The organism is Aquisalimonas sp. APHAB1-3 (assembly GCF_048323695.1).
Classification (GTDB): Bacteria; Pseudomonadota; Gammaproteobacteria; order Nitrococcales; family Aquisalimonadaceae; genus Aquisalimonas.
The window spans coordinates 57,672-112,694 of the sequence record NZ_JBLWFT010000008.1 but is presented as its reverse complement, the minus strand read 5'-3'; the positions used below and the strand labels follow the sequence as shown (position 1 = coordinate 112,694).

56 protein-coding genes (2 of these 56 running past the window's edge) are annotated in these 55,023 nt (G+C 65.9%); 40 read left to right on the top strand and 16 right to left on the bottom strand.

The window, feature by feature from the left end; all coding sequences use genetic code 11:
- The 15 genes from rplR to ACNSTU_RS12550 form a co-directional block, all read left to right on the top strand.
- Positions 1–173, top strand: partial view of a 50S ribosomal protein L18 gene (gene rplR, locus ACNSTU_RS12620; protein ID WP_290634246.1) — the final stretch only. Its footprint begins 181 nt before the window's first position; only the last 173 of its 354 coding nucleotides appear in the window; the start codon falls outside the window, past its left edge; it ends in the stop codon at positions 171–173.
- A gap of 15 nt (positions 174–188) precedes the next feature.
- Positions 189–689, top strand: coding sequence for a 30S ribosomal protein S5 (gene rpsE, locus ACNSTU_RS12615; RefSeq protein ID WP_290634248.1), 501 nt, complete (start codon positions 189–191; stop codon positions 687–689).
- Positions 690–691: 2 nt separating this feature from the next.
- On the top strand, positions 692–880 hold the full coding sequence (rpmD, locus tag ACNSTU_RS12610) for a 50S ribosomal protein L30 (protein ID WP_091645247.1): 189 nt from the start codon (positions 692–694) through the stop codon (positions 878–880).
- Between the two features lie 3 nt (positions 881–883).
- A complete protein-coding gene (gene rplO / locus ACNSTU_RS12605; RefSeq protein WP_290634252.1) occupies positions 884–1,318 on the top strand; it encodes a 50S ribosomal protein L15 in 435 nt (144 codons plus the stop codon).
- Positions 1,319–1,352: 34 nt separating this feature from the next.
- Positions 1,353–2,684: a preprotein translocase subunit SecY gene (gene secY / locus ACNSTU_RS12600; protein ID WP_290634254.1), complete on the top strand. Its 1,332-nt coding sequence runs from the start codon at positions 1,353–1,355 to the stop codon at positions 2,682–2,684.
- Between the two features lie 100 nt (positions 2,685–2,784).
- Positions 2,785–2,898, top strand: a complete 114-nt coding sequence (gene rpmJ, locus ACNSTU_RS12595; protein WP_070977974.1) for a 50S ribosomal protein L36 — start codon at positions 2,785–2,787, stop codon at positions 2,896–2,898.
- 75 nt (positions 2,899–2,973) lie between these two features.
- On the top strand, positions 2,974–3,333 hold the full coding sequence (rpsM, locus tag ACNSTU_RS12590) for a 30S ribosomal protein S13 (protein ID WP_290634258.1): 360 nt from the start codon (positions 2,974–2,976) through the stop codon (positions 3,331–3,333).
- Positions 3,334–3,384: 51 nt separating this feature from the next.
- Positions 3,385–3,774, top strand: coding sequence for a 30S ribosomal protein S11 (gene rpsK, locus ACNSTU_RS12585; protein WP_290634260.1), 390 nt, complete (start codon positions 3,385–3,387; stop codon positions 3,772–3,774).
- A gap of 17 nt (positions 3,775–3,791) precedes the next feature.
- Positions 3,792–4,412 (top strand): 30S ribosomal protein S4, encoded by a 621-nt coding sequence (gene rpsD / locus ACNSTU_RS12580; RefSeq protein ID WP_290634262.1) that lies wholly within the window; start codon positions 3,792–3,794, stop codon positions 4,410–4,412.
- Between the two features lie 47 nt (positions 4,413–4,459).
- A complete protein-coding gene (locus tag ACNSTU_RS12575; protein ID WP_290634264.1) occupies positions 4,460–5,458 on the top strand; it encodes a DNA-directed RNA polymerase subunit alpha in 999 nt (332 codons plus the stop codon).
- Between the two features lie 45 nt (positions 5,459–5,503).
- Entirely contained in the window at positions 5,504–5,908 is a 405-nt protein-coding gene (gene rplQ, locus ACNSTU_RS12570; RefSeq protein ID WP_290634266.1) for a 50S ribosomal protein L17, read from the top strand.
- A 204-nt stretch (positions 5,909–6,112) separates the two neighbouring features.
- Positions 6,113–7,816 carry a hypothetical protein gene (locus ACNSTU_RS12565; RefSeq protein WP_418212435.1) on the top strand — a complete coding sequence of 568 codons (1,704 nt, stop codon included), beginning with the start codon at positions 6,113–6,115 and terminating at the stop codon, positions 7,814–7,816.
- A gap of 269 nt (positions 7,817–8,085) precedes the next feature.
- Positions 8,086–8,814, top strand: coding sequence for an SAM hydrolase/SAM-dependent halogenase family protein (locus tag ACNSTU_RS12560; protein WP_290630542.1), 729 nt, complete (start codon positions 8,086–8,088; stop codon positions 8,812–8,814).
- Between the two features lie 47 nt (positions 8,815–8,861).
- Positions 8,862–9,128, top strand: a complete 267-nt coding sequence (locus ACNSTU_RS12555; RefSeq protein WP_290630540.1) for a DUF6489 family protein — start codon at positions 8,862–8,864, stop codon at positions 9,126–9,128.
- A gap of 152 nt (positions 9,129–9,280) precedes the next feature.
- Complete coding sequence (locus tag ACNSTU_RS12550; RefSeq protein WP_290630538.1) at positions 9,281–10,267, top strand: malate dehydrogenase; 987 nt, start codon at positions 9,281–9,283, stop codon at positions 10,265–10,267.
- 94 nt (positions 10,268–10,361) lie between these two features.
- Here ACNSTU_RS12550 and uvrA read toward each other — a convergent pair whose 3' ends face one another.
- Positions 10,362–13,214: an excinuclease ABC subunit UvrA gene (gene uvrA, locus ACNSTU_RS12545; RefSeq protein WP_290630536.1), complete on the bottom strand. Its 2,853-nt coding sequence runs from the start codon at positions 13,212–13,214 to the stop codon at positions 10,362–10,364.
- 169 nt (positions 13,215–13,383) lie between these two features.
- On the opposite strand from uvrA, the gene ACNSTU_RS12540 reads away from it, so the two are divergent.
- Both ACNSTU_RS12540 and ssb read left to right on the top strand, forming a co-directional pair.
- Positions 13,384–14,580 (top strand): MFS transporter, encoded by a 1,197-nt coding sequence (locus ACNSTU_RS12540; protein ID WP_290630534.1) that lies wholly within the window; start codon positions 13,384–13,386, stop codon positions 14,578–14,580.
- A 120-nt stretch (positions 14,581–14,700) separates the two neighbouring features.
- Positions 14,701–15,171 (top strand): single-stranded DNA-binding protein, encoded by a 471-nt coding sequence (gene ssb / locus ACNSTU_RS12535; RefSeq protein WP_290630532.1) that lies wholly within the window; start codon positions 14,701–14,703, stop codon positions 15,169–15,171.
- A 78-nt stretch (positions 15,172–15,249) separates the two neighbouring features.
- Here ssb and ACNSTU_RS12530 read toward each other — a convergent pair whose 3' ends face one another.
- Together ACNSTU_RS12530 and ACNSTU_RS12525 are read right to left on the bottom strand one after the other, a co-directional pair.
- Positions 15,250–15,549 carry a DUF4168 domain-containing protein gene (locus tag ACNSTU_RS12530; RefSeq protein ID WP_290637179.1) on the bottom strand — a complete coding sequence of 100 codons (300 nt, stop codon included), beginning with the start codon at positions 15,547–15,549 and terminating at the stop codon, positions 15,250–15,252.
- 151 nt (positions 15,550–15,700) lie between these two features.
- Positions 15,701–15,877 (bottom strand): hypothetical protein, encoded by a 177-nt coding sequence (locus ACNSTU_RS12525; protein WP_290630528.1) that lies wholly within the window; start codon positions 15,875–15,877, stop codon positions 15,701–15,703.
- 612 nt (positions 15,878–16,489) lie between these two features.
- On the opposite strand from ACNSTU_RS12525, the gene ACNSTU_RS12520 reads away from it, so the two are divergent.
- The 3 genes from ACNSTU_RS12520 to ACNSTU_RS12510 all read left to right on the top strand — a co-directional run bounded on the left by ACNSTU_RS12520 (position 16,490) and on the right by ACNSTU_RS12510 (position 19,577).
- Positions 16,490–18,169 (top strand): hypothetical protein, encoded by a 1,680-nt coding sequence (locus ACNSTU_RS12520; RefSeq protein WP_418212434.1) that lies wholly within the window; start codon positions 16,490–16,492, stop codon positions 18,167–18,169.
- Positions 18,170–18,328: 159 nt separating this feature from the next.
- Entirely contained in the window at positions 18,329–19,111 is a 783-nt protein-coding gene (locus ACNSTU_RS12515; protein ID WP_418212433.1) for a hypothetical protein, read from the top strand.
- 13 nt (positions 19,112–19,124) lie between these two features.
- Entirely contained in the window at positions 19,125–19,577 is a 453-nt protein-coding gene (locus ACNSTU_RS12510) for a Slp family lipoprotein (RefSeq protein WP_418212432.1), read from the top strand.
- A gap of 66 nt (positions 19,578–19,643) precedes the next feature.
- Here ACNSTU_RS12510 and nfsA read toward each other — a convergent pair whose 3' ends face one another.
- From nfsA to ACNSTU_RS12495, 3 genes are read right to left on the bottom strand one after another with little or no spacing between them, the layout of a single operon-like run.
- Positions 19,644–20,384 (bottom strand): oxygen-insensitive NADPH nitroreductase, encoded by a 741-nt coding sequence (gene nfsA, locus ACNSTU_RS12505; protein ID WP_290634107.1) that lies wholly within the window; start codon positions 20,382–20,384, stop codon positions 19,644–19,646.
- 18 nt (positions 20,385–20,402) lie between these two features.
- On the bottom strand, positions 20,403–21,425 hold the full coding sequence (locus ACNSTU_RS12500; RefSeq protein ID WP_290634106.1) for a phosphotransferase: 1,023 nt from the start codon (positions 21,423–21,425) through the stop codon (positions 20,403–20,405).
- A gap of 12 nt (positions 21,426–21,437) precedes the next feature.
- Positions 21,438–22,643 carry an acyl-CoA dehydrogenase family protein gene (locus ACNSTU_RS12495; protein WP_290634104.1) on the bottom strand — a complete coding sequence of 402 codons (1,206 nt, stop codon included), beginning with the start codon at positions 22,641–22,643 and terminating at the stop codon, positions 21,438–21,440.
- A gap of 218 nt (positions 22,644–22,861) precedes the next feature.
- On the opposite strand from ACNSTU_RS12495, the gene ACNSTU_RS12490 reads away from it, so the two are divergent.
- The 17 genes from ACNSTU_RS12490 (at position 22,862) to ACNSTU_RS12410 (ending at position 41,929) form a co-directional block, all read left to right on the top strand.
- The gene (locus ACNSTU_RS12490; protein WP_418212431.1) at positions 22,862–23,380 is read left to right on the top strand and encodes a TRAP transporter small permease subunit; all 519 of its coding nucleotides are present in this window, start codon (positions 22,862–22,864) and stop codon (positions 23,378–23,380) included.
- Complete coding sequence (locus tag ACNSTU_RS12485; RefSeq protein ID WP_290634100.1) at positions 23,377–24,681, top strand: TRAP transporter large permease; 1,305 nt, start codon at positions 23,377–23,379, stop codon at positions 24,679–24,681. Before ACNSTU_RS12490 ends, ACNSTU_RS12485 begins: the two co-directional genes overlap by 4 nt.
- A 34-nt stretch (positions 24,682–24,715) precedes the next feature.
- The gene (locus ACNSTU_RS12480) at positions 24,716–25,897 is read left to right on the top strand and encodes an amidohydrolase (protein ID WP_418212430.1); all 1,182 of its coding nucleotides are present in this window, start codon (positions 24,716–24,718) and stop codon (positions 25,895–25,897) included.
- 5 nt (positions 25,898–25,902) lie between these two features.
- Complete coding sequence (locus ACNSTU_RS12475) at positions 25,903–26,730, top strand: alpha/beta hydrolase (RefSeq protein WP_290634096.1); 828 nt, start codon at positions 25,903–25,905, stop codon at positions 26,728–26,730.
- Positions 26,731–27,117: 387 nt separating this feature from the next.
- The gene (locus ACNSTU_RS12470) at positions 27,118–29,073 is read left to right on the top strand and encodes an AMP-binding protein (RefSeq protein WP_290634094.1); all 1,956 of its coding nucleotides are present in this window, start codon (positions 27,118–27,120) and stop codon (positions 29,071–29,073) included.
- Positions 29,074–29,077: 4 nt separating this feature from the next.
- Positions 29,078–29,902: an ABC transporter ATP-binding protein gene (locus ACNSTU_RS12465; RefSeq protein ID WP_290634092.1), complete on the top strand. Its 825-nt coding sequence runs from the start codon at positions 29,078–29,080 to the stop codon at positions 29,900–29,902.
- Between the two features lie 2 nt (positions 29,903–29,904).
- Positions 29,905–30,801: a branched-chain amino acid ABC transporter permease gene (locus ACNSTU_RS12460; RefSeq protein WP_290634090.1), complete on the top strand. Its 897-nt coding sequence runs from the start codon at positions 29,905–29,907 to the stop codon at positions 30,799–30,801.
- 3 nt (positions 30,802–30,804) lie between these two features.
- Positions 30,805–31,863 (top strand): branched-chain amino acid ABC transporter permease, encoded by a 1,059-nt coding sequence (locus ACNSTU_RS12455; protein ID WP_418212429.1) that lies wholly within the window; start codon positions 30,805–30,807, stop codon positions 31,861–31,863.
- A 107-nt stretch (positions 31,864–31,970) separates the two neighbouring features.
- Positions 31,971–33,296: an ABC transporter substrate-binding protein gene (locus ACNSTU_RS12450; RefSeq protein ID WP_418212428.1), complete on the top strand. Its 1,326-nt coding sequence runs from the start codon at positions 31,971–31,973 to the stop codon at positions 33,294–33,296.
- A gap of 63 nt (positions 33,297–33,359) precedes the next feature.
- On the top strand, positions 33,360–34,187 hold the full coding sequence (locus ACNSTU_RS12445) for an ABC transporter ATP-binding protein (RefSeq protein WP_290634870.1): 828 nt from the start codon (positions 33,360–33,362) through the stop codon (positions 34,185–34,187).
- 40 nt (positions 34,188–34,227) lie between these two features.
- Positions 34,228–35,472 (top strand): phenylacetate--CoA ligase family protein, encoded by a 1,245-nt coding sequence (locus ACNSTU_RS12440; protein ID WP_418212427.1) that lies wholly within the window; start codon positions 34,228–34,230, stop codon positions 35,470–35,472.
- Between the two features lie 67 nt (positions 35,473–35,539).
- Positions 35,540–37,057 (top strand): CoA-acylating methylmalonate-semialdehyde dehydrogenase, encoded by a 1,518-nt coding sequence (locus ACNSTU_RS12435; RefSeq protein ID WP_418212426.1) that lies wholly within the window; start codon positions 35,540–35,542, stop codon positions 37,055–37,057.
- A 9-nt stretch (positions 37,058–37,066) separates the two neighbouring features.
- On the top strand, positions 37,067–38,227 hold the full coding sequence (locus tag ACNSTU_RS12430) for an acyl-CoA dehydrogenase family protein (RefSeq protein ID WP_290634865.1): 1,161 nt from the start codon (positions 37,067–37,069) through the stop codon (positions 38,225–38,227).
- A gap of 45 nt (positions 38,228–38,272) precedes the next feature.
- On the top strand, positions 38,273–39,049 hold the full coding sequence (locus ACNSTU_RS12425; RefSeq protein ID WP_290634863.1) for an enoyl-CoA hydratase: 777 nt from the start codon (positions 38,273–38,275) through the stop codon (positions 39,047–39,049).
- Entirely contained in the window at positions 39,049–40,173 is a 1,125-nt protein-coding gene (locus tag ACNSTU_RS12420) for an enoyl-CoA hydratase/isomerase family protein (RefSeq protein WP_290634861.1), read from the top strand. Before ACNSTU_RS12425 ends, ACNSTU_RS12420 begins: the two co-directional genes overlap by 1 nt.
- A 53-nt stretch (positions 40,174–40,226) precedes the next feature.
- Positions 40,227–41,129, top strand: coding sequence for a 3-hydroxyisobutyrate dehydrogenase (gene mmsB / locus ACNSTU_RS12415; protein WP_290637322.1), 903 nt, complete (start codon positions 40,227–40,229; stop codon positions 41,127–41,129).
- Positions 41,126–41,929 carry a crotonase/enoyl-CoA hydratase family protein gene (locus ACNSTU_RS12410; RefSeq protein WP_290637320.1) on the top strand — a complete coding sequence of 268 codons (804 nt, stop codon included), beginning with the start codon at positions 41,126–41,128 and terminating at the stop codon, positions 41,927–41,929. The genes mmsB and ACNSTU_RS12410 overlap by 4 nt, the downstream gene beginning before the upstream one ends.
- A 222-nt stretch (positions 41,930–42,151) precedes the next feature.
- On the opposite strand, the gene ACNSTU_RS12405 is transcribed toward ACNSTU_RS12410, so the two are convergent.
- Positions 42,152–43,339 (bottom strand): acetyl-CoA C-acyltransferase, encoded by a 1,188-nt coding sequence (locus ACNSTU_RS12405; RefSeq protein WP_290634855.1) that lies wholly within the window; start codon positions 43,337–43,339, stop codon positions 42,152–42,154.
- Between the two features lie 72 nt (positions 43,340–43,411).
- A complete protein-coding gene (locus tag ACNSTU_RS12400; protein ID WP_290634853.1) occupies positions 43,412–44,542 on the bottom strand; it encodes a CaiB/BaiF CoA transferase family protein in 1,131 nt (376 codons plus the stop codon).
- 137 nt (positions 44,543–44,679) lie between these two features.
- Between ACNSTU_RS12400 and ACNSTU_RS12395 the strand changes: the two genes are divergently transcribed.
- Positions 44,680–45,447: a 3-hydroxyacyl-CoA dehydrogenase gene (locus ACNSTU_RS12395; protein ID WP_418212425.1), complete on the top strand. Its 768-nt coding sequence runs from the start codon at positions 44,680–44,682 to the stop codon at positions 45,445–45,447.
- Positions 45,448–45,565: 118 nt separating this feature from the next.
- Here ACNSTU_RS12395 and ACNSTU_RS12390 read toward each other — a convergent pair whose 3' ends face one another.
- Entirely contained in the window at positions 45,566–46,705 is a 1,140-nt protein-coding gene (locus tag ACNSTU_RS12390) for an acyl-CoA dehydrogenase family protein (RefSeq protein ID WP_290634849.1), read from the bottom strand.
- A gap of 113 nt (positions 46,706–46,818) precedes the next feature.
- Here ACNSTU_RS12390 and ACNSTU_RS12385 point away from each other — a divergent pair, with 113 nt between their 5' ends.
- A complete protein-coding gene (locus ACNSTU_RS12385; protein ID WP_290634847.1) occupies positions 46,819–47,484 on the top strand; it encodes a nitroreductase in 666 nt (221 codons plus the stop codon).
- 209 nt (positions 47,485–47,693) lie between these two features.
- Here ACNSTU_RS12385 and ACNSTU_RS12380 read toward each other — a convergent pair whose 3' ends face one another.
- From ACNSTU_RS12380 to ACNSTU_RS12350, 7 genes are all read right to left on the bottom strand, one after another.
- A complete protein-coding gene (locus ACNSTU_RS12380; protein ID WP_290634845.1) occupies positions 47,694–48,464 on the bottom strand; it encodes an ABC transporter permease in 771 nt (256 codons plus the stop codon).
- The gene (locus ACNSTU_RS12375; RefSeq protein ID WP_290637317.1) at positions 48,461–49,288 is read right to left on the bottom strand and encodes an ABC transporter ATP-binding protein; all 828 of its coding nucleotides are present in this window, start codon (positions 49,286–49,288) and stop codon (positions 48,461–48,463) included. Before ACNSTU_RS12375 ends, ACNSTU_RS12380 begins: the two co-directional genes overlap by 4 nt.
- Positions 49,289–49,310: 22 nt before the next feature.
- On the bottom strand, positions 49,311–50,357 hold the full coding sequence (locus ACNSTU_RS12370) for an ABC transporter substrate-binding protein (RefSeq protein WP_290631194.1): 1,047 nt from the start codon (positions 50,355–50,357) through the stop codon (positions 49,311–49,313).
- Between the two features lie 100 nt (positions 50,358–50,457).
- On the bottom strand, positions 50,458–51,519 hold the full coding sequence (locus tag ACNSTU_RS12365; protein WP_290631196.1) for a porin: 1,062 nt from the start codon (positions 51,517–51,519) through the stop codon (positions 50,458–50,460).
- Between the two features lie 298 nt (positions 51,520–51,817).
- Complete coding sequence (locus ACNSTU_RS12360) at positions 51,818–52,444, bottom strand: TetR/AcrR family transcriptional regulator (RefSeq protein ID WP_290631198.1); 627 nt, start codon at positions 52,442–52,444, stop codon at positions 51,818–51,820.
- On the bottom strand, positions 52,425–53,288 hold the full coding sequence (locus ACNSTU_RS12355) for a crotonase/enoyl-CoA hydratase family protein (RefSeq protein WP_290631200.1): 864 nt from the start codon (positions 53,286–53,288) through the stop codon (positions 52,425–52,427). Before ACNSTU_RS12355 ends, ACNSTU_RS12360 begins: the two co-directional genes overlap by 20 nt.
- A gap of 135 nt (positions 53,289–53,423) precedes the next feature.
- A complete protein-coding gene (locus tag ACNSTU_RS12350; RefSeq protein WP_290631202.1) occupies positions 53,424–54,359 on the bottom strand; it encodes a methylenetetrahydrofolate reductase in 936 nt (311 codons plus the stop codon).
- Between the two features lie 284 nt (positions 54,360–54,643).
- Between ACNSTU_RS12350 and ACNSTU_RS12345 the strand changes: the two genes are divergently transcribed.
- On the top strand, positions 54,644–55,023 hold the 5' portion of the coding sequence (locus ACNSTU_RS12345; protein ID WP_290631204.1) for a DUF5943 domain-containing protein. 142 nt of this gene lie beyond the right edge of the window; only the first 380 of its 522 coding nucleotides appear in the window; it begins with the start codon at positions 54,644–54,646; its stop codon lies off the right edge, out of view.

The following is a 55,023-nucleotide window of genomic DNA, read 5'->3' as shown; positions in this document are numbered from 1 at the left end:
AGCTCTCCTCCACCGGAGGAGCCACCGCTGCGGAGGCGGTCGGCAAGCTGATTGCCGAGCGGGCGAAGGCCGCAGGCGTCGAGCGCGTGGCGTTCGACCGGTCCGGCTTCCAGTATCATGGCCGCGTTCGGGCGCTGGCCGATGCCGCCCGCGAAGGCGGACTGCAGTTCTAACGGAGGCATGTAACGATGGCGATGAACGACAGCAACACCGACGGCCTCCAGGAAAAGCTGATTACGGTCAATCGTGTGGCCAAGGTCGTCAAGGGTGGCCGCCAGTTCGGGTTCACGGCGCTGACAGTGGTCGGTGACGGCGAAGGCCGGGTCGGCTTCGGATACGGCAAGGCGCGGGAAGTTCCCGCTGCGATCCAGAAGGCGATGGAGAAGGCGCGTGCCAACATGGTCACCGTGCGCCTGAACGGCGGCACGCTGCAGTACCCCGTGACAGCCTGGCACGGCGCCAGCAAGGTGTTCATGCAGCCGGCCTCCGAGGGTACCGGAATCATCGCCGGCGGCGCGATGCGCCCCGTGTTCGAAGTCATGGGCGTGCACGACGTCCTGGCGAAGAGCCTCGGTTCCCGGAACCCCATCAACGTCGTGCGCGCCACGATCAACGGCCTTTCGGCGCTGCATTCGCCGGAGGACGTCGCGGCCAAGCGCGGCAAGACGGTCGAAGAGATCCAGGGTTAATCATGGCCAAGAAGAAGCAGCTCAACGTCACTCTGCGCCGTAGTCTGAACGGCCGCACGGAAAAGCACAGGGCCTGCGTGTCGGGTCTGGGTCTGCGCCGCATGCACCATACGGTGACGGTGGAGGATACCCCGGAGAACCGCGGCATGATCAACAAGGTCTCGTATCTGCTGAATGTCGAGGAGGCCTGAACCATGCGCCTGAATACATTGAAACCGGCTGTCGGCAGCCGTAAGGAACGCGACCGGGTCGGCCGCGGGATCTCTGCCGGCGGTGGCAAGACCGCCGGACGTGGTCACAAGGGTCAGCATTCCCGCACGGGCGGTTATACCAAGGTCGGCTTCGAGGGCGGTCAGATGCCCCTGCAGCGGCGTGTACCCAAGAGCGGGTTCCGTTCGCGCAAGTCGATGGTGACCGCCGAGGTCCGCTTGTCGGAGCTCAAGTACGTGGAAGGAGGCAACGTCGACCTGGATTCGCTGAAGAAGGCCGACGTGATCCCGACCCGCGCTCGCGCCGCGAAGATCATCGAGTCCGGCTCGGTGGAGCAGGCCGTGACCGTGAAGGGCGTCCGCGTTTCCAAGGGCGCCAGAGCCGCTATCGAGAAAGCGGGCGGTACTGTCGACGCCTAATCCGCACTTCCGCTTTTCGGCAGGCTGAGCCCAAATGTCCTCACTCGGTGGAATCGCCAAACTGACCGAAGTCCGCCAGCGCCTGATGTTCGTACTCATGGCGCTGGTGGTGTTTCGTGCTGGTACGCATCTGACCATCCCTGGTATCGACCAGGATGCGATGCAGCAGATGTTCGACCAGCAGGCCGGCACGATCCTGGACATGTTCAACATGTTCTCCGGGGGCGCGCTGGAGCGTCTGTCCATCTTCGCCATCGGTATCATGCCGTACATTTCGTCAGCGATTATCATGCAGTTGCTGTCGGCGGTGGTGCCTTACCTCGAGCAGCTCAAGAAGGAGGGCGAGGCCGGGCGGCGCAAGATCACGCAGTACACTCGCTACGGTGCCCTCGGGCTGGCCATCGTGCAGGGTATCGGGGTGTCGGTGGCGCTGCAGAACCAGGGCGTCACGCATGCCGGTGCAGGCGCCGGTTTTGACCCGGCCTTCGCGTTCACGGCCACCGTGACCCTGGCGACCGGCACGATGTTCCTCATGTGGCTCGGCGAGCAGATCACCGAGCGGGGCATCGGCAACGGCATCTCGATCATCATCTTTGCGGGGATTGTTGCCGGTCTGCCCAGCGCCATCGGCGGGACGCTCGAGCTGGCGCGCACCGGGGAGATGAGCATGCCCCTGGTGGTGGTGCTGTTCATCGGTGTGCTGCTGATTACCGCCTTCGTGGTCTTTGTTGAACGCGGGCAGCGGCGCATCACGGTGAACTACGCCAAGCGGCAGCAGGGCCGCAAGATGGTCCAGGGGCAGAGCACGCATCTGCCGCTGAAGCTCAACATGGCCGGGGTGATTCCGCCGATCTTCGCGTCGAGCATCATCCTGTTCCCGGCGACGCTTGGCACCTGGTTCAGTGATCCGGAAGGGACCGGCTTCGTCGCGCAGCTCGCGCAGACGCTCCGCCCGGGCGAGCCGTTGTATGTGCTGTTTTATGCAACGGCGATCGTTTTCTTCTGCTTCTTCTATACCGCGCTGGTGTTCAACTCGCGCGATACGGCGGACAACCTGAAGAAGTCCGGTGCGTTCATCCCAGGGATCCGCCCCGGGCAGCAGACCGCCAAGTACATCGATGGCGTGATGACCCGGCTAACCGCGGCCGGCGCGGTCTACATCACGGCCGTGTGTCTGCTGCCGGAGTTCCTGATCCTGTACTGGAACGTGCCGTTCTACTTCGGCGGGACGTCCCTGTTGATCATCGTCATTGTGGTGATGGACTTCATGGCACAGCTGCAGTCGCACCTGGTCTCCCATCAGTACGAGCCGCTGATGAAGAAGTCCAACCTGAAGTCGTTCGGCCGGTCCGGCGTGCCGCGCTGATCGGGCGCGCCGAAATCGCGATCTGGGGGCGCATTCGCCTGAAGAATCTGGTATATTACGCGCCCTTCGCGTCAGGCGCAGACAGTTTTGGAGAAAGATCATGAAGGTACGTGCTTCGGTGAAGAAGATTTGCCGGAACTGCAAGATTATCCGTCGCGGCGGTGCCGTTCGGGTGATCTGCACGGAGCCCCGGCACAAGCAGCGCCAGGGCTGAGAGGCCGGCGCTTGAAGACAGGTTACAGATTTAGCTAACATTGCGGATTTTCCGCACAAACCAGGAGTGTTGCTCATGGCGCGTATTGCTGGCGTCAATGTCCCGGACAACAAGCATGCCGTGATTGCGCTGACGTATATCTACGGTGTCGGACGGTCTGCGGCTGCGGAGATTTGCGACGAGGCCGGTGTGGCCCGGGATCGGAAGATCCGGGATCTGGCCGAGCACGAGGTCGAGGCGATTCGTAACGCCATCGGCAACAACCACCTGGTGGAAGGTGACCTGCGTCGGAAGATCGCAATGGACATCAAGCGCCTCATGGATCTGGGTTGCTACCGGGGCCTGCGGCATCGCCGCGGCATGCCGGTCCGGGGTCAGCAGACGCAGACCAACGCACGCACCCGCAAGGGTCCGCGTCGGGCGGTTCGCAAGTAATAACCATTTGGAGCCGCCCGGTGCGGCGGCCAGTAACTGGGATTCATCGCTATGGCGAAAGGTGCAACGCGGACGCGGAAACGCGTCACGAAGACGGTTGTTGACGGGATCGCGCACATCAACGCGAGCTTCAACAACACCATGATCATGATCACCGACCGGCAGGGCAACGCGCTGAGCTGGGCGAGCGCTGGTGGCAGTGGCTTCCGTGGTTCGCGCAAGAGCACCCCGTTCGCGGCCCAGGTCGCGTCGGACCGTGCCGGTACCGCGGCGAAGGACTACGGGCTGAAGAACCTGGAAGTCAGGGTCAAGGGGCCGGGGCCGGGGCGTGAATCCGCGGTTCGGGCGCTGAACAACGCCGGCTTCAAGATTACCAACATCTCCGACGTGACGCCGATCCCGCACAACGGGTGCCGTCCGCCGAAGAAGCGTCGCGTCTGACCGACTGGAGCAACTGAATGGCTAGGTATATCGGTCCCAAGTGCAAGCTGTCCCGTCGTGAAGGAACGGACCTGTTCCTCAAGAGCGGGGTCCGCTCACTGGACAGCAAGTGCAAGCTTGATACGCCGCCGGGGCAGCACGGGCAGCGGCGTACGCGCCTGTCCGACTACGGCATGCAGCTGCGCGAGAAGCAGAAGCTGCGTCGCATGTACGGCGTGCTCGAGAAGCAGTTCCGCAATTACTACAAGGAAGCGGCCCGCCGCAAGGGCGCGACCGGCGAAGAGCTGCTGCGGTTGCTGGAAGGCCGCCTCGATAACGTCGTCTGGCGCATGGGCTTCGGCTCCACCCGCCAGGAGGCGCGTCAGCTGGTGAGCCATCGCGCGGTGCTGGTGAATGGCCGGGTGGTGAACGTGGCCTCGTTCCAGGTATCGCCGGGCGATGTGGTTACGATTCGCGAGAAAGCGCGGAAGCAGGAGCGTGTTCAGGCGGCTCTCGATCTCGCGCAGCAGTCCGGCTTTGTCGACTGGATTCAGGTCGACGCGAAGGGGTTCGAAGGAACGTTTCGCGCGCGTCCGGACCGGGCGGATCTGCCGGCTGAAATTAACGAGCATCTGGTGGTCGAGCTCTACTCCAAGTAATCGAGTAGTCGACACGAGCCGATCAACGACGCAGAGAGGACTTGCCGATGCAGGCCCAGTTCAAAGATTTTCTCAAGCCGCGCGTGGTAGACGTCCAGAGCGAGAGCGATACGTCCGCGCGGGTCGTCATCGAGCCGCTTGAGCGTGGGTTCGGTCACACCCTGGGCAATGCGCTGCGGCGGATCCTGCTGTCCTCCATGCCCGGTTTCGCGGTGGTGGAGGCGGAGATCGACGGCGTGCTTCACGAGTACACAGCCGTGGAAGGGGTGCAGGAAGATGTGGTTGACGTGCTGCTGAACCTGAAGCAGTTGGCTGTGCGTCTGCATTCCCGCGAAGAGGCCACGCTGAAGCTGTCGAAGAAGGGGCCGGGGGAAGTGACGGCCGCTGATATCGAAGGCGGACACGACGTCGAGATCAAGAACCCGGAGCTGGTCATTGCCCACCTGACAAAGGCAGGTGAGCTGAACATGACCATCAAGGTTGCGCGTGGTCGTGGTTACGAAGCCGTGACCCAGCGTCGTGACGATGAGGACCGCCCCATCGGCCGGCTGCAGCTGGACGCCAGTTTCTCTCCGGTGCGTCGAGTGGCATACAGCATCGAGAGCGCCCGTGTCGAGCAGCGGACTGATCTGGACAAGTTGGTCATGGAGATCGAGACCAACGGCGTCATCGAGCCCGAAGAGGCCATGAAGTTCGCCGCCGGGCTGCTGCAGGACCAGCTGTCTGTGTTCGTAGCCCTTGAGGGTGGCGAAGACTTCGCCGAGCCGGCACGCAAGGCGCCGGAAGTCGATCCGGTACTGCTGCGTCCGATCGATGATCTCGAGCTGACGGTGCGGTCCGCGAACTGTCTCAAGGCCGAGAGCATTCACTACGTGGGCGATCTGGTGCAGCGTACGGAAGTGGAACTGCTGAAGACGCCCAATCTGGGCAAGAAGTCGCTTACTGAGATCAAGGAAGTGCTGGCCTCGCACGGCCTGTCGCTGGGCATGCGCCTCGAGGACTGGCCGCCGGCCGGCCTGGGGAACCGGGAACAGGCCACGGGTTGATCGCGCGGTACGCGCGCACCGTACAAATCGAAAGGGTATAGAACCATGCGTCATCGCAAATCAGGGCGTCAACTGAATCGCAACAGCAGCCATCGTCAGGCGATGTTCCGCAACATGGCCGCGTCGCTGTTCGAGCACGAGGCCATCAAGACCACGCTGCCGAAGGCGAAGGAGCTGCGTCGTGTCGCGGAGCCGCTGATTACCCTCGCGAAGGAAGACAGCGTCGCCAAGCGCCGTGTGGCTTTCTCCCGGCTGCGGGACAAGGAGGCTGTGGGCAAGCTGTTCTCCGAGCTGGGTCCGCGCTACAAGGCCCGGCCCGGCGGCTACCTGCGGATTCTCAAGTGCGGCTTCCGCCCGGGTGACAATGCACCCATGGCGTTCGTTGAGCTGGTCGATCGGCCGCAGGTGGACGTGGAAGAAGAGGACAACGAAGAAGCGGCCGCGGGATAACCGCCGAGCCGACGTTTCGTTGACCTGAGAACCGGGCCCAGTGCCCGGTTTTTTTTGCCCTCTTCACAGGCTCAAAAGGCGCAGGAGCCGTAGTAGTCCACCAAGGACGGCCTCCGGTCACGGTGACACGACTCCGGGGCGTTTCGTCACCTCATGTAAGCTAATTGTAAGGTTGCTCCCCGTAGTCTGATCCCGCCGCCGACCATGCGTTGGCAAACAAAGGGAACAGACCGGGAGAAGACTAATGAGAAACCCGCCTTTCTGGATGCCCTCGCTCCTTCTCGGGAGTCTCATGGTCGCCGGGGTTTCGGCGGTGGGAGCAGCTCGGGTAACGGGGACCCATCCGACGACGGCAGCCCGCCCGACAGTGGCGAGACGCCCATTGCCGGGGACGCCCCCGAAGACACGGTCCGCTTTGGTCGTGCTCTGCTGCTGGAATATACCTCGAGATACGACGGCAGCACTGATTGGGCTTCCATCGAAGCGGCCTACGACGGGTCACCCGAGGACCAGCCGCAGCGCGTCGCCGTGGATGTCGACATGCTCGGCTCCGCATTGGCTAGTGCATTGCACTACATGGATGAGCAGGTGCTGGACGCTGGCGGCGGGGACGACACGATCTACGGCGACGCGTTTCATCAGAGCCTGGGTTTTCAGGAATGCCAGGCCCCTGGTAATACGAGCGTTGATGCAAACGGGATAACATTCGACAACAGCTGCATCGTGGTCACCGCCCTTGATGACCGGGAGATTGTCCTCACGGGTGAAGTGACTTGGCAGGACGACCCGAGTCTGCCCTGGTCCGTCCCAGGGGACCAACCGACCCGCCTGGTGGAGTTCGAGAATCTGGACGTGGACTGGAATGGCCAGAGCTTTGTGATGAACGGCGCCCTGGCTGATGAACCTTCGATGTTCAACGATCCCGACGACCCCGACGCCCGTCCCGGCGGACTCCTGCACATGGCTTGGGATGCAACCCACCAGGGGACCAACCGGACATTCCGCTTCGCCCGCCGTTTCCAGAATACGCTGGTCAATCCAGGGGCTGCCGATGATCTGGCATACCATCCGGATCTCGGCGCAATCGCAAACCTGCTTTCGGAGAGCTGGCTCGCGGGGGATACCTGTGATGATGGTGGTGTAGACGATGTCGCCCTGGGCCTTTACTCCGACACCCTGGACGACAATCTGCAGGTCGGTCTTGCCGGATGTGATGCCTATTTCTTTGTTCCCGAGTCCGCGTCCGCGAACCTTGATTCCGGCGGCGACCAGATACGGCCTGAACTGTATCGGCTGCTCGCCTCCATCGGCATGGAGAATGGCAGCCACAGCGAATGGACGCTCGATCCTGACCAGGACGACCACTATGAACTCGCTGCTCAGGATGGCCTGACCTACCTGGAACCGGAGGCCGTGGAAATCGGCAGGATTGGTGGCATTTCAGTCAACGGCGTAGACGATACCGCCTACCAGATCACTCTGAGTTTCGATCCAGATGATATTGCGGTCTCCGGCCTCACACCCGGTCAAGTAGTGGCCGGCGTTCTGCGCTTCCACGTGGCATCCCGGGGGGCGGATGGCGGGCACGCGCAGTTCTACGGTGGCGGCGTGACCGAGGAAGAATGGAGTGGAGAGCTGGCCAAAGGCGAAATCTGGGTTGACGGTGCTGGAGACATATCCCTCGTTGGACACCCCGATCAGCCGTGGCACGCGGCAATCGTCACCCCCGTGGTGGAGACAACCGTGGACCATGGTCGGCCCCGGGTTCAGATGGTCGTTTCCACTTTGGCTACCCCCGGGCAGCTCATGCAGGACGGGGATTACACGTCCGGGATCTGCCTGCGCGACGAGGGTGGGGAATGTGCCGAAGAGCTGCTCCCGAGCCTCATGGTCATCACGGAGGACTAACTCCAGGCCAAGCCCGCGCAACACGGGTGCCGGGGTGAGCAGAACGGCTCGCCCCGGTTTCGCATCGGCGGGGACGGGATGCTTACCTGCCAGACCATCAACCATCCGCCTGTCGTGTAGGACGCCTGAGTCGGTGCCGCGCCCGGGCCACAAATGGCCCGCATGATCTGGCGAGTTCGGCCTTTCCCCCGCCCCGGCCGGTAGCGCAGAATGGCGGCAACGGTGCGTGCCCGGATGGAGGCTGGGCGGCCGGGGCTGGGAGGAATGGTGTGTTTGTTCTGTTTACGGATTTTGGTCTGAATGGCCCCTACGTGGGGCAGTTGAAGGCGGCCCTGCTGCGGGGGCTCCCCAATCAGCCCGTGGTGGACCTGCTCCACGACGCACCGTCCATGGATCCCCGTGCAGCGGCCTATCTACTGGAGCCGTTCGTGCGCGGTCTGCCCGAAGACGCCATTACGGTGGCCGTGGTCGACCCGGGTGTGGGGACGGACCGGCCGGGTTGCGTGGTGGAGGCGGACGGGCGCTGGTTCGTTGGGCCCATGAACGGGCTGTTCGAATTCGTGGTGCGTCGCGCGTCCGAATGGGCTGCCTGGTCACTGGCCCCGCCACAGGGGCCGGTCGCGCCGACGTTTCATGGCCGCGACGTGTTCGCGCCCGCGGCACTCGCGCTGATGCGGGGTGATCGCTCTGTGCTGAGTGAGACGCTTGCGGACCGGCCCGGGGAAGACTGGCCCGACGATGTCCCCCGCGTGCTGTACGTGGATGCGTACGGCAACGCGATGACGGGCATTCGCGGCAGCATGCTGAGCGACGGTGCCATCGTCGAGGCGGGCGGGAAACGGTTTCCCGGGGCGTCTACCTTCGGCGACGTGGAGTTGGGGATGCCGTTCTGGTATCGCAATTCCAGCGGACTGGTGGAGGTCGCGGTCAACGGCGACAGTGCCGCGCGCGTGCTGAGTCTGGAAGCGGGGAGCCGGGTTCGACTGATTCGGCCTTGATACTGACTGATGCAGGCCGGGGCGCGCTGCGGGAGGAGGAGAGTGCAATGAAGATCAATATGGAAGTCGATGCAACGCCGGAGGAGCTGCGCCGGTTCTTCGGACTGCCCGATGTCCAGCCCCTGCATGACGAGATGCTCGCGATGATCCGCGAGCGCATGCAGCAGGGGATGGAGGGGTACGACCCGGCGAGCCTCATGGCGGCGTCGCTGCCCTCCCACCTTCAGAACATGGAGGGGATGCAGCGTGCCTTCTGGGATGCGTTTACCGGCGCCAGCGGCCGTGGTGGTGGGGGTGGAAAGTCGGATGAATGACCCGTGTACGGTGGGGCGCTCACCTCTGGTATAATCGCGCGCTGCAAGCCGTTGCGGTGCACCATCGGCCCGCAACCACAAGGCAGGCGTGGTGCCGGCAGCTGCCCTGAGAAGCGCACCCGCCCATTCGGTAGAACCGACAGGAGAACACCATGAAAGCACCCGTACGCGTTGCGGTGACCGGGGCCGCAGGACAGATCGGCTACAGTCTGCTGTTCCGGATTGCCTCTGGCGACATGCTGGGCAAGGACCAGCCGGTGATTCTGCAGCTGCTGGAGATCACGCCGGCGCTGGAAGCCCTGCAGGGCGTGGTGATGGAGATCGAGGATTGCGCATTCCCGCTGGTCGCCGGTATCACCACCAGCGACAAGGCCGAGGAGGCGTTCAAGGACGTGGACTACGCCATGCTGGTCGGTGCCCGTCCCCGTGGCCCCGGCATGGAGCGCAAGGATCTCCTGGAAGCCAATGCGGCGATCTTCTCCGTGCAGGGCAGGGCGCTCAACGATGTGGCCAGCCGTGACGTGAAGGTGCTGGTGGTTGGCAACCCGGCCAACACCAACTCGCTGATTGCCCAGCAGAACGCGCCGGACCTCGATCCCGGCCAGTTCACCGCCATGACCCGCCTGGACCACAACCGGGCCCTGGCGCAGCTGGCCAACCAGACCGGCTGTCACACTCAGGACATTACGCGACTGACGGTCTGGGGGAATCACTCCTCTACCCAGTACCCGGATATCAGCCATGCGCAGATCAAGGGTGAGCCGGCGGCCGACAAGGTCGACCGTCAGTGGTACGAGAACGAGTTCATCCCCACGGTGCAGCAGCGCGGCGCGGCGATCATCAAGGCCCGAGGCGCGTCCAGTGCGGCATCGGCGGCCAGCTCCGCAGTGGACCACATGCGCACCTGGGCGCTTGGCACTGCCGATGGCGACTGGACCAGCATGGGTATCCCGTCCGACGGCAGCTACGGCATCACCGAAGGCATCATTTACTCCTTCCCGGTGACCTGCAAGAACGGCAAGTACGAGATCGTGCAGGGCCTGGATATCGATGCGTTCAGCCGTGAGCGGATGCAGGCGACGGAGCAGGAACTGGTGGAAGAGCGGGATGCGGTGAAGCACCTGTTCCCGAACCAGTAAGCGCAGGACGCCATAGTCCGTGATTCATCGGGGCTGAAGCCCCTCCCACAGAGTGCATCATGTGGGAGGGGCTTCAGCCCCGATGCGTTTGCGCTCAGGCGCGGTGGCGGTCGGCGCCTTCGCCCGACGGCAACATCGGCGCCAGGAAGCGCCCGGTATGGGAGGCGGCAATGCCGGCCACGGCCTCCGGTGTCCCTTCCGCCACGACCTGACCCCCGCCACGGCCGCCCTCCGGTCCCAGGTCGATAACCCAGTCGGCCGTCTTGATGACATCCAGGTTGTGCTCGATGACGATGACGGTATTACCGTGGTCCCGCAGCCGGTGCAGTACCGCGAGAAGCTGGTCGATGTCGTGGAAATGCAGCCCGGTGGTGGGCTCGTCCAGGATGTAGAGGCTGCGGCCACCCTCGCGCCGGGACAGCTCCCGGGCCAGCTTCACCCGCTGTGCCTCACCGCCGGAGAGCGTGGTGGCGCTCTGGCCAAGCCGCAGGTACGACAGGCCCACCTCCATCAGCGTCTCCAGCTTGCGGCGGATCACCGGGATGGCGTGGAACACGTCCAGCGCCTGTTCCACGTCCAGTTCCAGCGCCTCGTGGATGTTCAGCCCGCGATAGCGGATCTCCAGGGTCTCGCGGTTGAAGCGCTTGCCCTTGCAGACATCGCACGGGACGTGCAGATCCGGCAGGAAATGCATCTCCACCCGTGTCACCCCTTCACCCTGGCACGCCTCGCAGCGGCCGCCCTTGACGTTGAAGCTGAAACGGCCCGGCTGGTAGCCCCGTGCCCGCGCCTCCGGGGTGCCGGCGAACAACTCGCGGATCGGCGTGAACAGCCCCGTATAGGTGGCCGGATTGGAGCGGGGCGTGCGCCCGATGGGGCTCTGGTCGATATCCACCACCTTGTCGAGCCCGTCCAGGCCGTCGACGCCGTCGCAGTCCGCGGGCTGGGTGGAGGCGCCGTTCAGTTCCCGCGCCGCCCAGGGATAGAGGGTCTCGTTGATGAGCGTGGACTTGCCCGACCCGGACACGCCGGTCACGCAGGTGAACAGCCCGCGCGGAATGGCGACATCCACACCCTGGAGGTTGTTGCCGCGGGCACCGCGGACATGAATCAGGCTGTCCGTGTCCACTGCCGTGCGCTCGGGCGGCACCGCGATCCGGCGCGTGCCGGCCAGGAACTGCCCGGTAAGGGACTCGGAGCGCTCGGCAATGGTTGTGGGCGGGCCGCTGGCGACCACGTGCCCGCCGTGCAGGCCCGGGCCCGGTCCCATGTCCACCACGTAGTCGGCGCGCCGGATGGCGTCCTCGTCGTGTTCGACCACGATCACGGTATTGCCCATATCCCGCAGCCGGGTCAGGGTCTCCAGCAGGCGGTCGTTGTCACGCTGGTGCAGGCCGATGGAGGGCTCGTCGAGCACGTACATTACGCCCACCAGGCCGGCACCGATCTGACTCGCCAGACGGATGCGCTGGGCCTCGCCGCCGGAGAGTGTGTCGGCGCTGCGGTCCAGGCTGAGGTAGTCGAGACCCACATTGGTGAGGAATGACAGGCGCTCGGCGATCTCGCGCAGGATCGGTGCAGCGATCTCGCCGCGGGCGCCATCCAGCGTCAGGCTGCGGAAGAACCCGAGGCTTTCACCCACCGGGAGCGCGGCCAGTTCGGGAAGGCCGTGTTCGTCCACCAGCACGTTGCGGGCGGCGCGGTTCAGGCGGCCGCCTCCGCATTCGGGGCAGCTGCGCGCCCGGCGGTAGCGGGCCAGCTCCTCGCGTACGATACCGGAGTCGGTCTCGCGGTAACGCCGTGCCATGTTCGGTATGACGCCCTCGAATGCGTGGGTCCGGGTCTTGGTTCCTCCCGCCGGAGTCATGTACTGGAACGCAATGGTCTCGTCGCCACTGCCATAGAGAACGGTGTCTCGAACGGTCTCCGGCAGCTCCGCGAAGGGCGTTTCGGCAGAGAAGCCGTAGTGGTCCGCCAGCGAGCGGATCATCTGATTGTAGTAGGCGTTGCGGCGGTCCCAGCCACGGATGGCACCGCCGGCCAGGCTGAGCTGCGCGTTGGTGACCACCAGCTCCGGGTCGAAGAAATCCTGCACGCCCAGTCCGTCGCAGCCGGGGCAGGCGCCCTTGGGGTTATTGAACGAGAACAGGCGTGGCTCCAGTTCATCCAGGGAGTAGCCGCACTCCGGGCATGCGTAGCGGGCCGAGAACATGATGTCGTCTGCATCCGCGTCGTCCATCCACGCCACGCGGGCGATACCGTCGCCGATCCCGAGGGCGGTCTCGAAGGAATCCGCCAGTCGGCCCGCCAGGTCGGGGCGCACCTTGAACCGGTCCACCACCGCCTCGATGGTGTGCGTCTTCTTGCCGTCCAGCGTCGGTGCCTCGTCCAGGTCCACCACGATGCCGTCGACGCGGGCGCGCACGAAACCCTGGGATTTCAGTTCCTGGATGGCGTGCTGGTGCTCCCCCTTGCGGTCCGACACCACCGGCGCCAGGAGCAGCAGCCGCCTGCCCTCCGGCAGGTCCAGCACCTGATCCACCATTTCGCTCACGGTGCACGCGTTCAACGTGACGTGGTGGTCCGGGCAGCGGGGGGTGCCCACCCGGGCGAACAGCAGGCGCAGATAGTCGTGGATCTCGGTGACCGTGCCCACCGTCGAGCGCGGATTGTGCGAGGTGGACTTCTGCTCGATGGAGATGGCCGGCGACAGCCCCTGGATCTCGTCCACGTCCGGCTTTTCCATGATCGACAGGAACTGCCGGGCATAGGCGGACAGCGATTCCACGTACCGCCGCTGCCCCTCGGCGTAGATGGTGTCGAATGCGAGCGACGACTTCCCGGAACCGGACACGCCCGTCATGACCACCAGCTGGTTGCGTGGCAGGTCGAGATCGACGTTCTGCAGGTTGTGGGTGCGGGCTCCGCGAATCCGGATGTGTTCCATGGGTACCACCGTGTTGGGCCGGGCGCGAACAGCAAACCTCCCATTCTACGCCTACCGGCGCCACCGGACGAATCCAATCGACGCCCGCGAGGTGATACCATAGCCGCGCTTCGCACCACGAGGGTTTCCATGTCGCACCACCAGCACAGTCGCCGCCGGGGGCGCCGCGATGACGTCGTTTGAACGGCGCACGGCGGCGGGCCTCGCCAGCATCTTCGGGTTGCGGATGTTCGGGCTCTTTCTCATGCTGCCCGTCTTCGCCGTGTACGGTACCGATCTCCAGGGGGCGACCCCGGCGCTGATCGGCCTGGCCATCGGCGTCTACGGGCTGACCCAGGCCTGTCTGCAGATCCCCATGGGCTTCGCCTCCGACCGCCTCGGCCGACGGCCCATCATTCTCGGCGGGTTGCTGCTGTTCGCCGTGGGGAGCGTGGTGGCCGCGCTGTCGGACCATATCGTCGGCGTCATCATCGGCCGCGCGCTGCAGGGTGGTGGTGCCATTGCGGCTGCTGTCATGGCGCTGGCGGCAGACCTGACGGCGCCGAAGCAGCGCACCATGATGATGGCCATCATCGGCATGAGTGTCGGTGGCGCGTTTCTTCTGGCGATGATTCTGGGGCCTGTGCTGGTCGGCATCGGCGGTCTCGCGCTGATCTTCTGGCTCTCCGCAGTGCTGGCCGTGGTCGCCATCGTGGTGCTGTACGCCGTCGTGCCGGTGCCGTCGCAGCAGCGCGTACACGCTGACGCCGAACCGGTCCGCAGCCAGTTCGGTGGCGTCCTGCGCAACCCCGATCTGCTGCGTCTCGATGGCGGCATTTTCATCCTGCACTTCATCCTCACCGCCGCTTTCGTGGTGCTGCCGCTGATGCTGCGCGATACCCTCTCGCTGCCCGTGGGCGCCCACTGGCAAGTCTATGTGCCCGTGCTGCTGCTCTCGGTGGTGGCCCTGGTGCCGGCGGTGATGATCAGTGAGCGCCGGCACTGGCACCGGCAGGTGATCGTCGCGGCGGTGGTCTGTCTGACCGTCGCCCAACTGGCGCTGGCCGCCGGCGGGGGCGCGGCCCCGGTGCTTCTGGTCGGGCTGTGGCTGTGGTTCGCCGCCTTCAACGTGCTGGAGGCCACGCTGCCCTCGCTGATTTCCCGCTATGCGCCAACGGAGTCCAAGGGGACGGCGCTGGGCGTCTACGCGACCTCGCAGTTCGCCGGCGCCTTTCTCGGCGGCCTCTTTGGCGGCATTGTCCACGGGCTTGGCGGTGAGGCGTGGGTGTTCCTGCTCTGCGCGCTGGGCACCATGGCCTGGCTGGTTATCATGCGTGGCATGGGGCAGGTGCCGGATCTGCGGCGCGACGCCGTTTCCGAAGCGTGACCGCCGCATCCCCCTCGTGGCCCGGCTATCGTTGCCGCGGCAAAAGCGATACATTTCCGGTTCGGGCATGGCAGGGAGCCGCCGTGCTCGGGCCACACCGATAACGAACGGAGGACCGACATGGCCCGTGGAGTCAACAAAGTCATTCTGATCGGCAACCTCGGCAAGGATCCCGAGGTGCGTTACAGTCCGAGTGGTGCCGCCGTCACCAATATGACGGTCGCCACCACCGATAACTGGAAGGACAAGCAGACCGGTGAGCGCCAGGAGAAGACCGAATGGCACCGCGTGGTGTTCTTCGGCAAGCTGGCCGAGATCGCAGGCGAGTACCTGCGCAAGGGCGCCAAGGTGTACATCGAGGGCCGGCTGCAGACGCGCAAGTGGCAGGGCCAGGACGGTCAGGACCGCTATACCACCGAAATCGTCGGCAACGACATGCAGATGCTGGACGGCCGCGGCGGCGGCGGTGGTGGCATGGGAGACAGCGGCGGTGGGAGCAACCGCAGCCAGGGGCAGGGCGGTGGCCAGCAGCCCGCGTCCCAGTCCTCGCCGGAGCCGGTGGACGACTTCGACGACGACATCCCCTTCTAAAAAGAATGGGTCCATCGAGGGGTGCGGGCGGCGGCACACGCTTCGCCGCCCGCACCCACGGCACAAACTTCGGGGACACTAGCGGTTGGCTTCGACCAGATCGCGGACGTCGCGCTTGAGCTCCGGGTCTTCCTTCACGGCCAGTGATGCCCGGCTGTATCCCTCGAGCGTCAGTCCCTCCGCTTCGATTACCTCCCGCATGTCGCGGTGCGCCTGATGCATCAGCTGGCGTCGCTGCTGACGTGACTCCGCCTGCTCGATGGCCGGCGCGTACTGCTGGCGTACGCGTTCGACGCCGGCATAGGCCTGGGAAAATGCTTCCAGGGTGACGTCATCGCCGAAGACGTCCTCTGCCGGCTCTGCCGCGTTCGTCCCCATTGCCGTACCTCCCAGTGCAAATGCCAGAGCGCCTGCAGCGATCGTGGCACTGGCTCCTTTTCCGTTGCTTGTCCTGTGTTTCCTGGCCATGGATCCGATCCTTCCTCGCCGAATGGGTTCTCAAGCGGATGCCTTTCGCCGGGGCGACGGATCAGGGGTTGGGCGGTTCCTCGATCAGATCCCGCTCCGGGAGTTCCTCCCGTTCTTCACCCCTGTCCCGTTCCGGTTCCGGTGCATCCTGCTGCGTTGGCGAGCCACACCCGGCCACCAGCATGGACGCAGTCAATGCGATGAGAACGAACGGTTTCGAGCAGCTCTTGCCTGTCATGGATTGACCTCTCTGCGCCATTGGTGAGCCCGGTTGGCCCACGGGACACACCTGCAAACACCGGGCCACCATCTCGTCTGCGCACAATCAGTGGTTTAGCGCCGTGTTCGTGCCGCTGGACGGGGGCAACCCGGTGGCCGCCGTCACCGATTGGGAACGGCGCGGTGCTGATATATCACGGCGTTATATGTTGTCGATCACCTTCCATGGGCCGCACCCCTCTCCATATCCGCCGGTGGCGCCACCTGCGCCGGAGTTCGCGGGACGCTGCGGCTGCATGTGCCGACGGCCTGACGCCCGGGACCCGTGACCGGCATCCGCTTGCCTCGATGCCCGCTGTCGGTATTTATTGATTGTTAATCAGTAGAAAAAACCAATAGTTATGAAAACTGCTCGTGTCGGCGTTACCGGCTGGCCACACAATTCTGGCCCCCTTGGTCTCCATCGCCCTGTGCTACAGCCCGCTCGTGCCCGTAACTGACTGTTCATGCGATGAAACGCAATGGGTGGCACGCGTGTTGCCATTTGGCTGGCGCGGCGCTGGTCAGCCATCTGGCGTTGACCGCCGCACGTTACGACTCGCAACGGGACGAATCAGCCCAGGAGGGATTTATGAGTCATGTACTTCAGCACGCAGCAGTACGCTCGCGGCAGGCAACCGCCCGCCGTGCCACTCTTGCAACGACCTGCTCGGTCGCCGCGCTGCTATTCGGGTTGACCGGAGCCGGGGTGGTTTCCGCCAACAACCCGGGCCTGGATCAGGCGACGGATCGTCTGGAGTCCCATGCCGATGAGCGGCCGGACAATCCCGGTGTCAACAACGCCCTCGAGCGTGCCAGGGAGAACGCGGCGCGCCGGGACGATGGCCCCGATACCACCTCCGTGCCGTCCGCGGACGGTGACGTCCCCGGCACCATGCCGTCGGGCATTCAGGCCGGCAACACGTCGGTGTCGATCGACAACAACACCATTGTTCACGTCGACCTCGGCGTGGATGTGGGCGTCTCCGGTCTGGGCGCCGGCCAGGAGGTGGGTGTTGGTGTCGACGCTGACACGAGCGTGCTCAATGACAGCAACGTTGCCGTCTCCATGGCGGAGTCGGGAGACATGCTCGTGCTGGCGAGCTCCGACAACACCACCGAGACGTCCACCAGTATCGGCGTCAACGTATCCGGCACCGGAGACGGTGACACGGGTGGCGCGCCGGACACCGACCCGGACGTGGCCGATGGTGGTGCGGACGACTCTGCCCCGGACGCCGGTGCTGATCCGGATGTGGCCGATGACGCACCGGACGCCGGTGGCGACGAAGTCGCGGGTGATCCGGGCAGCGGTGCCGGAAGCGCGGTGTCCGTGGATGCCGGCAGCGGCGCGTCCGCCGACAGCGGATCCGCCATCGGCGTGGACGCCTCGTCCGGTGAGCAGGGCGGCGCGACCAGCGTCGATGCCGGCACCGAGTCCGGTGCCGCAAGTGACACCGGTGCGAGCGTGGACGTCGCGCAGGGGCCCTCGGACACGGGGTCCGGCTCCGGCAGCAGCATCGGCGTCGATGTGGGCGCGGGCAGCGCAACCGAGTCCGGCAGCGGTGCCGACGTCGAGGTATCCGGCGGTGACGGTGCCGAAGTGGGGGCCTCGGTCGGGTCGGAGACGGCAGCGGCCAGTGACACCGGCGCCAGTGTCGACGTCCAGCAGCCCGACGGCGATTCCGGCGGCACCATCGGTGTCGATGTGGACTCCGGAAGTGCCGCCGAATCGGCCAGTGGTGCCGATGTGGACGTCGCGGCTGGTGACGGCGCTGCGAGCGTGGACGCCGATGTGGGGGCCGAAAGCGCTGCCGAGTCCGGCGTCAACGCAAGCGTCGACTCCGGCATGGATGGCGGCGCAGACGTGGCGGTGAACTCCGGTTCCGCGGCCGAGTCGAGCAGCAGCATCGGTGTGGACGCAGAGGCCGCCGGCCCTGACGCCGATGTGTCCGTCAACGCCGGCTCCGACGCCAGTGCCGCGGCCGACTCGAACGTGTCCGTGGATGTCGCTGAAGGGGGTGCACCGGAGACGGCCGCACCGGATACCGAGACGCCGGAAGCGGATGCACCGGACACCGCTGCGCCTGACGCAGAGGCACCGGAAGCCGCCGAAGCGCCGGAAGCGGATGCACCGGAAACCGCTGAGGCACCGGAGGCCGAGGCACCGGAGACCGCGGGCGGTGACGGCGCCAACGTGGAGGTCGACGTGGGCTCGGAAGCGTCCAGCGAGTCCAGTGCCGACGTGTCCGTGGAAACGGCTCAGCACTGAAGTGAGCCGAAGGCCGTAACGGCCGCGTTCCCCGGCAGCGGGGGGCAGGCCGGTGCTGGCCGGCGGCGGGATGCCGCCGGCCAGCCAACCAGCGGCGCCGTCGATCCCCATGACCGATGATCAGGCCGGTCGTCGGGCAGCAACTACAAGAGGTCGGGAATGATCATCAAATCCGGAAGCCGCCTGGTGCAGGCGCAGTCCCTCGGGCTGGCGCTCATCGTTGGCGGCGGCATGGCCCTGGATTCGGTAGCACACGCGGGCACGCAGTTTCGCCTCTCATCCGGTGCAACCTATACCACCGGTGATTACGGAACGGATACCACCATGGACGTCTGGCACGTGCCGATTACCGCACGGCTGGCAAGCGGGCCGATCGCCGCCCAGGTGACCGTTCCTTACATGGAAATCACGCGCAAGACCGCCGACGTCTCCCACACGGCGTCCGGGATGGGTGACATCGAGACTTCCCTGCGCCTCCGGGTGCTGCGGGAAGGTGACTGGCGCCCCGAGGTCGCCCTGACGGGCAAGGCCCGGTTTGCGACGGCCGACGAAGAACTGGGGCTGGCCGACGAGAACATCTACTACGGCGAAATCAATCTGGGCAAGCGCGTCGCGCACCGCGTGTACCTCTTCGGCACCCTGGGCTACCAGACACGCAAGGACACGCACCCGGAGAATGGCGATCGCGAATCCGACGAGCGCCATTACGGTACGGCAGGCCTGGATTACACGTTCACGGCGCGGACCTCCGGCGGCGTCATGGTGACGGCGCGGGAATCATGGGGGATGCAGTCCGTGGACCAGTCCACCGGCGTGATGGCGATTCCGTATCTCACCAACTCCCTGGGCGATGGCTGGCGCCTGCAGAGCTACGGCATTGCCGGTCTGTCCGAGTCGAGCCCCGACTGGGGGGCGGGCTTCTCTCTGGGTTACAACTTCTAACGGAGATTTCAGCATGACCAGGAGTGCATTCGTTGCAGGGGCCGCTGTCGTGCTGGCGGCGGTCATCACGGGGTGTTCGAGTCTGCCCGGTGAGATTCGCAACCCGCCACGGGACGCGGTTGCTTTCCACGAAGGCGCCAGCGATCCGGACGCGTTCAAGGGAGAAGAGGTCCGGTGGGGTGGCGAGATCATCGGTGTCGACAACCGCGACAGCAAGAGCTGGATAGAAGTCCTGCAGCGTCCGCTGGACGTGGATGGTCGACCGCTGGACACGGACCGCACCGGCGGCCGGTTCGTGGTGCGGGTGGACGGTTTCCTCGACCCGGCGGTGTACGCCGAGGGGCGCGATCTGACCGTGCATGGCACGATCAAGCGTGGCGCTGAGGGCGCCATCGGCAATCAGCCGTATCTGTATACCATCATTGATGCCGAGACGACCTATCTCTGGGATAGGGACGGCGACTAGGGTTGTGTCCGTGCATGAGGCGGCGGGCGGACGCTGACCACGCCAGCCCGCCCGCCGGTCCGTGCCTCACTTCATGGGGAAACCGCGCTCTTTCAGGAAGTCGCGCATGTGCGGTCGTGACTTCTGCGTGAACAGAACGCCGATCTGGTCGCTCCAGGTGGCGTCTTTCACGTTGCTGTTACGGCTGCGGTAGTAGGCGTTCATGGTCTGATCGAACGCGGCGATGGCTTCGGCGTCGCCGTCGTCGTTGTAGGTGTCCTCCTTGACGATCACTTCCAGCGGCAGGCGCGGCTTCACCTCCGGGTCCTGCTCCGGATAACCCATGCAGAAACCGAACACCGGGTAGACGTTCTCCGGCAGCTCGAGGATCTCGCTGATCTGGGCCGGGTTGTTGCGTACGCCCCCGATGTAGCAGATGCCGAGATCGGCGGATTCGGCCGCCACGGCCACGTTCTGGGCGAACAGCGCCGTGTCCACCGTGGCGATGATGAACTGCTCGGTCATGCCCTGCTGCACGCCCTCCACGCCAATGCGCTCGCAGGCGTCGAAGACCCGCTTCATGTCCGCGCAGAACACCAGGAACTCGGCGCAGCTCGCGACATAGGGCTGGCCGCCGGCCAGCTCAGCGATGGCCTCGCGTTTGCCCGCATCGCGTACGCGGATCACCGATGTCGCCTGCACGTGACTGGACGTGGCCGCGCTTTGACCGGCGCGCAGCAGCTCCCGGAACAGCGCCTCGTCGATGGGCCGGTCCTCGAACTTGCGGATGGAGCGGTGGGACTGGAGTAGCTCAATGACTGAGTTCATGGGGTCTCCCGTGTTGGTTCAGATCAGTTTCACGGCGGTTTCGCTCAGCGGCCGCGCCATGGCGCCGTACTCGAACGCCGTGTCGCTGGACGCATTGCCGTCCAGCGCGCGTTTCTGGATGCCCTGCAGTATGGCGGCGAGGCGGAAGTAATTGAAGACGATATAGAAATTCCAGTTCGGAATCTCGCTGATGCCCGCCAGCCGGCAGTACTCCGCCACGTACTCTTCTTCCGTGGGAATGCCGAGTGCCTTGCGGTCCAGATCACCCAGGCCGGGGATGGCCGCGTCCTGGGGCAGGCGCAGCTGCATGCACTGGTAGGCGATGTCGCCCCACGGATGTCCCAGAGTGGACAGCTCCCAGTCCAGCACCGCCAGCACGTCCGGTTTGTCGGGGTGAATGATGAGGTTGTCGATGCGGTAGTCGCCGTGGATCAGCGCCACCTGCCCGTCGTCCTCGGGCATGTTGGCCTCCAGCCACTGGATGAGCCGGTCCATGGCCGGGTTTTTCTCCGTTTCCGAGGCGTAGTACTGCTTGCTCCAGCGGTTGAGCTGGCGGGCGAAGTAGTTGCCGGGCTTGCCGAAGTCGGCGAGCCCGGCGGCGTCCACGTCGACACCGTGAATGGCGGCCAGAACCCCCGCCATGTTGCGGTAGATGGCCCTGCGTTCCTCGGAAGAGGAGTCCGGGAGGGCGCCGTTCCAGTGGATGCGCCCCTCCACGAACTCCATCACGTAGAACATGGAGCCGACCACGTCCTCGTCCTCGCACAGGAGATACATGCGCGGCACCGGCACCGGCGTGTTCTGCAGGGCCGCCATGACCCGGTACTCGCGATCCACGGCGTGGGCGGACTTCAGCAGCTCGCCCGGCGGCTTGCGCCGCAGGACGAAACGGCCACCATCCGCCGTGATCAGGAACGTGGGGTTGGACTGGCCGCCGGAGAACTTCCGGCACTCCTGAATGGTGCCGAAGCCGTCGATCCGTTCCGCCAGGTAGGGCTGCAGCCGCGAGAGGTCGAGCTGGTCCCGGGGTTGCTCGCTCATGGTGGTCTCTCCTCAGTTGCTGTACTGGCCGATGACCTGCTTGCCCAGGGCCATCATGTGCACCTGGTCGGGGCCGTCCGCCATGCGGCACCAGCGGGCGTAGTTGAACGCCTCGGCCATGAAGTAGTCCTCGGTGAACCCGCCGGCGCCGTGCATCTGGATGGCCATGTCCAGGACCTCGGAGGTCATCTGCGGCACCATGATCTTGGCCATGGCGATGAGGTCGCGCGCCTCCTTGGTGCCGTCGCTGTCCATCTTCGCCGCCGCGCGCAGGGTCAGCAGCCGGCACATTTCCACCTTGGAGGCCATCTGTGCGATGGACTCCCGCACGGAACCCTGCTGGCTGAGCTTGCGGCCGAACACCTCCCGGCTCTCGACGCGCTGGCAGGCCAGCTCGAGGGCGCGCTGGGCGGCGCCGATCAGCCGCATGCAGTGGTGGATGCGTCCCGGGCCGAGGCGCCCCTGAGCCACCTCGAAGCCGCGCCCTTCACCCAGCAGCAGGTTCTCCTTCGGTACGCGCACGTTCTCGAACAGCACCTCGGCGTGGCCGCCGGGCTCTTCGAAGTAGCCGAAGGTGCTCAGTGGGCGGATCACCGAGAGTCCGGGCGTGTCCCGGGGCACCAGGATCTGGGTCTGCTGCAGGTGGCGGTTGGGGTTGTCCGGGTCGGACTTGCCCATGACGATGAAGATCTCGCACCGCTCGTGCATGGCGTTGGTGATGAACCACTTGCGGCCGTTGATGACGTAGTCGTCGCCGTCCGGGAGGATGGAGGTCTCCACGTTGGTGGCGTCGCTGGAGGCCACGGCGGGCTCGGTCATGGCGAAGGCGGAGCGGATCTCGCCGGCGAGCAGTGGCGTCAGCCAGCGCTCGCGCTGGGCGTCCGTGCCGTACTTCATCAGCACTTCCATGTTGCCCGTGTCGGGGGCGTTGCAGTTGAACGCCTCGGCCGCCCAGAACACCCGGCCCATGATCTCGGCCAGGGGGGCGTACTCAATGTTGCTCAGGCCCGGGCCGTAGCGCTCGTCCGGCATGAACAGATTCCACAGCCCCTGATCCCGTGCTTTCGCCTTCAGCTCTTCCAGGATGGCCGGGGACTGCCAGCGCTGTTCCTTCGCCTGCCGGGCAAACACATGCTCGTTGGGGTAGACGTGTTCGTTCATGAATGCGGTGAGCTGCCGCTGCAGGTCCTGGACGTGCTCGGAGTGCTGGAAATTCATGGGGCTATCCTCCTCCTCTGTGATGTCTTTGTCTGCCGGCACGCCCTGAAACCGGCGCATGGCGCGTCATGGTGACGCATAAACCGGTTGACATGCCGTTCGCACCAAGTAGCTTGGTAACGGTGTTCTTGATAACACGAAACGCATAACACCATATACGAAAACCACTCCGAGCGGCCTTCCCAGGGTCGCAACAATGGAGTCATGGGGAGGAGAAAATGGCGCTTCTGGCGTGGATTGACCGGATCAATTCCACCCTGGGCAGGCTCGTCAGCTTCCTGATCTGGATCGGTATCGCGATCATCGTCTGGGAAGTCATCGCCCGCTACGTGTTCAACGCACCGTCGGTGTGGGCACAGGGCTATACCCAGCGGCTGTTCGCCTCGTACTTCATCCTGATCGGGGCGTTTACGCTGATCCAGGGCGGCCATGTCCGGGTGGACCTGCTGCTCAACACGCGTTCGCCACGCTGGAATGCGTTCACCGATCTTCTGAATGTCACGGTGCTCGTGATCTGGGGCGCGGCCCTGGCCTACGAGGGCTGGTTCTACTTCGAGGAAGCCTGGCAGTTCGGTGACCGGGACGATAGTGCGCTGGGCCACCCCATGTGGCCGGTGCATCTGGCTCTGTTCCTGGGGGTGGCCATGATTACCGTCCAGGGCGTTGTGGAGTTCATCCGGTCCGCCGTGCTGATGGTCCGTCCCGATGTTGATGTCAAGCGCCGAGGCATTGTATGAGTCCTGAGTTACTGACCATTGGCATGTTCGGATCCCTTCTGGTCCTGATCATGCTGGGGGTGTCGTTGTCCTTTGCCCTGGGCGGCATTGCCGTCGTCTTCACCCTGATTCTCAGCGGGCCCATGGGGCTGTTCTCGATGATTTCCGCAGTGTTCGGCAGCATGTGGTCCGTGCTGCTGGCGGCGATCCCGCTGTTTATCTTCATGGGGGTTGCCCTGGGGCGCTCCCAGATCTCCGCCGATCTCTACCGCGCCTTCTACCTCTGGTCGGGTCGGGTGAACGGCGGCCTGCTCATGGGCACCACCGGGTTCGCCTCGGTGCTGTCGGCCATGACCGGGAGCTGTGCGGCGTCCACGCTCACCACCGGCATGGTGGGCATGCCCGCCATGGACCGCCACGGGTACGACCGCAGCTTTGTGCTCGGCACCATCGGTGCGGCCGGCACACTGGGGATTCTTATCCCGCCGTCCATCACCCTGATCGTCATCGGCATGACCACCGGCATGTCGGTGGGCCGACTGTTCATGGGCGGGCTCGTGGCTGGGGTGATCATTCTGTTCGTGCTGCTGGCGTACGTGGCCATCCGCTCCTGGATGCGGCCGGAGCTGGCACCGTCCACCGGCGAGAGTGTGCCCATCCGCGACAAGGTGAAGGCGCTGCGCTCGGTGGTCGCGCCGCTGATGATCATCGTCGTGGTGCTGACGTCCATCTTCATGGGGCTGGCGACGCCCACCGAGGCGGCGGCCGTGGGTGCGTTGGCGGTGGTGATTGCCGTGGGGCTGCGGCGGGAGATCAACCTCAAGTTCATCCGCGAGGTCAGTTACTCCACTGCGTCCACAACCGGGATGGTGATCTGGATCGTCTTCGGCGCGGCGTCGTTCGTGTCCGTGTATTCCGGGGCGGGCGGCATCGACTTCATGCAGCGGGTGCTGCTGGGCATCGATGTGGATCCGTGGACGCTGATCCTGCTGATGCAGCTGTTCGCGTTGATCCTCGGCATGTTCCTGGATCCCATCGGGATCATCCTGCTGGTGATGCCGATCTTCTTCCCGGTGGTGCTCATGCTGGATTTCGATCCGCTGTGGTTCGCGATCATCTTCCAGCTGAACCTGTGCATCGGCTACATCACGCCGCCGTTCGGGTACAACATCTTCTACCTGAAGAGTCTGAGCCCGGATACGCCGATCCTGGATCTCTACCGCAGCGTCGCCCCTTACGTGGTGCTGATGCTGGCGTGCGGCCTGGTGTTCCTGATGTTCCCGAGCATTCTCATCGACAGCACGAACATGCTCCTGCGCTGATGCGCAGCGGGCCGTGCATCTGGAGGTAAGACCGATGGAGATCCCGGCCGACACACTGGAGCGACTCGTCGCGTTCCGTCGCGAGCTGCACCGCTGGCCCGAGCTCGGCTTTCAGGAGCAGGAGACGTCGCGCCGGGTGTGCGAGCAACTGGACGCCCTGGGCGTGGACTACGTCACCGGGCTCGCCGGCACCGGCGTCGTGGCCTGGCTGCAGGGCGCCCGTGGCGCCGGCGCCGGCAGCGTGGGCCTGCGCGCGGACATGGACGCCTTGCCGCTGGAGGAGCACAGCGGCGTGGAGTACGCCTCGCGCAATCCCGGGTGCATGCACGCCTGCGGCCACGACGGGCACACCACCATGCTGCTCGGGGCCATCGAGCACCTGCAGCGGTACAACGACTTCGACGGCACGGTCTACTTTGTTTTCCAGCCGGCGGAGGAGGGTGTCGGCGGCGGCAAGGCGATGGTCGGCGACGGCCTGTTCAGCCGCTTCCCCATGGACGAAATCTACGGGCTGCACAACGCACCGGGGCTGCCTCTGGGCCGGTTCGGCATCATACCGGGCCCGATCATGGCCGGCGGTGACCGTGTCGACATCACCATCCACGGCCAGGGCGGTCACGGCGGCATGAATCCGCACGGCTGCATCGACCCGGTGCGGATCGCCGCCGAGCTGATCCAGAAGGCGCACACCATCGTCTCCCGGGAGATCGACCCCCTGAGCCCGGCGGTGCTGAGCATCTGTGCCATCCAGAGCGGCAGTCTCGCCGGTTTCAACGTCATTCCGCACACGGCGACGCTTGCCGGCACCATGCGTTTCCTGGACCGCGCCACCGCCGAGCGCCTGCGTTCCTCGCTGCGGGCGCTGTGCGCCAGCCTGGAGCAGTATTACGGCGCGCGCATCGAACTGGCCATCGACGACACCTTCGCGGTTACCGTGAATCATCCCGAGGCCACGGAAGCCGGGATCGCCGTCATCCGTGACAGTTTCGGCGATGACGCCCTGCAGCCCAACCACCAGCCCAGCATGGGCAGCGAGGATTTCGCCTTCATGCTCGAGGCCTGTCGGGGTGCCTACATCCACGTCGGCGCCGGTGACGAGACCCACACCCACGGGCTGCACAGCCAGCAGTTCGACTTCAACGACCGCATCATCCCGGACGGTATCCGCCTGCTGGCGGGCCTCGCCAGGGAATCCCTGGCGAGGCAGGGCGGGTGACGGGCGTGGATGATGCCATCGAGTACGAGTACAACCCGCACATGCACGTGCCCGACGTGGCCGCCTACGTGGAGCGGGCCGCCCGGGCCAGCGAGCGGGCGCGGGCCTGTGTCGACGGCGTCTACGACGTGGCCTACGGTGAGCGGCCGCTGAATACTTGTGACATCTTCCCGGCCGGCCCTGATGCGCCGGTGCACGTGTTCCTGCACGGGGGCTACTGGCGTGGCCGGGACAAGGCGGACTACAGCTTCATGGCGCCGGCGTTCCTGGAGGCCGGTGTCACGCTGGTACTGCCCAACTACAGTCTGTGCCCCCATGCGGATCTCGCGACGCTCGTGCGCGAGACCACTGCCTGTTTCCACTGGCTCCGCGACCACGGCGGTGACTACGGCGACATGACGCGGCTGACCGCATCGGGGCACTCTGCCGGCGCCCATCTGCTGGCCATGGCCCATGCGCCGGATTTCGACGCCCCGGTTGCGCCGGGGCTGGTGCGTCGCGCGGTGCTGGTCAGCGGGTTGTTCGATCTGGCACCGGTCCGCCACACCACCGTCAACGCCGACATCGGGCTCGATGCCGCGACCGCGGAGGCGCTGAGCCCGATGCACCACCTCCCGCACACGGACCTGCCCCTGGCGCTCTACGTGGGCGGCGGCGAGACCGCGTCCTGGATCCAGCAGTCCAGGGACTTCCACACGGCCGTAAGCAAGGCGGGGTCGCGGGCTAGTCTGGAGGTGCTCGGCGACCACGATCACTACTCCATCGCCGAGGAACTGGGGGACGCACGGAGCCCCCTGGGGCGGGCGTGTATCGAGGCGGCGCTAGCGTCCTGACGGGCCCGCCGACCCGGTCCGGAACCTGCCTGCCCGTTGCGTTTCCCACCCCTCACCGATCCGGCACACGGCCCCGGAAGGGCGTGATGTGTCATTATCCGACACTGTGAAATCGAGCGCTTGCATTTGCCATCAGAGTGAGTAATCTGAGGGCGTAATAATGATTATAAATGCAGTCAATAAATAATAATCGACTGCATAAACAGGAGGAGAGTTCGCGATGAGGCACGTCGTTTCCGACGCCGTCCGTCCCGTTTCCATGGCCGGGCCCGTAAGCCCATCCGCTTTCCGTTCATTTTCCTTCCGCGTTGTTCGGCACGGCTGACCCGTAAGCTGCGTGAGTGGCTGTCGGGCCGTATGCGGTGATGCTTGCAAGGGGCATATGGTATGGCGGAAAACAGTAGGAACCGGAACGACACGTTCCCCAAACTTCTGATCCGGAACGCGCAGGAGCGCCCGAAGCGGGCGGCCATGCGTGAAAAGGATCTCGGTATCTGGCAGACGTGGTCCTGGGGTGACGTGCGCGACGAGGTCGAGGCGCTCGCGGGTGGGTTCAAGGCGCTGGGTGCCGGCCGGGGCGACAAGATCGCCATCATCGGCAACAACCGGCCCCAGCTTTACTGGGGATTCGCCGCGTCCCAGGCGATCGGTGCGGTGCCGGTGCCGGTCTACCAGGACTCGGCCGCCGACGAGATGCAGTACGTGCTCGACCACGGTGATGTGCGTTTCGTCTTTGCCGAGGACCAGGAACAGGTGGACAAGGTCCTCTCGGTGCGGGGTGATTTGCCCGGCATCGAAGCGATCATCTACGAAGATGGCCGCGGTCTGCACAATTACGACGAGCCGGGGCTGCAGTCGCTGGAGCAGGTCCAGGAACGCGGCCGTGAATATGCCCGCGCCAACCAGGGGTTCTTTGAAACCGAGGCGGCCCAGGGCAAGGGCGAAGACCTCTCGGTGATCGTCTACACGTCGGGCACCACCGGCCGCCCCAAGGGTGTGATGCTGAGCTATGACAACCTGCTCAAGTCCGCCGAGTATGCGGTTGCCTTCGACAATATCACCGAAGCCGACGAGAGCCTGGCCTACCTGCCCATGGCGTGGGTGGGGGATCACTTCCTCACGTACTGCCAGGGGTTCCTGGCCGGTTACTGCCTGAACTGCCCGGAATCGCCGGATACGGTCATGTCGGACCTGCGCGAGATCGGCCCGACGTACTTCTTCGCGCCGCCGCGGACCTGGGAAAACCTGATTACCAGCGTCATGGTGCGCATGGAAGATGCCAGCGCCATCAAGCGCCGCATGTTCCACTACTACCTCGGGCTGGCGCGCCGCGTGGGTGTCGACATTCTCGAAGGCAAGCCGGTGTCCACGCTGGACCGAATCAATTACGCCATCGGCAACCTGCTGGTCTACGGGCCGCTGCGCAACGTCATGGGCTTCTCGCGCATCCGGGTCGCCTACACCGCCGGTGAGGCCATCGGCCCGGACATCTTCGATTTCTTCCGCTCCATCGGCATCAACCTCAAGCAGCTCTACGGGCAGACGGAGTGCTCGGTGTACCTCTGCCTGCAGAAGGACGATGACGTGCGCCCCGACACGGTGGGGCCGCCGGGAGAGGGCGTGGAGATCGATCTGGACGCCAACGGCGAGGTCCTCTATCGCAGCCCGGGCGTGTTCATGGGCTACTACAAGAACGATGAGGAAACCGAGAAGACCAAGACGCCGGATGGCTGGGTGAAGAGTGGCGATGCCGGCATGTTCACCCCGGATGGCCATCTGCGCATCATCGATCGCGCCAAGGATGTGGGTCGCCTGAATGACGGCACCATGTTCAGTCCGAAGTACGTGGAGAACAAGCTCAAGTTCCACCCGCACATCATGGAAGCGGTCGCATTCGGCCACGAGCGCGACTCCGTGATGGCCTTCATCAACATCGATTTCGAGGCGCTGAGCAACTGGGCCGAGCGCAAGAACATCGCGTTTACCGGTTACGTCGACCTGGCGGGCCGGCCGGAGGTCTACGAGCTCATCAAGGAAGAAGTGGAGGCGGTCAACCAGGATCTGGCTTCGGACCCGGAGCTGGTGCCCATCCAGGTGTCGCGCTTCCTCATCCTGCACAAGGAACTGGATCCGGATGATGGCGAGATCACGCGGACCCGCAAGGTGCGCCGACGCATCATCAACGAGCGCTATCAGACGCTGATCGACGCGCTCTACAACGGTGACGACAGCGTGCATGTGAAGGCACCCGTCACCTACGAGGACGGCAGTACCGGTGTGCTGGAAGCAACCCTGCGCATCAGTGACGCCAAAACCTTCCAGCACATGAGCAAGGCGGGATAGGCCCATGGCAACAGCACAAGCACAACTCAAGGCCCACAGGGGCCAGGCGGGGGAGTCGCTGCTCAAGGTGGAGAACGTATCGCTGGCCTTCGGCGGTGTCCGCGCACTCCGGGACGTCAGCTTCGAGGTCAAGCGTAAACAGATCTTCTCCATCATCGGGCCCAACGGCGCCGGCAAGTCGTCGATGCTGAACTGCATCAACGGCTTCTACCACCCCAACAGTGGCACCATTACCTACAAGGGCAGGCCGCGCCGGCAGATGCGCCCTTACGAGGCGGCCAACCAGGGGATTGCGCGGACGTTCCAGAACATCGCCCTGTTCAAGGGCATGAGCACCCTGGACAACATCATGACCGGCCGTCACCTGAAGACGAAGGCGACCCTGCTGGAGAACGCCCTGTGGCTTGGTCGGGCACAGCGGGAGGAGATGGAGCACCGCCGCTTCTGCGAAGAGATCATCGACTTCCTGGAGATCCAGGCCTACCGCAAGACGCCTGTGGGCACGCTGCCCTACGGGCTGCAGAAGCGGGTCGAGCTGGGGAGGGCCCTCGCCGCGGAGCCGGAGCTCCTGCTCCTGGATGAGCCCATGGCGGGCATGAACCTGGAGGAAAAGCAGGACATGGCCCGGTTCATTCTGGATGTGAACGACGAATTCGGGATGACCATCTGCCTGATCGAGCACGATATGGCCGTGGTCATGGATCTGTCGGATCACATCGTCGTTCTCGATCATGGCGAGAAAATCGGTGAAGGTGGACCTGAAGAGGTCAGCTCCAACCCGCGTGTGATCGAAGCGTACCTGGGAACCAGCCAGGAACAGGAGGCCTGACCATGCCGATGGAATTGTCGTTCTTCATTGAAGTCCTGATCGGCGGTCTGCTGGCCGGGATGATGTATTCGCTCGTGGCGCTCGGGTTCGTCCTGATCTTCAAGGCGTCCGGTATCTTCAACTTCGCTCAGGCTGCCATGGTGCTGTTCGCGGCGATGTTCATCGCCGGCATGAATCAGCGCTACGGTGTGCCGTTCTGGCTGGCCATTCCCATCACCATCGTGTTGATGGTCGGTGTCGCCTGGATTATCGAACGAGTGGTGCTACGGCCCCTGGTCAACCAGGAACCGATCATCATGTTCATGTCCACGATCGGTATCTTCTTCGCCCTGATCGGGTTTGCCGAAATCATCTGGGGCAGCCGTTCCCGTTCCCTGGACGTGGGCATCCCGCAGGATCCGATCTTCGTTGGCGACATGCTCTTCCAGAGCTACGACCTGGTCGCCGGCGCCATCGCCATCGTCCTGGTGCTCATGCTGGCGGTGTTTGCGCAGCGCACGCGCATGGGGCGGGTGCTCCGGGCCGTGGCGGATGATCACCAGGCCGCACAGGCGGTGGGGATTCGCCTGAGTACCGTCTGGGTGGTGGTCTGGGCCATTGCCGGGTTCGTGGCCGTGGTGGCGGGTGTCGTCTGGGGTGGCAACCTCGGCGTGCAGCCGGTCATGGTCGACGTGGCCTTCAAGGCGTTGCCGGTGCTGCTGCTGGGTGGGCTCACGTCCATCCACGGCGCCATCATCGCCGGCCTGATCATCGGCGCCGGCGAGGCCATGGCCGAGGTCTACCTCGGGCCGATCATCGGCGGCGGCATCGACAACTGGTTTGCCTACGTGATTGCCATGGCGTTCATGGTGTATCGGCCGGAAGGCATGTTTGGCGAAAAGATCATCGAAAGGATCTGATCCATGCTTTATCGCGAATCCGGACAGTTCAAAACGACGTACGCCGCCGACCAGGCCATGCTGCCCATCCGGCAGGACCAGATCTTTCTGGCCCTGGTCATCCTCGTGGCCATCGCTATTCCGTTCCTGGTCTCCAACTATGTGATCCAGGCGCTGCTGCTGCCCTTCCTGATCTACTCGGTGGCGGCGATCGGCCTCAATATTCTGGTTGGCTACTGCGGTCAGATCTCGCTCGGTACGGGCGGGTTCATGGCGGTGGGTGCATTCGCGGCCTGGAACCTGCTGGCACGCATCCCGGAGATGCCGCCGCTGGTGGCCTTCGTCCTGGCGGGGCTCATCGCCGCCGGCACGGGGGTGCTCTTCGGCCTGCCGGCGCTGCGGATCAAGGGGTTCTATCTGGCGGTGACGACGCTGGCGGCCCAGTTCTTCCTGATCTGGTTGCTGCAGCGGCCCTGGTTCGTGGGTTACAGCCCCACGGGTGTCATCTCGGCCCAGACCATCGAGATCCTCGGCTGGCGCATCGACACCCCTGTGGACCGCTACCTGTTCGCCCTGGCGGTGGTGATCATCATCGCCCTGGCGGCCAAGAATCTAGTGCGTAGTGCCACAGGGCGAAAATGGATGGCCATACGCGACATGGACGTGGCGGCGGAGATCATCGGCATCCGGCCCATGCCCACGAAGCTGAAGGCGTTCGCGGTGAGCTCCTTCATTGTCGGCATCGCCGGGGTGCTCTGGGCCTATCTCTACCTGGGTCAGCTCGAGGCGGAGGCGTTCGATATCTACACCTCCTTCGACGTGCTGTTCATGGTCATCATCGGCGGCCTCGGTTCGATTCTCGGGAGCTTCCTGGGGGCGGCCTTCGTCGTCATCGTGCCGATCCTGCTGAACACCGTGCCCAGCGCCATCGGGCTGCCACTTGGTACGGCAATGATCAGCTATATCGAGATCTTCATCTTCGGTTCGCTGATCATCTTCTTCCTCATCGTCGAGCCCCATGGGCTGGCACGGTTGTGGAGTATCGCGAAGCAGAAACTGCGGCTGTGGCCCTTCCCGTACTAGACGGGAAGGCCAGGCCGATACAGGCTTCTGGAGGGTATGACCACGGCCATCGGGTTGTGGCATCCGGAGTGTCAGACGGGTCCTGAGCCCGTATGGAGGAGAAAGCAATGAAAAAATCAGTGACCGGTAAGCTGAGTGCGGTCGGTCTGGGGGCGATCATAGGCATGACCAGCCTGTTCGCGGCCCAGGCGCAGGCCGAAGAACAGTATCTGCCCAGTCTGGTGTATCGCACCGGCCCGTTCGCGCCGAGTGGCGTCGGGTTCGCCGATGGCTTCGCGGACTACGTGCGGCTCATCAACGAACGCGACGGCGGCATCAACGGTGTGCGCATCCGCATGGAGGAGTGTGAAACCGCCTACGCCAATGACCGCGGCGTGGAGTGCTACGAGCGGCTCAAGGATCGCGGCAATGGGGCCACCGTGGTGGCGCCGCTGTCCACGGGCATCACCTACGCGCTCATCCCGCGTGCCAAGGACGACAACATCATCGTGCACTCCATGGGTTACGGCCGTGCCGACGCCGCCGACGGCCGCGTGATGGACTGGGTGTTCATGGTGCCGACCACCTACTGGTCCAGCACCACGGTGACCATGGCGTACATTGCCGAGCAGGAAGGCGGCTGGGAGAACCTGGAAGGCAAGACCATCGTCCACGCCTACCACGACTCCGCCTACGGCCGTGAGCCCCTGGGTGTGCTGCGCGGCTACGCCGAAGAGTACGGCTTCACCCTGGAAGAGATGGCCATCTCGCCCCCGGGCGTGGAGCAGCGCTCGGTGTGGACCCAGATTCGGCGTATGCAGCCGGACTGGGTGTCGCTGTACGGCTGGGGTGTCATGAACCCCACCGCGATCCGCACGGCTGCGTCCGTTGGCATCGACCGCGAGCGCATCATCGGCGGCATCTACGCCGCTCAGGACGACGCCGTGGAGCCGGCGGGCAGTGCCGCGGAGGGCTACAAGGCCGTGACCTTCCATGGCCCCGGGCGTGACTACCCGATCTACGATGATCTGGAAGAGCACGTCTACGGCCCCGGTGACGAGGCGGGCGACGGCGACCAGATCGGCAACATTGCCTACAACCGCGGCCTCATCAACGCCGCCTACATCGTCGAAGCCTGGCGTCAGGCGCAGGACGAGTTCGGCGAGGGCGAGGTCATGGGTCGCGACGAGACCAAGTGGGCCTGGAACCAGCTCACCATCTCCGAGGAGCGTACCGAGGAGCTGGGCATGGCTGGTCTGATGCCACCGGTCAACGTGACCTGCGAGGACCACGAGGGTGGCGGTCTTGCCCGCATCCAGCAGTGGGACGGCGAGCAGTGGAACGCCCTGACCGACTTCATGGAGCCCGACATGGATCGGATCTTCCCGCTGTACCGGGAGTCCGCCGAGAGCTTCGCCGAGAGCGAAGGCCTCGAAATCCGGGAATGCGACTGAGTCAGTGCCGCACGTGCCGGGGCGCCCTGCGCCCCGGCAACGGCTCATTTCGGAGGCAAGTCAATGGCGGAACAAACCGGCCAGGAGAAGCCGCTCCTGGAGTTGCAGAACATCGAAGTGGTCTACAACCACGTGGTGCTCGTGCTCAAGGGCGTCTCACTGCAAGTCAAGGAAGGGGATATCGTCGCCCTGCTCGGCGGTAACGGTGCCGGCAAGAGCACGACCCTGAAGTCCATTTCCGGGCTGCTGACCGGCGAGCGTGGCGAAATCACGCGCGGGTCGCTGACCTACGATGGCGAGGACATCAGTCACGTGCCGGCCCCGGCGCGGGTGGAGCGCGGGCTCTCCCACGTCATGGAAGGGCGGCACGTGTTCGAACACCTGACCGTGGAAGAGAACCTGCAGGTGGGCTCCTACAGCCGCAGGATCTCCAGTGCTCAGGCAGAGGAGGAGATCGAGCGGGTCTACGAGTACTTCCCGCGGCTGAAGGAACGGCGCAAGTCCACGGCCGGCTATACCTCCGGTGGCGAGCAACAGATGCTCGCGCTGGGGCGGGCGCTGATGGCCAAGCCGCGCATGATCCTGCTGGACGAGCCGTCCATGGGGCTGGCACCCCAGCTCGTGGAGGAGATCTTCCAGATCGTCTCGCGGCTGCGCCGCGAAGAGAAGGTGACCTTCCTGGTTGCCGAGCAGAACACCAACGTCGCCCTGCAGCACGCCGACTTCGGCTACATCCTGGAGAACGGCCGCGTGGTGCTCTACGGCACCGGCCGGGAGCTGCGCGAGAACGCGGACGTGAAGGAGTTCTACCTGGGTGTCGGCTCCGGCGAAGCCCGCAAGAGCTTCCGCGACGTCAAGCACTACCGCCGCCGCAAGCGCTGGCTGGCGTGAGCCGCCGGCGCCCACCTGTGCACGGGAGAGGAGTTGGATCGTGAGTGACAACGGCTATTACGACGCACGCGAGACCCGGTCTGCCGAGGAGCGGCGCGCCGAGCAGCTGGCCACCGTGAGAGAGGTGCTCCGGCACGCCCGCGAGCGGTCCCGCTACTGGTCGGCGACCCTGGCCGATGTGGATCCGGACGCCATCCAGACCCTGGAAGACATGGCGCGGGTTCCGCTGACCCGCAAGGCCGACATTCCCGGCCAGCAGGCTGAGGATGCGCCGTTTGGCGGCATGGAAGCGGCGTCCATGAGCGAGCTGTCGTACGTGTTTCAGTCGCCAGGCCCCATCTACGAGGCGGCCGAGGCGAAAGGCGACTACTGGCGGTTCGGCCGCGCGTTCTGGGCCGCCGGGCTGCGCCCCGGGCAACTGGTCCACAACACCTTCTCCTATCACCTGACGCCCGCCGGCATGATGATGGACAGCGGCGCTCGCGCCGTGGGCTGCCCGGTCTTCCCCGCCGGCATCGGCAACACCGACGTGCAGGTGGATGCCATTGAGCGGCTGCGTCCGCAGGTCTACGGCGGTACGCCGTCGTTCCTCAAGGCGCTGCTGGACAAGGGCCAGGAGCTGGGACGCGATGTCTCCTCCATCGACCGTGCACTGGTTGGTGGTGAACCGCTGAGTGCCAGCCTGCGCGAAGAAATGGCCGGGCGCGGCGTGCGCGTACTGCAGGCCTTCGCCACCGCCGAACTCGGGCTGGTGGCCTACGAAACCGAACACCTGGACGGCCTCATCACCGATGAGGACGTGCTGCTGGAAGTGGTCCGGCCGGGCAGCGGCGAGCCCGTGGCCGAGGGCGAGGTGGGCGAGATGGTGGTGACCGTGCTGCGCGCGGGCGCCTTCCCGGTGATCCGCTTCGCCACCGGTGACCTCACCGCCTTCCTGCCCGGACCGAGTCCCTGCGGGCGTACTGCGCCGCGCATCAAGGGCTGGATGGGCCGTGCCAACCAGACCACCAAGGTCAAGGGCATGTTCGTTACGCCCGAGCAGATCAACGCCATCATGGCGCGCCACCCGGAGATCAGCCGCGCGCGGCTGGTGGTGACGCGCGAGAACGAAAAGGACGCCATGACCCTGAACGTGGAGTCCACTGTCTCCGACGCGGCGTTCGCGGACACGGTGGCCGAAACGCTGCAGGCCATCACCAAGATGCGTGGCGGCGTAGACATCAAGGCCGCCGGCGAGCTGCCCAACGACGGCAAGGTGATCGCGGACGAGCGCGCGTTCGACTGAGTGGGCGCCGCCGGGATGACCGTGCGTCACCAGTAATCCCTGCAGAGGCAGGGTGCGAGGAGGAGTCATGAGCACAGTGCGGAGCGATGCGGCGCGGAACGTGCCGCTGCTGATCAATGGCGAGTTCGTGCAGAGCACCACGAGCGACTGGATCGACGTCACCAATCCCGCGACCCAGGAGGTGATCGGCCGTGCCCCGGTGACTACCGACGCCGAGATGGCCCGTGCCGTCTCCGCCGCCGAGGATGCCTTCGTCACCTGGCGGCACACACCGGTGCAGGAGCGCATGCGCTGCCTCATGCGCTATCAGGCGCTGCTGAAGGAGCATCACGACGAGCTTGCCGAGATTCTCGCCAGTGAGACCGGCAAGACCATGGCCGACGCCAAGGGCGATGTCTGGCGCGGCATCGAAGTCGTCGAGCACGGCTGCAGCATGCCCACGCTGATGATGGGCGAGACCACCGAGAACGTCGCCCGCGGCATCGACACCCACAGCATCGTCCACCCCATCGGGGTGTGTGCCGGCATTACGCCGTTCAACTTCCCGGCCATGATCCCCCTGTGGATGTTCCCGTTGGCCGTGGCCTGCGGTAACACCTTCGTGCTGAAGCCCTCGGAGCAGGATCCGCTCACGCCGACGCGGCTGGCGGAGCTGTGGCAGGAGGCGGGGTTCCCGGCGGGGACGCTGCAGGTGGTCCACGGTCGCAAGCCGCAGGTGGACTATCTGCTCGAGGATCCGGCCATCAAGGCAGTCTCCTTCGTGGGCTCGGTGCCGGTGGCGACGCACGTCTATCGGACCGGCACCCACAACCTCAAGCGCGTGCAGTGCATGGGCGGGGCGAAGAACCATATGGTGGTCATGCCCGATGCCAACAAGGACCAGGTGATCAACCACCTGGTGGGCGCCTCCTGTGGCGCCGCCGGCCAGCGCTGCATGGCCATCTCCGTGGCCGTGCTGGTGGGCGAGGAGACCCGCGGCTGGATGGACGACATCCGCAAGGCCGTGGCGAGCATCCGCCCCGGGCCTCCCAGCGACTCCGATGCCGCCTACGGGCCGCTCATCAGCCCGGCCGCCAAGGAGCGGGTGGAGCAGTTGATCGGCACCGCGGAGCCGGAAGGGGCCAAGTTGCTCCTGGACGGCCGCGGGCACACCGTGGACGGCTACCCCGACGGCAACTGGGTCGGGCCGACGCTGATCGATGACGTCACCCCGGAGATGACGGTCTACAAGGAAGAAATCTTCGGGCCGGCGCTGCTGGTCATGCACGTGGATTCCCTGGAGGAGGCCATTGCCCTGGTCAATACCAACCCCTACGGCAACGGCACCTCCATCTTCACGCGCTCCGGCGCGGCCGCGCGCAAGTACCAGCACGAGACCGAAGTCGGGCAAGTGGGGGTGAACATTCCCATCCCGGTCCCGGCGCCGTTCTTCTCCTTTACCGGTGGCAAGAACTCCTTCTTCGGCGATTTGCACGCCTACGGCAAGCAGGCGATCCGGTTCTATACCGAGACGCGGACGGTGATCAGCCGCTGGCCGGAAGAGGATCTGCCGAGCGGACCGAACATGACCATCTCCATGCGATAGGGGACGGCCATGGACTTCGAGCTCAACGACGATCAGGTCGCGTTCCAGGAGACCGCGCGCGAGTTCGCCGAGCGCGAACTGGCACCCAACGCGGCACGTTGGGACGAGGAGTGCATCTTTCCGGTGGAGACCCTGCGTCTCGCCGGCGAGCTGGGCTTCTGTGGTGTCTACTGCCCCGAGGACGTGGGCGGGCTTGGCCTGTCCCGCCTGGATGCGACCATCATCTTCGAGGCCCTGGCCGGTGGCTGCACCTCGACCACGGCCTACATCACCATCCACAACATGGCCACGTGGATGGTGGCCACCTTCGGCCAGGAGGCGGTGCGTGAGGCCTGGTGCCCGCAGCTCACCGCCGGCGAGAAGCTGGCCTCCTACTGTCTCACCGAGCCCGGCGCCGGCTCCGATGCGGCGTCGCTGCGCACGAAAGCGGTTCGCGACGGCGACGGCTACCGGCTCACCGGCAGCAAGGTGTTCATCTCCGGGGCCGGCGAGACCGACCTGCTGGTGGTCATGGCGCGCACCGGCAGGGAAGGCGCCGGTGGCGTCTCCGCCTTTGCGGTTCCCGCGGACGCCGAGGGCATCACCTACGGACGCAAGGAAGGCAAGATGGGCTGGAACAGTCAGCCCACCCGCGGCATCACCTTCGAGGACGTGTTCGTGCCCGAGGCGAATCGCCTGGGCGGTGAGGGTGACGGCTTCAAGATTGCCATGAAGGGGCTGGATGGCGGCCGTCTGAACGTGGCCACCTGCTCCGTGGGCACCGCTGCCGCCGCGCTCGACGCGGCACGCCGCTACGCCGCAGAGCGCAAGCAGTTCGGCCAGGCCCTGGCGGAGTTCCAGGGCGTGCAGTTCAAGCTCGCCGACATGGCCACGGAACTGGTCGCGGCCCGGCAGATGGTGCGCCTGGGCGCCGCCCGGCTGGATGCGAAACACCCGGAGGCCACCACCTACTGCGCCATGGCCAAGCGCCTGGCCACGGACCTGGGCTTTCGCATCTGCAACGAGGCCCTGCAGATCCACGGTGGCTACGGCTACATCCGGGAGTACCCCCTGGAGCGCCACGTGCGCGATGTGCGCGTGCACCAGATCCTGGAGGGCACCAACGAGATCATGCGCGTCATCATCGCCCGCCGCCTGCTGGCGCCGGGCAGCGAGAACCTGCTGGCCTGAGCGCTCCGCCGGGCCGGCCCACCAACTGAAGAGATCGGGGACACCATGGCTTTTGACAACCTCATCACCGAGAAACGCGACGGCATCGGCGTGATCACCCTCAACCGCCCCAAGGTGCTGAACGCCCTCAACAGCGCCCTGATGCGCGAACTGGGCGAGGCCCTGACCGCCTTCGACGGCGACGACGACGTGGCCGTCATGGTGATCACCGGCAGCGAGAAGGCGTTTGCCGCAGGGGCGGACATCAGCGAGATGCAGAGCAAGGGCTTCGCCGATGTCTACAAGGAAGACTTCATCACCAGCGAGTGGGAGCAGATCCTGCGCTGCCGCAAGCCGGTGATTGCCGCTGTGGGCGGCTATGCCCTGGGCGGTGGCTGCGAGCTGGCGATGATGTGCGATTTCATCCTGGCGGCCGACTCGGCCAAGTTCGGGCAGCCGGAAATCAAGATCGGCGCCATCCCCGGCTCGGGCGGCACCCAGCGCCTGACCCGGTTCGTCGGCAAGTCCAAGGCCATGGAGATGTGTCTCACCGGCCGCATGATGGATGCCGACGAGGCCGAGCGCTCCGGGCTGGTGAGCCGGGTGGTGCCGGCGGACCAGCTGCTGGACGAGGCCATGAAGACCGCCGGCCAGATCGCCGGGCTGTCCCGCATGGCCGTGAGCATGTGCAAGGAGTCCGTGAACCGCTCCTACGAGACCACCCTCTCGGAAGGCGTGCTGTTCGAGCGGCGCGTATTCCACTCCGTGTTCGCCACCGAAGACCAGAAAGAGGGCATGGCGGCCTTCGTCGAGAAGCGTGCCCCGCAGTGGAGGAACCGCTGATGGTCGACGAAAGCCCCGTTGTCTTCGAGGCCGTGGCCACCGCCGACGGCCAGCGCGTCATGCGCGTGCGGCTGAACGCCGAGAAGTCGCTGAATGCCCTCAGCCAGGCCATGATCGACGCCCTGCAGCCGGCCCTGGACGAGTGGGCCACCGACCCGTCGGTCGCCGCCATCTTCCTCGAGGGGACCGGCGAGAAGGCGTTCTGTGCCGGCGGCGACGTGGTCAGCCTCTATCACGACATGAAACAGCGCGCCCTGGGCGAGCCCGCGCCGGTGGCGGAGCACTTCTTCACCACGGAGTACCGCCTCGACCACCTGGTGCATACCTACCCCAAGCCCATCGTCTGCTGGGCGGACGGCATCGTCATGGGCGGCGGCGTCGGGCTGCTGGCGGGCTGCAGCCACGGCATTCTCACCGAGCGCTCGCGGCTCGCCATGCCGGAGATGCCCCTGGGCCTGTTCCCGGATGTGGGTGGCACGTACTTCCTCAACCGCATGCCGGGGCGCACCGGCTATTTCCTCGGGCTCACGGGCGAGCACGTGTTCGGCACGGACATCTTCGCCCTGGGGTTGGGCAACTACATGATCCAGTCGGATCAGCGCGAAGCGGTGGTGGACGCGATGGCGGCCGCCAGCTGGGGCACCGACGAACGCGACCGGCACGAGACTGCCAGCCGGGTGCTCGGCGACCTGTGGCGGGCGAAGGACGCCACCGGCGAGACGCCGTTCATGGACCGCTACGCGCGCATCCAGGAACTCACCGATCACGCCACGCCCGGTGCCGTGATGGCGGCGATCCAGTCCGCCGCGGAAAACGAAGAGTGGCTGCAGTCCGCCGCCAAGGGGTTCAAGCGGGCCTGCCCGGTGTCACTGGCGGTGTTCGACCGCCAGTACCGCGGGGGTCGGCACCTGTCGCTGGTGGAGTGCTTCCGGCGTGAGCTCTGCATGGCCGTGCAGTCCTCGCGGCGGCCCGACTTCCGCGAAGGCGTGCGGGCGCTGCTGGTGGACAAGGACCGCAGCCCGGCCTGGTCGGTACCGTCCCTGGCGGAGGTACCTGACGATGTGGTCGATGCCCACTTCGTGCTGCCGGCGGATTACAAGGCAGACCCGCTGGCGGATCTGTAACCGGCGGCGCCTGCGGCGCCCCCGTCACCTACATGGTCTGGAGGAGAATCGCCATGGCGACGATCGGTTTCATCGGACTGGGCAACATGGGCGGCCCCATGGCCGCCAACCTGGTCAAGGCTGGACACGCCGTGCGTGTGTTCGATCTCTCGAAAGAGGCCGTCCAGCGGCTCGAGGGTGCGGGGGCCACCGGGTGCGCCAGCGCGGCCGAAGCTGCCACCGGCGTGGAGATCGTGGTGACCATGCTGCCCGCGGGCCGGCATGTGCGCGAACTCTACCTGGGCGAGGGCGGCTTGCTGGCCACCGCCGCCAGGGGGACGCTGCTGGTGGACTCCAGTACCATCGACGCCGATACCGCCCGCGCCGTGGCCGCCGAGGCGGAGCAGGCCGGCTGCCCCATGATTGATGCCCCGGTCTCCGGTGGTGTCGCAGGGGCGGAGGCCGGCAAGCTCATCTTCATGGTCGGCGGTGAAACCGCGCCGGTGGAGCAGGCGCGACCGGTGCTGGACATCATGGGCCGGGCGGTGTTCCATGCCGGCCCAGCCGGTGCGGGCCAAGTGGCGAAGATGTGTAACAACATGCTGCTGGCCATCAGCATGATCGGCACCTCCGAGGCCATCAACCTCGGTATCGCCGAGGGGCTGGACCCCAAGGCCCTGTCCGACATCATGCAGCAGAGCTCCGGCGGCAACTGGGTGCTGAACGGCTACAACCCGCACCCGGATGTCATGGACGGCACCCCGGCGTCGCGAGGCTACAGCGGCGGGTTTGGCACGGCGCTGATGTTGAAGGACCTGGGCCTGGCCATGGACGCTGCGCTGAAGGATGGCAAGGCGACCCCGCTCGGGGCGCTGGCGCGCAACATCTACGCCCTGCATGACGCAGCCGGGAACGGCCACAAGGACTTCTCCAGCGTCATCCAGTTCCTTGAGAACGGCGGAAGCACGCAGCAATGACAGCGGTTCGCAGCGAGAAGAGCGGCGCCGTCACCACCGTGATCCTGGATCGGCGGCAGGCCCGCAACGCCGTCGATCCCGATACCGCCCGTGCGCTGTATCAGGCGTTCATGGATTTCGAAGCCGATGATGACGCCAGCGTCGCCGTGTTCCACGGCGAGAACGGCACCTTCTGTGCCGGCGCCGACCTCAAGGCCGTCTCCTCCGGTGCGCTGGAGGAGTACCTGGGTGAGCTGGAGCCGCCGGCGGGTCGCGCGATCACCGGTTCACCCGGGCCCATGGGGCCGTCCCGCCTGCAACTGAGCAAGCCGGTGATTGCCGCCGTGTCGGGCTACGCCGTGGCCGGCGGCATGGAGCTGGCGCTGTGGTGCGACATGCGCGTGGTGGAGGAGAACGCCTGCTTCGGCGTCTACTGCCGCCGCTGGGGCGTGCCGCTGATTGATGGCGGCACCTTGCGGCTGCCACAGATCATCGGCCTCGGCCGCGCCATGGATCTGATTCTCACCGGCCGGACCGTGGCCGCCGATGAAGCCCACGCCATGGGGTTGGCGAACCGCGTCGTGCCGGAAGGACAGGCGCGCGCCGCCGCCGAGGAACTGGCGCAGGAGCTGACCCGCTTTCCCCAGCTGTGCATGCGTATCGACCGGGCGTCGGCCTACGCGCAGCATGGCGCCGCGGCGGGGGATGCGCTGCGCAATGAATACCAGCAGGGCCTGCGTGCCCTGCGCGAGGAGGGCGTCGCCGGCGCCGGCCGTTTCGCGTCCGGCCATGGTCGTCACGGCGATTTCGGAGATCTGTGAGGCGTGATGGCCACGGACAGGGGCAGGCAGCCGCAGCGTTCCGGCCCCGGGCGTGCGCCCGGGCGCATGGTCGCGACTGAGATTACGGTCGCCACCGGGACACCCTGTAGGAGCGACGCAAGTCGCGAACGTCTGCACATAGCGGCTGAAGCCGCTCCCACAGTGGGGAAAAACCGCCGTAGGAGCGACGTCAGTCGCGACCGCCGCCGCTCCCGGGCCCGGTCAGTCCAGCCGCTCTACTGCCACCGCCGTGGCCTCGCCGCCGCCGATGCACAGCGACGCCACGCCGCGCTTCAGGCCGTGGGTCTGCAGGGCGTTCAGCAGGGTGACGAGAATGCGCGCGCCGGAGGCGCCGATGGGGTGGCCCAGCGCGCATGCGCCGCCGTGGACGTTGACCGTATCGTGGGGCAGGCCCATCTCCTTCATGGCCGCCATGACCACCACGGCGAACGCCTCGTTGATCTCCCACAGGTCCACGTCGCCGGCGGACCAGCCCACCTGCTCAAGCAGCCCGGTCATTGCGCCCACCGGGGCGGTGGTGAACCACTGGGGCTCCCGGGCGTGGCTGGCCTGGCCGCGAATGGCGGCCAGCGGCGTCAGCCCCCGTTTTTCCGCCTCGCTGAGCGGCATCAACACCAGTGCCGCCGCACCGTCGGAGATGGAGCTGGCGTTGGCCGCGGTCACCGTTCCCTGCGGATCGAAGGCGGGCTTGAGGTTGCGCAGCTTGTCCGGGTCCGCGTTCCAGGGCTGCTCGTCGCGGGAGACGGTGCGCTCGCCCCGACGCTCGCGGATGGTCACAGGGGTGATCTCGGCGTCGAAGGTGCCGTCCTCGGCCGCCTTGCGCGCGCGCCGCAGCGAGGCCTCGGCGTAGTCGTCCTGGGCCTCGCGGGTGAAGCTGTAGTGACTGGCGCAGCGTTCGGCGAACGCGCCCATCAGTTCGCCCTTTTCGTAGGCGTCCTCAAGGCCGTCGAAGAACATGTGATCGGTCACTTTGCCGTGGCCGAGGCGGTAGCCGCTGCGCGCCCGGTCCAGCAGGTAGGGTGCGCGGGACATGCTCTCCATGCCGCCGGCGACGGTGATGCGGCCGCGCCCCAGGGCGAGCACGTCGTGGGCGAACATGGTGGCCCGCATGCCGGAGCCGCAGACCTTGCTCACGGTGGTGCAGGGCACCGACAGAGGCAGCCCGGCGCCCAGTGCCGCCTGCCGGGCCGGCGCCTGGCCCAGTCCTGCCGGCAGCACGTTGCCCATGAACACCTCGTTCACCGCATCCGCCGGCACGCCGGCGCGCTCCAGCGCGGCGGCGATGCTGGCGCTGCCCAGTTCCGGCGCCGGCAGTGCAGACACGTCGCCCATCAGTCCGCCCATGGGGGTGCGTGCGCTGCCGACGATGACAATCGGATCGTCCTGCATGGTCAGTCTCCTCGTTCGTTGGTGTCGGTTCGTACCGGCCTGATCCGTGACGTGATTCCGGTGGACAGGGCGTCAGCAGACGCCCTGCTCCCGGAGTTCGCTGACCACGCCCGGGTCGATGCCCCAGTCGGTCAGCGCGGTGTCGGTGTCCTCGCCCGGCTTCCGTGCGCCGGTGGTCAGCTCCGCACGGGTGCGGGAGAACCGCGGCGCCGGCGCCGCCTGCACCATGCCGTCGTGCTGCACGAAGGTACCCCGCGCCACGTGGTGCGGGTGTTCGGGCGCCTCGTCCATGTCCAGCACCGGGGCGAAGCAGACATCCGTACCTTCAAGGATATCGCACCATTCCCGGCTGGTGCGGGTGGCAAACACGGCCTCGAAGCGGGCGCGCATGGCCGGCCAGGCCTTGCGGTTCATCTGTTCCGCGCAGTCCGGGTCGTCGCTGAGCCCGATGCGCTCGAGCAGTTCCCGGTAGAACTGCGGCTCCAGCGCGCCGATGCTGATGTGGCGGCCGTCGGCGCAGGTGTAGGTGTCGTAGAAAGGGGCGCCGCCGTCCAGCAGGTTGGTGCCGCGCTCGTTGCTCCAGACGCCCTGGGCCTTGAGCCCGTGGAAGAGGCTCAGCAGCAGGGCGGTGCCGTCGGTCATGGCGCTGTCCACCACCTGGCCCTGGCCGGACTGGCGTGCTTCCAGGGCGGCGCAGACCACACCGAATGCGAGCATCATGGCGCCGCCGCCGTAGTCGCCTACCAGGTTCAGCGGCGGCACCGGGCGTTCGCCGGCCCGCCCGATGCCGTGCAGTGCACCGGCCAGGGCGATGTAGTTGAGATCGTGGCCGGCGGCCTGGGCCAGCGGACCCTCCTGGCCCCAGCCGGTCATGCGGCCGTAGACCAGTCGCGGGTTGCGCTCCAGGCACGTCTCCGGGCCGAGTCCGAGGCGCTCCATGACGCCCGGTCGGTACCCTTCGATGAGAATGTCGGCCTGCTCCACGAGCTGCAGCACGGTCTCGACGCCGGCCGGCTGTTTCAGGTCCAGCGCCACGGATCGGCGGCCGCGAGCGGTGACCGGATCGTCCACCGGCAGGGCGTTGGCGGTCTTGCGGTCGATGCGCAGGACGTCCGCGCCCATGTCGGCGAGCATCATGCCGCAGAACGGCCCGGGGCCGATGCCGGCCATCTCGACGACTCGTACACCTTTCAGGGGGCCCATGTGTCTCCTCCCGCTTCTGGTTCTTGTTCGCATGCCTGCCCGGTCGTGCCGGGGTGTGCGGGCAACATTCCAGTGTTTTCCGGGGCGGGTCAAGCAGCGCTTGTCCGCCGATGCAATCGTCCAAGGAGGTTTGTGACATGAACATCAATGAACGCGTCTTTGTCGTGACCGGTGGCGCATCCGGTCTGGGTGAAGCCACCGTCCGCCGCCTGGTGGATGGCGGCGCCCGTGTGGTGGTCGCCGACATGAACGACCAGGCGGGTGGCAAGCTCGCCCACGAGCTCAGCGGCGCTGTGCACAGCGTGCGCTGCGACGTCACCAGCGAAGCCGACGCCCAGCATGCGGTGGATGCCGCCAAGGAGACCTTCGGCGCGCTGCACGGCCTGGTGAACTGTGCCGGTGTGGGCACGCCGGAGAAGACCCTCGGCAAGGAAGGGCCCCATGATCTGGAGCGCTTCAACAAGGTGGTTCAGATCAACCTGGTGGGCACCTTCAACATGATCCGGCTGGCCGCCGCGCTCATGGCCGAGAACGAGCCGGACCGCGAGGGCGAGCGGGGCGTGATCATCAACACGGCTTCGGTCGCCGCGTTCGACGGCCAGATCGGCCAGGCCGCCTATTCCGCCTCCAAGGCGGGTGTCGCCGGCATGACTCTGCCCATCGCCCGGGAGTTCGCGCGCCACGGCATTCGCGTGATGACCATCGCCCCGGGGCTGTTCGAGACGCCGATGCTGCTGGGGCTGCCCCAGGAGGTGCAGGATTCCCTGGGCGCCAGCGTGCCGTTCCCGCCGCGGCTTGGCCGGCCGGCGGAGTATGCGCATCTGGTGGAGAGCATTGTCGGTAACACCATGCTCAACGGCGAGACCATCCGCCTGGATGGCGCCATTCGCATGCAGCCGAAATGAGCATGGCAGAGGGGCGCGGAGACAGCCTTCAATGAGAGGGTGCCGCCGTCAACGGGCCTGCCGGATTCCGGAGCCACGCACGGGCGTGACCCCGGGGCCGGCAGGCGCTGCCGGGTGTCTAGCGGCCCAGTATGGAGCGGGCGACGATCTCCTTCATGATCTCGTTGCTGCCGCCGTAGATGCGCTGCACGCGGGCGTCCACGAAGTCCCGGGAGATGGGGTACTCCTGCATGTAGCCGTAGCCGCCGAAGAGCTGCAGACACTGATCGGCCACCTTGAACTGCAGGTCGGTGGTGGTCAGTTTGGCGATGGAGGCGTTGGTGGTGGTGAGTTCGCCCCGGTTGTACTCTGCCGTGCACTGATCCACGAACGCTCGGTTCACGGCGATCTGCGCGCGCAGGTCCGCCAGGGTGAAGCGGGTGTTCTGCAGTGCCGCGATGGGCTGCCCGAACGCCTTGCGTTCCTGCGTGTAGGCGATGGTGCGATCGAGCATGCCCTCGCAGGCGGCGATGGCGCCGATGCTGAGAACCAGGCGCTCGCGCGGGAGCTCGTTCATCAGGTTGGCGAAGCCCTTGCCCTCGCCACCCAGGATCTGGTCCGCCGGCACGCGCACGTCCTGGAAGAACAGTTCGGCCGTGTCCGAGCCGTGCTGGCCGATCTTGTCCAGCTTGCGGCCACGGTCGAAGCCCGACGTGGTGGTGTCCACGGTGAACAGGGTCATGCCCTTGGCGCCGGCGCTCGGGTCGGTCTTGGAGGCGACGATCATCACGTCCGCGTGGTAGCCGTTGGTGATGAATGTCTTCTGGCCGTTGATCCGGTAGCCGTCGCCGTCCTTCTCGGCGCGGGTCTTCATGCCCTGGAGATCGGAACCGGCGCCGGGTTCGGTCATGCCGATGCAGCCCACGGCCTCGCCGGTGACCATGCGCGGCAGCCAGGTCTGTTTCTGCTCCTCGGTGCCCAGGTGAAGAATGTAGGGCGCGACAATGTCCGAATGCACCGAGAGGTTGGTTGCCAGGGCGCCCAGCCCCATGCGCGCCACTTCTTCGATTACCACGGCGGAGAGCTGAAAATCGCCGCCGAAGCCGCCGTATTCCTCCGGGACATCCACGCACAGAAAGCCGTTCTCGCCGAGGCGGTTCCACAGCTCGCGCGGAAACAGCCGATCCCGCTCCCAGGCGTCGTAATGGGGCATGACCTCGTTTTCCAGGAAACGGCGCAGGGTGTCCCGGAACAGTTCGATTTCGCTGGCGTCCAGCATGTCTTTTCTCCTCCCGTCTCTGTATTTGATGACTGCGACGAGATTACCCCCCACCGAGCGTCACGTCGATTCCCCGGGCGCCCGGTTCGTGTTGAATTGCATAGGAGTCCGGCATGAACTTCGAGAACCTCATGCGACAGCGCTACAGCGCCCGTGCGTTCCTGTCCGATCCGGTGCCCGCGGGAATCCTGCGGCACATCCTGGATGTGGCCCAGAAGACCCCGTCCTGGTGCAACACCCAGCCCTGGGAGGTGGTGGTGACGGAATCGCCGGCGGCCACCGTGGCGCTGCGGGACACGCTCCATGCCCATGCCGCCTCGGGTGCCGAGGCGAACCCCGACAAGCCGTTTCCGCGTGAGTACGTGGGCAGCCATGACGACCGTCGCAAGGCCTGCGGCGCAGCGCTCTACAATGCCCTGGAGATCGGCCGCGAGGATCGCGACGCCCGGGCGCAGCAGATGCTGCGCAACTACGCCTTTTTCGATGCACCGCACTGCATGCTGGTGTTCTGCCACGAGAGTCTGGGGTTCTACGGCGGCGTGGACTGCGGCCTGTACCTGCACGCGTTCATGCTGGCGGCGCTGGACCAGGGCGTGCATACCATCGCCCAGGCGTCTCTGGCCGCCTACCCGGACCTGGTGCGGGAGCATTTCGACATGCCGGCGGATCGCCATCTGCTGTTCGGCTGCTCGTTCGGCTATGCCGACGAACGCCATCCGGTGAACCGCTACCGCACCGACCGCACCGGCATCGCCGATGCGGTCCGGTTCGTGCGATAACCATTCCGGCATGGTCTGGTGGACCTGAAGGTCCACCCTACGCGTGGGTCAGGCAATGCCGTATCCGTGACCGTAGGGTGGACGTTTACGTCCACCAACCCCGAACGAACTGAAGGTCTACCCTACGTTTGCTGCAGCCCCGGCCGGAGAGCCGCCGTAGGGTGGACCTTCAGGTCCACCAACCCTGAACGAACCACCATTCTGGCCCGTCATCGCCGATGCGCCCACCCGGTCATGCGGTGCTCGATCCAGGCGAAGAACTGGTACATGACCATGGCCATGACGCTGATGGCCACCAGCCCAGCGAACACCAGCGGCATGCGCATCTGCGAGCCCGCGGACATCATGAGATAGCCGATGCCCTGGTTAGAGGCCACCGTCTCTGACACCACCGTGCCCACGAACGCCAGGGTGATGGCGATCTTCAGGGAGGCGAAGAAGTAGGGCAGCGAACGCGGCAGGCCCACCTTGAACAGCACGTCCCGCCGTTTCGCGCCCAGCACCCGCAGCACGTCCTCCATCTCCGGCTCCAGCGTGGCTAACCCGGTGGCCACGTTGACGACAATGGGGAAGAAGCTGATCAGGAAGGCGGTGATGATCGCCGGCACCGTGCCGATGCCGAACCACACCACCAGAATCGGCACGAACGCGACCTTGGGGATGGCGTTGAACGCCACCAGCAGGGGGTAACACGCCCGGTACATGAACTTCGACGAGCCGACGATCACCCCGAGCACCAGTCCCACGACCACGCCGATGGCAAAGCCGATGACCGTGGTCCAGAAGGTCTGCCACGCGTGCCGTGATACCGGCCGGTGGAACTCCACCAGGGCGTTGGCGGTGTCGATGACGCCCGGGAAGATATACTGCGGCACGCCCAGGACGCGAACCGTTCCCTCCCAGATGGCGAGCAGCACCACGACGGCCGCCCAGGGTGCCAGCCGTAGCTGCATTTCCGGAGACAGGCGCAGAAAGGTCATTGGCTGTTGTCCTCGCGAATGGAGCCGATGCGCGCGCGCAGGTCGTAGACCAGGTCGCTGAACTCGGGGGTATAGGTGAGTTCCAGGTTCCGTGGGCGCGGGAACGGCACCTGCCGTTTCTCGATGATGCGCCCGGGGCGCTTGCTCATCACGTAGATGGTGTCCGCCAGATAGGCGGCCTCGCGCAGATCGTGGGTGACCAGCACCACCGTGAACCGCTGCTGTCGCCACAGGTCCTGAAGCACGCTCCAGAGTTCTTCCCGGGTGAAGGCGTCCAGGGCGCCGAACGGTTCGTCCAGCATGAGCAGGCGTGGGTCGTGGATCAGCGCACGACAGATGGAGGCGCGCTGCTGCATGCCGCCGGAGAGTTGCCAGGGGTAGCTGTCGGCATACCCGTCCAGGCCCACGGTCTGCAGCAGGCCCATGGCCTTTTCCACGTATTCCTTGCGGTGCCGGCGCAGGCGGGCGCGGTGGGGCTGCACGATCTCCAGCGGCAGCATGACGTTATCCAGGGTGGTGCGCCATGGCAGCAGCGTGGCGTTCTGGAATGCCATTCCCGTGATCTTGAGTGGGCCGTTCACAGGCGCCCCGTCCACGGTGATGCGCCCGGCGGTGGGCTGGTGCAGCCCGGTGCACAACTTCATGAAGGTGGACTTGCCGCAGCCGCTCGGCCCCACGAAGGCGACGAACTCGCCTTCGGCGATGTTGAGGTCGATGTCCTCGATGGCGTTGCCGCTGTCGTCGTAGGCAAGGCTGACATGGTCGAAGGCGACGAACGGCCGCCCCGTCTCCGGGGCGGCGCTCGTGGTTGCAGTTGCTGTCATGGATGCTCCGTCGGCCATGGGATCAGTCCGGGAAGACCATGCGGTCGTCCTGATCCGGCAGGAAGTCACTGTTGAACACGTCTTCGGCCGAGGGCACGTTGTCTTCCAGCTCGAACACGTCTGCCACCTGGCCGATGGTCAGCTCCAGGCGCTCCATGTCCACGGCGCCAAGGCCGTTTTCGCGTGCGGCAGGCGTGTCGATGGAGCCCTCAATGGCGAGCTTCAGCCGGCGCACCTCCATGTCGCGCTCGATCAGGTCATCCCGCTCCTGTACGTAATCTACGGCACCGTCGGGATCCTCCAGGGTGGCAGCCATGCCCCGGGTAAAGGCGCGCAGAAATCCGCTCACGGCCTCGGGGTGCTCCTCGATGAAGGAGTCCCGGGCGACGATGACGTTGCCGTAGAGTTCCACGCCGTACTCCGGGAACGGCATGATCACCAGATCCTCTTCGGCAACACCGCGGGATTCCAGATTCAGCAGGCTGGTGAAGTAGAAGCCGGTGATGGCGCCCACGTCGTCGCTGGCCAGCAACTGCTCGCGCAGGGCGGGGTCCACCGAGTCCCAGGACACGGAATCGGATTCCAGGTCGTTGGCGCGGGCGAACAGCGGCCAGGCCCTGCGGCCGGTGTCGAAGGAGGGAGCGGCGAGCGTCTTGCCCGCGAGATCCGCCGGCTCCTCGATACCGCTCGACTTCTTCGCGAAGACCGCCGCGGGTGAACCGTCATAGACCACGAACACGGCGCTCAGAGAGGGGGCGTCGGGGTTGTTGGCGAGAAACTCCACCAGGGCGTTGAGGTCGCCGAAACCCATGTCGTAGGCGCCGGAGGCGACGCGGTTGATGGTCTCGGCCGAGCCGCTGCCGGAGTCGATGGAGACGTCCAGGCCTTCGTCCTCGAAGTAGCCGCGCGAGGCGCTCATGAGAAACGGTGCCGACGGCCCCTCGAAGCGCCAGTCCAGCTGGAAGTCGATGTCCACCGCGTCGGCGGTGCCCGTTGCCGGGAAGATCAGGGCCGCGGCCAGGCCGGCGGCAGCCGCGGTGCGGCGGAGTGGATTGTTCGAAGCGGTCATTGTGCACTCCCGGTGATCGCGTAATCGTGGTCATGTATGTCGGGCGCGGGAGGCCGGGCCTCCCGCGCCATGCCGGCAGGCGCCAGGCGCGCCTGTCTGTCTAGAAGCGCAGCTGCACGCCGGTGCCCACGTTGTGGCCCGCGTCGCTGGCGTCGTCGATGTCGTCCATGAAATAGGTGGCGTAGGCCGTGGCCATGCTGCTCAGGGGCAGCTCGTAACCCACCGCCCAGGTGTGGCGGTCGCCGCCGTCCTCGTAGTCTTCCGGACCGAAGCGCGACGCGTCGGCGTAGGCGTAGGAGGCGAGCACCTGGCCGGGGCCGGCATCGACGCTGGCGCCCACGGTGACGCTGTTGATGGCGAAATCGTCGCTATCCAGGTCGTTGTCGATATGCTGGTACTGACCGTAGAGCTGGAAGGTGCCGAAGTCGTACATGCCGCCCAGCAGCGCCGCGTACTGGGTGCCGTCGTCGTCGACGCCGGCCGCCTCCAGTGCATAATCCACGGCGTGGGCGGCTGCGGTGCCAGTGAACGCGCCGGCACGGTAGACGGCGTAGGCGCCGATGCGATCGTCGCCGCGGCTGTCATCCCCCTCGTTGTCGCCGAAGCCGTAGAGCACGTTGATGGTGACGCCGTTCAGGTCCGGCGAGGTGTACTGCACCGTGTCGCTCCAGCCGGAGTCGCCGACCAGCGGCGCGTTCGGTCCGCCCGCGTAGGTGTGGTAGTTGGCCGGGGAGAACTCGAATGAGCCGCCGAACGGGTTGGTGAACACCATGGGCAGGAACAGCGGTGCGGTTACACGGCCGCCGCGCACCGTGCCGTATTCCGTTTCCACACCGACGTTGGCGTTGCGGGCGAAGAAGATGTCCCCCTCGAAACGGCCCTGCTCAGCGGAGTCGGGACGGAAGAAGGCTTCGATATCGCCCACCACGGCCAAGTCATCGTTGACTTGGTGTCGGGCGGAGATGCCCCAGTAGGAGGTGTCTTTGCCGCCCGCACTGAGTTTGCCTGTCCAGCTGTCTGCTCCCAGCGGGTTCTGAGCGCCGCCGTAAACATCGATGATGCCGTGGATGTCCACTCCGGTGTCCGCGTGGGCCAGACTGCCGCCCGCCAGGCATAGCGTGCCCGCACCCAGCACCAGGGTCTTTCTGATCTGCTGTTTCAATGGATTGTCCCCTATGTCGTGATTGCCGCTGACGAATCCGTGCGGATACATCGGTGTATACGGTCTTCACGAAGCGTGCCAGCAACAGGGACAGGTCCGAATCAGCGACAAATCAACGGGATGGGAGGTCGGGCAGGGTGAGTATCGCCAATGGGCAACCCCCGTTGCTGCATCGTGGTGCACGGCCGGGCCATGCGTGCACTGTTATGGGGAGCCTCTGGCTGGGCTGTTACGGGGTTGTGTACGATTGCCTGTCCCGCCGGCCGGGTGACCGGCGGCGGGACGGATGCCCGGGGCCTCAGAGCTGCTGCAGGAAGTAGGTCATCTGCTCGTCCACGTTGCTCTCGAGCAGCCGCAGGCGCCGAGTCTGGTGCAGGATCAGCAGCCCCACGGCCTGGGCCACGCCGTTGGTGGTGCGCAGGGCCGTGTCGTCATAGCCGTCGTTGGCCAGGCCGTCGGAGATCAGGTCAAAGACGGTCTGCAGGCTGCGGTTGAGCGAGCGGTCCAGGTCTTCACTCAGGCCGACGGGCCGCGCCCCCTGGTAGAGATACAGACCAAGCGTCAGCTCCAGCGGATGGGCCCGGTAGTAGTCGTAGAACGCCTTGATGCCGGCACGCCCCTGGCTACCCGCCGGAGCGATGGCGGTGGCATCGCGGATGGCTTGCTGCAGGGACGCCAGCGACTGGGCGAGCACTTCGGCATACAGCGACTCCTTGCCGCCGAAGTGGGGATAGATCGCCCCGGTGGTGCAGCCCGCCTCTCGGGCAATCAGCCGCATGGACGCGCCCTCGAGGCCGCGTTCCTTGAATACCCGCGCAGCGGCGGCAACAATGGCCTCGCGCTTGTCCTCGCGCTGGCCATCGCCATTGCTGCGCAACGCCCCGGGCCCGCCCGCGCTAGTGTCGTCAGAGCGGTCCTTCGTCATCGAACGGTCGGTTTTCTGTCCAGTCATAGCTTCCCTGATCGCGCTCCCTTACTGCCTGTTTCCAGCCGACGGTCTCTGCCCGCTGCTTGAAATTGAGACCTTCAGGTGAATGCCTCGTGATGCCATCGAACATCGTCGCCATCATCTGTGTTGTTTCGAGGCCCATGTTCTCATAAGCCTGATTGATCATCAGCTTTTGCATCATCAACTGGTTCACGGGAACGGTGGCCATGCGTGCCGCCAGGGCTTCCGCCTCCCGATCCAGCTCGCTGGCCGGTGTGGCCCGGTAGATCAGCCCCAGCCGCTCGGCTTCCGTGCCGGTGATCCGGTCGCCGGTGAACAGCATCCGCTTGGCCCGTTCCGCGCCCAGGCGGTAGACCCACATGGCGGTGGTGGGGCAGCCCCAGACCCGCGTTGGCATATAGCCGATTTCGGCGGAGTCTTCCATGAGGATGATGTCGGAGCACAGGGCGATGTCGGAGCCTCCGGCTACGGCAAAGCCGTGCACCTTGCAGATCACCGGGCGGTAGGAGCGCCAGAGCGTCATGAACAGCTCGGTGTTGCCCTTCATGAAGGCGTAATCCTGCATCGGATCCCACGGCATGGCCTGGGTGACGTTGCCGGTGCCGTTGGCCTCGGCGTAATAGGCGAGGTCGTAGCCGGCGCTGAAGGCGCGGCCGGCGCCCGCGAGCATGATCACGTGCACGCCACGGTCGCCGTTGGCCCGGGCCACGGCGTCGGCCAGCTCGTGCGGCAGCTCATCGTCGATGGCGTTGAGCACCTCGGGACGGTTCAGGGTGATGCGGCCGATGCGGCCGTCCTTCTCGTAGAGCACCTTGGACATCTGATACCTCGCCAATAACGTCGTTACGGATGTAACGCTGTTATATTTGCAGGTGTCAGGGCATGGCTCAACCTGTCAGAAATGACAGCCTAAGCCAGCGGGGTATCACTTGCACGTACGTTCGGGGGCGGGGCGCTAGTAATAGCCCGCTTGTGGGCCTGCAGGCGCCGTGACTGCCGCTTGTGCCTGATCCGCGTCGGCCGGTTCACCGGGGTGCAGTGCCGCTGCCTTCGCTTCCGCCCACGCCACGGTCCCGGCGACCTGATTGAAGGTGTTCAGGTGGAACCCGGCCAGCCCGGGTGTCGCCGGACTGTCGAACGCAGGCACCAGTGCTTCGGCAAGGGTGTCGGGCCGGTAGGTGCTGCCGCCCAGGAGCCGGGAGGCGAGTCCGGCCTGGCGCCGCAGCACCCGGGTGGAGGCGCCGAGGCCGATCCGCATGGCCAGGCCCATCAGCTTCATCCGGTCGATGACACCGGGCAGACCCACGTAGACCGGCAGCCGCATTCCGCGATCGTGCTGGTCCGCGAGCCACGACAGGATCGTGTCCGCATCGAAACAGATCTGGGTGACGGTGTAGTCCGCCAGCGCGTTCTTTGCGTCCAGTGCCGCCTGCATCCGCTCCGGCGGGATGGTGGCGTGGGGCTCGGGGTAGGACGGTACGCCGATCCGCCGCGGGCGGTGTGGCAGGGTGTCCAGGTCCTCCAGCAGCTCGAGCCCGCCCGGATAGGGGCCCGCGGGGGTGGGCGCATCACCGCCGACGATGAACACATCGTCCAGTCCCGCGGCGTCCAGGCGTTGGAAAATGCGCTGCAGGTCCCCGCGGCCGGTGACCAGGCGTGCGGCCACGTGGGGCACGGCGTGGTAGCCGGAAGCAGCGAGGGACTCGGCCAGGTCCAGAGAGGCGTCGATGCCGTGCCTGGGCGAGCAGGTGACGGTCACCGTAGCGTCCCGGGGCAGATGGCGCGCCTGCTCCATCACCCCCGCGAGCGGGATCAGCTCGTACCGGGGAGCGGCCAGGGCCTCTGCGCCCCGCGATGTTGCCGTGACTGTCGTCGCCGTTGCCTGCCACATGCCGTCATCCTCCCGGTCCGGAACCCTCGTTGACGGTATGCAATCTAGCGCCGGGTGCGGTGTGGCATCCCCTTGCGGACGACGGCCAGTTAGCCGTGGGCGTCATGTGCGCGGCGAGTGTCGCGCCGGGCAAACCGGGTGTCGCGGGCGCTGTCGCAGGAAGGCAAACCGTGTTCGCCGCGGGACAGCGGGGTAGTGCCGGGCTTGTCTAACGTAAGTCGTAACGCTGCCGCCGCATCCGGCTGCAGCCCTGCGAAATGACTGGCTACGGCCGGGAGGGCGTCATGGCATCCGTGCATACCATCCCCGTGGAGATCGACGAGACCTCTGGCGAATGGCGTCTCAACGGAACGCCCGTGCTGGTGCTGCCGCGGGAGGACATGGCCCGGCTCCAGGGCACGGTCGCGGGCAGCCCGGCGGAATCCGCCTGGCAGGCGGTGGCGCGGCGCTCCGCCCGGCAGTGGTGTGAGGTCGAGGCTGCCCGCTCGGGCGCGGACGCGGCCACCGTGGTCGCCCGTTACCTGGACAGCCTCGGCCAGCGTGGCTGGGGTCGGTTCGAACTGGTGTATTGCCGTCCGCACGACTGTGGTGCCGCCGTACGCGTGTACAACTCGCCGTTCACCGTCGCCGGGGTGCGCGGTCCGCGCACCTGCCGGACCTTTCT

What these genes read in the sequence shown, in the direction of transcription:
- rplO (WP_290634252.1), top strand. Translation starts at nt 884, where the DNA reads ATGCGCCTGAATACATTGAAACCGGCTGTCGGCAGCCGTAAGGAACGC.
- rpsE (WP_290634248.1), top strand. Translation starts at nt 189, where the DNA reads ATGGCGATGAACGACAGCAACACCGACGGCCTCCAGGAAAAGCTGATT.
- ACNSTU_RS12510 (WP_418212432.1), top strand. Translation starts at nt 19,125, where the DNA reads ATGACCAGGAGTGCATTCGTTGCAGGGGCCGCTGTCGTGCTGGCGGCG.
- uvrA (WP_290630536.1), bottom strand. Translation starts at nt 13,214, where the DNA reads ATGGAACACATCCGGATTCGCGGAGCCCGCACCCACAACCTGCAGAAC.
- ACNSTU_RS12435 (WP_418212426.1), top strand. Translation starts at nt 35,540, where the DNA reads ATGAGCACAGTGCGGAGCGATGCGGCGCGGAACGTGCCGCTGCTGATC.
- ACNSTU_RS12460 (WP_290634090.1), top strand. Translation starts at nt 29,905, where the DNA reads ATGCCGATGGAATTGTCGTTCTTCATTGAAGTCCTGATCGGCGGTCTG.
- rpmD (WP_091645247.1), top strand. Translation starts at nt 692, where the DNA reads ATGGCCAAGAAGAAGCAGCTCAACGTCACTCTGCGCCGTAGTCTGAAC.
- ACNSTU_RS12395 (WP_418212425.1), top strand. Translation starts at nt 44,680, where the DNA reads ATGAACATCAATGAACGCGTCTTTGTCGTGACCGGTGGCGCATCCGGT.
- ACNSTU_RS12420 (WP_290634861.1), top strand. Translation starts at nt 39,049, where the DNA reads ATGGTCGACGAAAGCCCCGTTGTCTTCGAGGCCGTGGCCACCGCCGAC.
- rpmJ (WP_070977974.1), top strand. Translation starts at nt 2,785, where the DNA reads ATGAAGGTACGTGCTTCGGTGAAGAAGATTTGCCGGAACTGCAAGATT.
- ACNSTU_RS12455 (WP_418212429.1), top strand. Translation starts at nt 30,805, where the DNA reads ATGCTTTATCGCGAATCCGGACAGTTCAAAACGACGTACGCCGCCGAC.
- ACNSTU_RS12480 (WP_418212430.1), top strand. Translation starts at nt 24,716, where the DNA reads ATGGAGATCCCGGCCGACACACTGGAGCGACTCGTCGCGTTCCGTCGC.
- ACNSTU_RS12500 (WP_290634106.1), bottom strand. Translation starts at nt 21,425, where the DNA reads ATGAGCGAGCAACCCCGGGACCAGCTCGACCTCTCGCGGCTGCAGCCC.
- ACNSTU_RS12520 (WP_418212434.1), top strand. Translation starts at nt 16,490, where the DNA reads ATGAGTCATGTACTTCAGCACGCAGCAGTACGCTCGCGGCAGGCAACC.
- ACNSTU_RS12555 (WP_290630540.1), top strand. Translation starts at nt 8,862, where the DNA reads ATGAAGATCAATATGGAAGTCGATGCAACGCCGGAGGAGCTGCGCCGG.
- ACNSTU_RS12400 (WP_290634853.1), bottom strand. Translation starts at nt 44,542, where the DNA reads ATGGGCCCCCTGAAAGGTGTACGAGTCGTCGAGATGGCCGGCATCGGC.
- ACNSTU_RS12410 (WP_290637320.1), top strand. Translation starts at nt 41,126, where the DNA reads ATGACAGCGGTTCGCAGCGAGAAGAGCGGCGCCGTCACCACCGTGATC.
- rpsD (WP_290634262.1), top strand. Translation starts at nt 3,792, where the DNA reads ATGGCTAGGTATATCGGTCCCAAGTGCAAGCTGTCCCGTCGTGAAGGA.
- ACNSTU_RS12425 (WP_290634863.1), top strand. Translation starts at nt 38,273, where the DNA reads ATGGCTTTTGACAACCTCATCACCGAGAAACGCGACGGCATCGGCGTG.
- ACNSTU_RS12430 (WP_290634865.1), top strand. Translation starts at nt 37,067, where the DNA reads ATGGACTTCGAGCTCAACGACGATCAGGTCGCGTTCCAGGAGACCGCG.
- ssb (WP_290630532.1), top strand. Translation starts at nt 14,701, where the DNA reads ATGGCCCGTGGAGTCAACAAAGTCATTCTGATCGGCAACCTCGGCAAG.
- ACNSTU_RS12405 (WP_290634855.1), bottom strand. Translation starts at nt 43,339, where the DNA reads ATGCAGGACGATCCGATTGTCATCGTCGGCAGCGCACGCACCCCCATG.
- ACNSTU_RS12565 (WP_418212435.1), top strand. Translation starts at nt 6,113, where the DNA reads ATGCGTTGGCAAACAAAGGGAACAGACCGGGAGAAGACTAATGAGAAA.
- ACNSTU_RS12370 (WP_290631194.1), bottom strand. Translation starts at nt 50,357, where the DNA reads ATGACCGCTTCGAACAATCCACTCCGCCGCACCGCGGCTGCCGCCGGC.
- ACNSTU_RS12380 (WP_290634845.1), bottom strand. Translation starts at nt 48,464, where the DNA reads ATGACCTTTCTGCGCCTGTCTCCGGAAATGCAGCTACGGCTGGCACCC.
- ACNSTU_RS12515 (WP_418212433.1), top strand. Translation starts at nt 18,329, where the DNA reads ATGATCATCAAATCCGGAAGCCGCCTGGTGCAGGCGCAGTCCCTCGGG.
- ACNSTU_RS12450 (WP_418212428.1), top strand. Translation starts at nt 31,971, where the DNA reads ATGAAAAAATCAGTGACCGGTAAGCTGAGTGCGGTCGGTCTGGGGGCG.
- ACNSTU_RS12530 (WP_290637179.1), bottom strand. Translation starts at nt 15,549, where the DNA reads ATGGGGACGAACGCGGCAGAGCCGGCAGAGGACGTCTTCGGCGATGAC.
- ACNSTU_RS12525 (WP_290630528.1), bottom strand. Translation starts at nt 15,877, where the DNA reads ATGACAGGCAAGAGCTGCTCGAAACCGTTCGTTCTCATCGCATTGACT.
- secY (WP_290634254.1), top strand. Translation starts at nt 1,353, where the DNA reads ATGTCCTCACTCGGTGGAATCGCCAAACTGACCGAAGTCCGCCAGCGC.
- nfsA (WP_290634107.1), bottom strand. Translation starts at nt 20,384, where the DNA reads ATGAACTCAGTCATTGAGCTACTCCAGTCCCACCGCTCCATCCGCAAG.
- ACNSTU_RS12465 (WP_290634092.1), top strand. Translation starts at nt 29,078, where the DNA reads ATGGCAACAGCACAAGCACAACTCAAGGCCCACAGGGGCCAGGCGGGG.
- mmsB (WP_290637322.1), top strand. Translation starts at nt 40,227, where the DNA reads ATGGCGACGATCGGTTTCATCGGACTGGGCAACATGGGCGGCCCCATG.
- ACNSTU_RS12575 (WP_290634264.1), top strand. Translation starts at nt 4,460, where the DNA reads ATGCAGGCCCAGTTCAAAGATTTTCTCAAGCCGCGCGTGGTAGACGTC.
- rplQ (WP_290634266.1), top strand. Translation starts at nt 5,504, where the DNA reads ATGCGTCATCGCAAATCAGGGCGTCAACTGAATCGCAACAGCAGCCAT.
- ACNSTU_RS12385 (WP_290634847.1), top strand. Translation starts at nt 46,819, where the DNA reads ATGAACTTCGAGAACCTCATGCGACAGCGCTACAGCGCCCGTGCGTTC.
- ACNSTU_RS12490 (WP_418212431.1), top strand. Translation starts at nt 22,862, where the DNA reads ATGGCGCTTCTGGCGTGGATTGACCGGATCAATTCCACCCTGGGCAGG.
- rpsK (WP_290634260.1), top strand. Translation starts at nt 3,385, where the DNA reads ATGGCGAAAGGTGCAACGCGGACGCGGAAACGCGTCACGAAGACGGTT.
- ACNSTU_RS12390 (WP_290634849.1), bottom strand. Translation starts at nt 46,705, where the DNA reads ATGCTGGACGCCAGCGAAATCGAACTGTTCCGGGACACCCTGCGCCGT.
- ACNSTU_RS12495 (WP_290634104.1), bottom strand. Translation starts at nt 22,643, where the DNA reads ATGAATTTCCAGCACTCCGAGCACGTCCAGGACCTGCAGCGGCAGCTC.
- ACNSTU_RS12355 (WP_290631200.1), bottom strand. Translation starts at nt 53,288, where the DNA reads ATGTCCAAGGTGCTCTACGAGAAGGACGGCCGCATCGGCCGCATCACC.
- ACNSTU_RS12485 (WP_290634100.1), top strand. Translation starts at nt 23,377, where the DNA reads ATGAGTCCTGAGTTACTGACCATTGGCATGTTCGGATCCCTTCTGGTC.
- ACNSTU_RS12540 (WP_290630534.1), top strand. Translation starts at nt 13,384, where the DNA reads ATGACGTCGTTTGAACGGCGCACGGCGGCGGGCCTCGCCAGCATCTTC.
- rpsM (WP_290634258.1), top strand. Translation starts at nt 2,974, where the DNA reads ATGGCGCGTATTGCTGGCGTCAATGTCCCGGACAACAAGCATGCCGTG.
- ACNSTU_RS12375 (WP_290637317.1), bottom strand. Translation starts at nt 49,288, where the DNA reads ATGACAGCAACTGCAACCACGAGCGCCGCCCCGGAGACGGGGCGGCCG.
- ACNSTU_RS12350 (WP_290631202.1), bottom strand. Translation starts at nt 54,359, where the DNA reads ATGTGGCAGGCAACGGCGACGACAGTCACGGCAACATCGCGGGGCGCA.
- ACNSTU_RS12360 (WP_290631198.1), bottom strand. Translation starts at nt 52,444, where the DNA reads ATGACGAAGGACCGCTCTGACGACACTAGCGCGGGCGGGCCCGGGGCG.
- ACNSTU_RS12550 (WP_290630538.1), top strand. Translation starts at nt 9,281, where the DNA reads ATGAAAGCACCCGTACGCGTTGCGGTGACCGGGGCCGCAGGACAGATC.
- ACNSTU_RS12445 (WP_290634870.1), top strand. Translation starts at nt 33,360, where the DNA reads ATGGCGGAACAAACCGGCCAGGAGAAGCCGCTCCTGGAGTTGCAGAAC.
- ACNSTU_RS12470 (WP_290634094.1), top strand. Translation starts at nt 27,118, where the DNA reads ATGGCGGAAAACAGTAGGAACCGGAACGACACGTTCCCCAAACTTCTG.